The organism is Rhodoferax sp. LB1P47, from assembly GCF_056521445.1.
Window position 1 is genome coordinate 1 of sequence record NZ_JBWMAU010000020.1, and the last position, 56842, is coordinate 56842.

Annotated in this window: 56 protein-coding genes and 1 tRNA gene (1 of these 57 cut by a window edge); 22 read left to right on the plus strand and 35 right to left on the minus strand. The window is 63.2% G+C overall.

Annotated features, from left to right (window positions below; all coding sequences use genetic code 11):
• Together AC0969_RS17310 and AC0969_RS17315 are read right to left on the minus strand one after the other, a co-directional pair.
• Positions 1-425: DUF6538 domain-containing protein (locus AC0969_RS17310; RefSeq protein WP_479625403.1), on the minus strand; the 425-nt coding region annotated here is incomplete at its 3' end.
• A gap of 111 nt (positions 426-536) precedes the next feature.
• Positions 537-612 (minus strand) — tRNA-Arg (locus AC0969_RS17315).
• Between the two features lie 129 nt (positions 613-741).
• On the opposite strand from AC0969_RS17315, the gene AC0969_RS17320 reads away from it, so the two are divergent.
• On the plus strand, positions 742-1320 hold the full coding sequence (locus tag AC0969_RS17320) for a c-type cytochrome (protein WP_479625404.1): 579 nt from the start codon (positions 742-744) through the stop codon (positions 1318-1320).
• Between the two features lie 92 nt (positions 1321-1412).
• On the opposite strand, the gene AC0969_RS17325 is transcribed toward AC0969_RS17320, so the two are convergent.
• Genes AC0969_RS17325 through AC0969_RS17335 form a run of 3 tightly spaced genes read right to left on the minus strand, consistent with a single transcriptional unit; the run spans position 1413 to position 3462 of the window.
• Positions 1413-1955 carry a DUF2946 family protein gene (locus AC0969_RS17325; protein ID WP_479625405.1) on the minus strand — a complete coding sequence of 181 codons (543 nt, stop codon included), beginning with the start codon at positions 1953-1955 and terminating at the stop codon, positions 1413-1415.
• 6 nt (positions 1956-1961) lie between these two features.
• Positions 1962-2957: a YheT family hydrolase gene (locus tag AC0969_RS17330; protein WP_479625406.1), complete on the minus strand. Its 996-nt coding sequence runs from the start codon at positions 2955-2957 to the stop codon at positions 1962-1964.
• Between the two features lie 55 nt (positions 2958-3012).
• Entirely contained in the window at positions 3013-3462 is a 450-nt protein-coding gene (locus tag AC0969_RS17335; RefSeq protein ID WP_479625407.1) for a YybH family protein, read from the minus strand.
• 120 nt (positions 3463-3582) lie between these two features.
• Here AC0969_RS17335 and AC0969_RS17340 point away from each other — a divergent pair, with 120 nt between their 5' ends.
• The 3 genes from AC0969_RS17340 to AC0969_RS17350 are packed head-to-tail and all read left to right on the plus strand — an operon-like array spanning position 3583 to position 5564.
• Positions 3583-4167 (plus strand): LemA family protein, encoded by a 585-nt coding sequence (locus AC0969_RS17340; protein WP_479625408.1) that lies wholly within the window; start codon positions 3583-3585, stop codon positions 4165-4167.
• A gap of 6 nt (positions 4168-4173) precedes the next feature.
• Positions 4174-5052 carry a TPM domain-containing protein gene (locus tag AC0969_RS17345; RefSeq protein ID WP_479625409.1) on the plus strand — a complete coding sequence of 293 codons (879 nt, stop codon included), beginning with the start codon at positions 4174-4176 and terminating at the stop codon, positions 5050-5052.
• Positions 5052-5564 (plus strand): TPM domain-containing protein, encoded by a 513-nt coding sequence (locus AC0969_RS17350; protein ID WP_479625410.1) that lies wholly within the window; start codon positions 5052-5054, stop codon positions 5562-5564. The genes AC0969_RS17345 and AC0969_RS17350 overlap by 1 nt, the downstream gene beginning before the upstream one ends.
• Positions 5565-5735: 171 nt before the next feature.
• On the opposite strand, the gene AC0969_RS17355 is transcribed toward AC0969_RS17350, so the two are convergent.
• The 9 genes from AC0969_RS17355 to AC0969_RS17395 all read right to left on the minus strand — a co-directional run bounded on the left by AC0969_RS17355 (position 5736) and on the right by AC0969_RS17395 (position 13031).
• On the minus strand, positions 5736-6152 hold the full coding sequence (locus AC0969_RS17355) for a F0F1 ATP synthase subunit epsilon (protein ID WP_479625411.1): 417 nt from the start codon (positions 6150-6152) through the stop codon (positions 5736-5738).
• A gap of 68 nt (positions 6153-6220) precedes the next feature.
• On the minus strand, positions 6221-7648 hold the full coding sequence (gene atpD, locus AC0969_RS17360; protein ID WP_479625412.1) for a F0F1 ATP synthase subunit beta: 1428 nt from the start codon (positions 7646-7648) through the stop codon (positions 6221-6223).
• A gap of 57 nt (positions 7649-7705) precedes the next feature.
• Positions 7706-8584 (minus strand): F0F1 ATP synthase subunit gamma, encoded by an 879-nt coding sequence (atpG, locus tag AC0969_RS17365; protein WP_479625413.1) that lies wholly within the window; start codon positions 8582-8584, stop codon positions 7706-7708.
• Positions 8585-8597: 13 nt separating this feature from the next.
• Positions 8598-10151: a F0F1 ATP synthase subunit alpha gene (atpA, locus tag AC0969_RS17370; RefSeq protein WP_479625414.1), complete on the minus strand. Its 1554-nt coding sequence runs from the start codon at positions 10149-10151 to the stop codon at positions 8598-8600.
• A gap of 88 nt (positions 10152-10239) precedes the next feature.
• Positions 10240-10770 (minus strand): F0F1 ATP synthase subunit delta, encoded by a 531-nt coding sequence (locus tag AC0969_RS17375; protein WP_479625415.1) that lies wholly within the window; start codon positions 10768-10770, stop codon positions 10240-10242.
• 13 nt (positions 10771-10783) lie between these two features.
• The gene (locus AC0969_RS17380) at positions 10784-11254 is read right to left on the minus strand and encodes a F0F1 ATP synthase subunit B (RefSeq protein WP_479625416.1); all 471 of its coding nucleotides are present in this window, start codon (positions 11252-11254) and stop codon (positions 10784-10786) included.
• Between the two features lie 38 nt (positions 11255-11292).
• On the minus strand, positions 11293-11538 hold the full coding sequence (atpE, locus tag AC0969_RS17385) for a F0F1 ATP synthase subunit C (RefSeq protein WP_263532376.1): 246 nt from the start codon (positions 11536-11538) through the stop codon (positions 11293-11295).
• 84 nt (positions 11539-11622) lie between these two features.
• The gene (atpB, locus tag AC0969_RS17390) at positions 11623-12534 is read right to left on the minus strand and encodes a F0F1 ATP synthase subunit A (RefSeq protein WP_479625417.1); all 912 of its coding nucleotides are present in this window, start codon (positions 12532-12534) and stop codon (positions 11623-11625) included.
• Positions 12535-12554: 20 nt separating this feature from the next.
• Positions 12555-13031, minus strand: coding sequence for an ATP synthase subunit I (locus AC0969_RS17395; RefSeq protein ID WP_479625418.1), 477 nt, complete (start codon positions 13029-13031; stop codon positions 12555-12557).
• 221 nt (positions 13032-13252) lie between these two features.
• Between AC0969_RS17395 and AC0969_RS17400 the strand changes: the two genes are divergently transcribed.
• From AC0969_RS17400 to lipB, 3 genes are read left to right on the plus strand one after another with little or no spacing between them, the layout of a single operon-like run.
• Positions 13253-14254 carry an MBL fold metallo-hydrolase gene (locus AC0969_RS17400; protein WP_479625419.1) on the plus strand — a complete coding sequence of 334 codons (1002 nt, stop codon included), beginning with the start codon at positions 13253-13255 and terminating at the stop codon, positions 14252-14254.
• 38 nt (positions 14255-14292) lie between these two features.
• Positions 14293-14586, plus strand: a complete 294-nt coding sequence (locus AC0969_RS17405; RefSeq protein WP_479625420.1) for a YbeD family protein — start codon at positions 14293-14295, stop codon at positions 14584-14586.
• Between the two features lie 5 nt (positions 14587-14591).
• Positions 14592-15281: a lipoyl(octanoyl) transferase LipB gene (gene lipB, locus AC0969_RS17410; RefSeq protein ID WP_479625421.1), complete on the plus strand. Its 690-nt coding sequence runs from the start codon at positions 14592-14594 to the stop codon at positions 15279-15281.
• Here lipB and AC0969_RS17415 read toward each other — a convergent pair.
• Together AC0969_RS17415 and AC0969_RS17420 are read right to left on the minus strand one after the other, a co-directional pair.
• Complete coding sequence (locus AC0969_RS17415; protein WP_479625422.1) at positions 15266-15841, minus strand: restriction endonuclease; 576 nt, start codon at positions 15839-15841, stop codon at positions 15266-15268. The genes lipB and AC0969_RS17415 overlap by 16 nt on opposite strands.
• A gap of 20 nt (positions 15842-15861) precedes the next feature.
• The gene (locus tag AC0969_RS17420; RefSeq protein WP_479625423.1) at positions 15862-16443 is read right to left on the minus strand and encodes a 3'-5' exonuclease; all 582 of its coding nucleotides are present in this window, start codon (positions 16441-16443) and stop codon (positions 15862-15864) included.
• Between the two features lie 267 nt (positions 16444-16710).
• Between AC0969_RS17420 and chvE the strand changes: the two genes are divergently transcribed.
• Positions 16711-17787, plus strand: coding sequence for a multiple monosaccharide ABC transporter substrate-binding protein (gene chvE / locus AC0969_RS17425; protein WP_479625424.1), 1077 nt, complete (start codon positions 16711-16713; stop codon positions 17785-17787).
• Positions 17788-17856: 69 nt separating this feature from the next.
• Here chvE and AC0969_RS17430 read toward each other — a convergent pair whose 3' ends face one another.
• The 4 genes from AC0969_RS17430 to phaP form a co-directional block, all read right to left on the minus strand.
• On the minus strand, positions 17857-20571 hold the full coding sequence (locus AC0969_RS17430; protein WP_479625425.1) for an Hsp70 family protein: 2715 nt from the start codon (positions 20569-20571) through the stop codon (positions 17857-17859).
• Between the two features lie 171 nt (positions 20572-20742).
• The gene (locus tag AC0969_RS17435) at positions 20743-22575 is read right to left on the minus strand and encodes an Hsp70 family protein (RefSeq protein ID WP_479625426.1); all 1833 of its coding nucleotides are present in this window, start codon (positions 22573-22575) and stop codon (positions 20743-20745) included.
• Positions 22572-23102: a DUF2760 domain-containing protein gene (locus AC0969_RS17440; protein WP_479625427.1), complete on the minus strand. Its 531-nt coding sequence runs from the start codon at positions 23100-23102 to the stop codon at positions 22572-22574. Before AC0969_RS17440 ends, AC0969_RS17435 begins: the two co-directional genes overlap by 4 nt.
• Positions 23103-23201: 99 nt before the next feature.
• Positions 23202-23714 (minus strand): TIGR01841 family phasin, encoded by a 513-nt coding sequence (gene phaP / locus AC0969_RS17445; protein WP_479625428.1) that lies wholly within the window; start codon positions 23712-23714, stop codon positions 23202-23204.
• A 306-nt stretch (positions 23715-24020) separates the two neighbouring features.
• On the opposite strand from phaP, the gene lipA reads away from it, so the two are divergent.
• The 3 genes from lipA (at position 24021) to pssA (ending at position 29178) form a co-directional block, all read left to right on the plus strand.
• Positions 24021-25016 carry a lipoyl synthase gene (lipA, locus tag AC0969_RS17450; protein WP_479625429.1) on the plus strand — a complete coding sequence of 332 codons (996 nt, stop codon included), beginning with the start codon at positions 24021-24023 and terminating at the stop codon, positions 25014-25016.
• Positions 25017-28448, plus strand: a complete 3432-nt coding sequence (locus AC0969_RS17455; RefSeq protein ID WP_479625430.1) for a DEAD/DEAH box helicase — start codon at positions 25017-25019, stop codon at positions 28446-28448.
• Positions 28449-28560: 112 nt separating this feature from the next.
• Entirely contained in the window at positions 28561-29178 is a 618-nt protein-coding gene (gene pssA / locus AC0969_RS17460) for a CDP-diacylglycerol--serine O-phosphatidyltransferase (protein WP_479625431.1), read from the plus strand.
• Positions 29179-29368: 190 nt separating this feature from the next.
• Here the strand turns inward: pssA and ptsP are convergent, their stop codons facing one another.
• The 5 genes from ptsP to AC0969_RS17485 are packed head-to-tail and all read right to left on the minus strand — an operon-like array spanning position 29369 to position 33118.
• Entirely contained in the window at positions 29369-31192 is a 1824-nt protein-coding gene (ptsP, locus tag AC0969_RS17465) for a phosphoenolpyruvate--protein phosphotransferase (protein WP_479625432.1), read from the minus strand.
• Positions 31189-31458 (minus strand): HPr family phosphocarrier protein, encoded by a 270-nt coding sequence (locus tag AC0969_RS17470; protein ID WP_479625433.1) that lies wholly within the window; start codon positions 31456-31458, stop codon positions 31189-31191. Before AC0969_RS17470 ends, ptsP begins: the two co-directional genes overlap by 4 nt.
• Positions 31427-31870 carry a PTS sugar transporter subunit IIA gene (locus AC0969_RS17475; protein ID WP_479625434.1) on the minus strand — a complete coding sequence of 148 codons (444 nt, stop codon included), beginning with the start codon at positions 31868-31870 and terminating at the stop codon, positions 31427-31429. Before AC0969_RS17475 ends, AC0969_RS17470 begins: the two co-directional genes overlap by 32 nt.
• Before the next feature lie 10 nt (positions 31871-31880).
• Complete coding sequence (locus AC0969_RS17480; protein ID WP_479625435.1) at positions 31881-32417, minus strand: hypothetical protein; 537 nt, start codon at positions 32415-32417, stop codon at positions 31881-31883.
• Positions 32414-33118, minus strand: coding sequence for a DUF4197 domain-containing protein (locus AC0969_RS17485; RefSeq protein WP_479625436.1), 705 nt, complete (start codon positions 33116-33118; stop codon positions 32414-32416). Before AC0969_RS17485 ends, AC0969_RS17480 begins: the two co-directional genes overlap by 4 nt.
• A 14-nt stretch (positions 33119-33132) precedes the next feature.
• Here AC0969_RS17485 and AC0969_RS17490 point away from each other — a divergent pair, with 14 nt between their 5' ends.
• From AC0969_RS17490 to AC0969_RS17520, 7 genes are all read left to right on the plus strand, one after another.
• A complete protein-coding gene (locus AC0969_RS17490) occupies positions 33133-33636 on the plus strand; it encodes a TlpA disulfide reductase family protein (protein WP_479625437.1) in 504 nt (167 codons plus the stop codon).
• Positions 33637-33777: 141 nt separating this feature from the next.
• Positions 33778-34275, plus strand: coding sequence for a GNAT family N-acetyltransferase (locus tag AC0969_RS17495; protein WP_479625438.1), 498 nt, complete (start codon positions 33778-33780; stop codon positions 34273-34275).
• A gap of 89 nt (positions 34276-34364) precedes the next feature.
• Positions 34365-34964: a methylamine utilization protein gene (locus tag AC0969_RS17500; RefSeq protein ID WP_479625439.1), complete on the plus strand. Its 600-nt coding sequence runs from the start codon at positions 34365-34367 to the stop codon at positions 34962-34964.
• The gene (locus AC0969_RS17505) at positions 34961-37393 is read left to right on the plus strand and encodes a putative bifunctional diguanylate cyclase/phosphodiesterase (protein ID WP_479625440.1); all 2433 of its coding nucleotides are present in this window, start codon (positions 34961-34963) and stop codon (positions 37391-37393) included. Before AC0969_RS17500 ends, AC0969_RS17505 begins: the two co-directional genes overlap by 4 nt.
• An 82-nt stretch (positions 37394-37475) precedes the next feature.
• Positions 37476-37697: a hypothetical protein gene (locus tag AC0969_RS17510; protein ID WP_479625441.1), complete on the plus strand. Its 222-nt coding sequence runs from the start codon at positions 37476-37478 to the stop codon at positions 37695-37697.
• A gap of 93 nt (positions 37698-37790) precedes the next feature.
• Positions 37791-38417 (plus strand): LysE family translocator, encoded by a 627-nt coding sequence (locus AC0969_RS17515; RefSeq protein ID WP_479625442.1) that lies wholly within the window; start codon positions 37791-37793, stop codon positions 38415-38417.
• 380 nt (positions 38418-38797) lie between these two features.
• Positions 38798-41368 (plus strand): PhoX family protein, encoded by a 2571-nt coding sequence (locus tag AC0969_RS17520; RefSeq protein ID WP_479625443.1) that lies wholly within the window; start codon positions 38798-38800, stop codon positions 41366-41368.
• Positions 41369-41376: 8 nt separating this feature from the next.
• Here AC0969_RS17520 and AC0969_RS17525 read toward each other — a convergent pair whose 3' ends face one another.
• The 4 genes from AC0969_RS17525 to araD all read right to left on the minus strand — a co-directional run bounded on the left by AC0969_RS17525 (position 41377) and on the right by araD (position 45972).
• Positions 41377-42390 (minus strand): hypothetical protein, encoded by a 1014-nt coding sequence (locus tag AC0969_RS17525; protein WP_479625444.1) that lies wholly within the window; start codon positions 42388-42390, stop codon positions 41377-41379.
• A 107-nt stretch (positions 42391-42497) separates the two neighbouring features.
• Positions 42498-43475, minus strand: a complete 978-nt coding sequence (locus AC0969_RS17530; protein WP_479625445.1) for a Bug family tripartite tricarboxylate transporter substrate binding protein — start codon at positions 43473-43475, stop codon at positions 42498-42500.
• A 28-nt stretch (positions 43476-43503) separates the two neighbouring features.
• Complete coding sequence (locus tag AC0969_RS17535) at positions 43504-44214, minus strand: ribonuclease activity regulator RraA (protein ID WP_479625446.1); 711 nt, start codon at positions 44212-44214, stop codon at positions 43504-43506.
• Between the two features lie 18 nt (positions 44215-44232).
• A complete protein-coding gene (araD, locus tag AC0969_RS17540) occupies positions 44233-45972 on the minus strand; it encodes an L-arabinonate dehydratase (protein WP_479625447.1) in 1740 nt (579 codons plus the stop codon).
• 54 nt (positions 45973-46026) lie between these two features.
• Between araD and AC0969_RS17545 the strand changes: the two genes are divergently transcribed.
• The 4 genes from AC0969_RS17545 (at position 46027) to AC0969_RS17560 (ending at position 51373) form a co-directional block, all read left to right on the plus strand.
• A complete protein-coding gene (locus tag AC0969_RS17545) occupies positions 46027-46716 on the plus strand; it encodes a GntR family transcriptional regulator (RefSeq protein WP_479625448.1) in 690 nt (229 codons plus the stop codon).
• Between the two features lie 88 nt (positions 46717-46804).
• Positions 46805-48040, plus strand: coding sequence for an efflux RND transporter periplasmic adaptor subunit (locus tag AC0969_RS17550; protein WP_479625449.1), 1236 nt, complete (start codon positions 46805-46807; stop codon positions 48038-48040).
• 2 nt (positions 48041-48042) lie between these two features.
• Entirely contained in the window at positions 48043-50001 is a 1959-nt protein-coding gene (locus AC0969_RS17555) for a MacB family efflux pump subunit (RefSeq protein ID WP_479625450.1), read from the plus strand.
• Between the two features lie 4 nt (positions 50002-50005).
• The gene (locus tag AC0969_RS17560) at positions 50006-51373 is read left to right on the plus strand and encodes an efflux transporter outer membrane subunit (protein WP_479625451.1); all 1368 of its coding nucleotides are present in this window, start codon (positions 50006-50008) and stop codon (positions 51371-51373) included.
• A gap of 92 nt (positions 51374-51465) precedes the next feature.
• Here AC0969_RS17560 and AC0969_RS17565 read toward each other — a convergent pair whose 3' ends face one another.
• The 6 genes from AC0969_RS17565 to lplT all read right to left on the minus strand — a co-directional run.
• A complete protein-coding gene (locus tag AC0969_RS17565; protein ID WP_479625452.1) occupies positions 51466-51906 on the minus strand; it encodes a hypothetical protein in 441 nt (146 codons plus the stop codon).
• A gap of 116 nt (positions 51907-52022) precedes the next feature.
• Entirely contained in the window at positions 52023-52985 is a 963-nt protein-coding gene (locus AC0969_RS17570) for a hypothetical protein (protein WP_479625453.1), read from the minus strand.
• A 300-nt stretch (positions 52986-53285) separates the two neighbouring features.
• Positions 53286-54095 carry a LuxR C-terminal-related transcriptional regulator gene (locus tag AC0969_RS17575; protein WP_479625454.1) on the minus strand — a complete coding sequence of 270 codons (810 nt, stop codon included), beginning with the start codon at positions 54093-54095 and terminating at the stop codon, positions 53286-53288.
• A 247-nt stretch (positions 54096-54342) separates the two neighbouring features.
• Complete coding sequence (locus tag AC0969_RS17580; protein ID WP_479625455.1) at positions 54343-54831, minus strand: glutathione peroxidase; 489 nt, start codon at positions 54829-54831, stop codon at positions 54343-54345.
• A 26-nt stretch (positions 54832-54857) separates the two neighbouring features.
• Positions 54858-55730: a DMT family transporter gene (locus AC0969_RS17585; protein ID WP_479625456.1), complete on the minus strand. Its 873-nt coding sequence runs from the start codon at positions 55728-55730 to the stop codon at positions 54858-54860.
• Between the two features lies 1 nt (position 55731).
• A protein-coding gene (gene lplT, locus AC0969_RS17590; protein ID WP_479625457.1) for a lysophospholipid transporter LplT crosses the window boundary here: on the minus strand, positions 55732-56842 show its 3' portion. The gene runs 170 nt beyond the window's last position; the window shows 1111 of its 1281 coding nt (coding positions 171-1281); its start codon lies beyond the right edge, outside the window; its stop codon occupies positions 55732-55734.

Genomic DNA, 56842 nt, shown 5'->3' on the forward strand with positions numbered 1-56842 from the left:
TGGAACTCAGGAGGGGCCTGGGGGTCCAGTAAGAGGGCCCTGCTGGGGTTTGTGAATGCGGCCAGCTCCACCAGTGCAGCGCGTACCGCGTCACTATCCCTTCCTGCCTCATCCTGCACAAGGTCTGCGGCATAGACCCCCTGGGCGATTGCCTGGGCCAGTTCGGGAGTGACTGCGGATATGGGGGCTGTTGGTGCTGGCTTCGCCGCTTCGCGCTGCCGTTCTTGCTGTGCGTGCGCTGCTTGGAACCGTATGGACACTTCCGCATTGCGAACAGCTACCCGGACCTTTGCGGTTTCGTAGTCGGCGGTCTTTAGAGATTCGTCAAACTCAGCGCACCCAATGAGGGGAACAAGTTTTTCAGGGACACGGCGGCGGAACCAATACTGTCCACCGCGTAGGCGTAGATAGGGCGTTTTCTTCACGGTTTGCACACTCCGATATTAGCTGTTTGTGTGACAGCTTTGTGGGACAGTGCAGCCTTGAAAAGGCCCTATAGGCTTGCAACCCGCATGAATACTGAGGTTGCACCAATATGGTGCGGCTGGCGGGGATCGAACCCACGACCCTTGGCTTCGGAGGCCAATACTCTATCCACTGAGCTACAGCCGCAACGTGGGCGATTGTAGCCGCTGCCCGTAATGGGCCTGAAACCGGTATTTCCAGGGCCCGTAAAGGGGCGACAGGTATACTCGCAGGCCAATAAGAGCCCCCGATTTGTACCGATTTTTTGAGGACACCATGAGCGCCAACCCCCATGACCACGCGGCAGAAGAAGACCACACCGGTCCTATCAAGAATCCCAAGCAACTGCTGGTGGCGGTGTTTTTCTCATTTGTGATTCCGATTTTTGCCATCATTGGCCTGGTGTATTACGTGGTCTCCGATGCCAAGCCTGCGGGCAGCAATTCGGTGGAGACGATGGTGCTGGGTGGCATGACGGAGCAGTCGCAGAGCCAGGCACTGGCGGCCCGCATCCAGAAGATTGGCGCGGTCGAGATCCGCGATGCCAACCGCGAACTCAAATCCGGCGAAGAGGTGTTCAAGGCGCAGTGCAGTTCTTGCCACGCCACGGGCTTGGCGGGTTCACCCAAGTTTGGCGATGCTAGCGCCTGGGGTGCGCGCATCAAAACCGGCTATGCAGCCCTGCTGCAATCTGCCATTGGCGGCAAGGGTGCGATGGGCGCACAAAGTGGCGGCGATTTTGACGACACCGAAATCGCCCGCGCGGTGGTCTACATGGCCAATGCCGGCGGTGCCAGCTTTCCGGTGCCCACCAAACCCGCAGCGACCGAAGATGCCGCAATGGCAGCCAAGTAAGCGCCCAACACCTTCGACAAAGGCCGGTTCAACCGGCCTTTTTTAATGGTCAAATCAGTGCTTAGCGCATATTCCACCTGCGCCACAAGCTACTATTTTGATAGTAAATAAGGGCTCAAAAGGTAGCCAAACTGGGTGGGCAAGCGGGCGGACTCTACGGGCTGCGGCACCCACAGGCCTTGCTCTACCGCGTCGGCAGCAAAGCCCATGTCCAGGGTGTGGACCAGGCCAAAGCCCAGGTCGGTGTCCAGGTACAAATGGCCTAGTTCGTCCAACACGCAACGCTGCACCCGCGCGGCCTGGCCGGTGTGGGCCTGCACCGAAAAGTCGGGCTGTACGCGCCACACATAGGGCGTGATTTCCAGCTCCACATACACGCGCTGCGGCCCGTTCTGGAAGTACCAGCGGCCCTGGCGGTCAGCCTCGTAGTTGCGCTGGATAAAGTCGATCAGCTTCTCGTGCCGCAGCAGCGATCCTTTGCTCTGCGCCGTGGCCCCGGTGCCCGCAAACGGCCCGGCCGCCTGCGCCGGGTCGTCGCGCAGGTACCAGTTGCCGCGCGCGTCCAGGCCCAACCAGCCATAGCAGTCGGGTACGTTGGGCCATTTGGCGATGGCTTGTTTGACGATGTCGTCCATAGTTGCTTATTTAATTGCCTGTAAAAGCCAGCCGCCGACGGCATCGGGCATGCTGCGCACGTGGCCGGGGATGGGGCCGTGGGGAAAGCCGACATGGCCACCGTGGCTGGGCTGCCACAGGGTGACGTGTGCGCCCACCGCGTCCTGGTGCGGCAGGCTCCAGACGGGCACAAAAGGGTCGTTGCGGGCATTGACCACCAACGCCGGGATGCGGATCTGCGCCAGATGCGGCTTGGCCGAGGCGCGGGCCCAGTAGTCTTCGGTGCTGCGGTAGCCGTGCAGCGGGGCGGTGAAGATGTTGTCGAACTCGTACAGGTCGCGTGCATTCAGCAGGGCCTCGCGGTTGAACAGGCCAGGGTGCTGCTCCAGCTTGCGCAGGGCTTTGGGCTTCATGCTGCGCAAAAACATGCGGGTGTAGATGTGGCGGTTCAGGCCCCGTCCGATGGCCCAGCCGCTGGCCGCCAGGTCGGTGGGCGCACACACGGCGGCCACGGCCCGCACCACCTGGCGCGCCTGGTTGCCCATTTCTTCGGCCCAGCGCAGCAAGGCGTTGCCGCCCAGCGAAATGCCCACGGCGATGACCTTGCCCCGGTGCTTGGTCTTGAGGCGCTTGAGGACCCAGCCAATTTCCTCAAAATCACCCGAGTGGTAGGCGCGTGGCCCCAGATTGAGTTCGCCGCTACAGCCCCGAAAATGCGGCACAGCGAAGCCCATGCCGTGGGCCCGTGCGTAGTCGGCAAAAGCTTCGGCGTAGTGGCTGCCCGACGAACCTTCCAGCCCGTGGAACAACACCAGCAGGGGACGGTCGGCGGCGCTGGCGGCTGGATCGGCAACGTGGCCTGCGGCATCGCAGAAATCCACGTCGATAAAGTCCATGTCGGGCGTGATCCAGCGCTCGCGCCGGAACCGGGGCCGGGGGCCGAAGACGCGGCGCGAGTACAGGGCCGGCCAGATGGTTTGGGCATGCCCACCGGGCAGCCACCAAGGTGCCACATAATTCATAGCTAGTTACGCAAGCGAAATATGCGCTAGAGGCTTATTTTGTTTAAATTTCATGTCAATGGAGTAATGGCGATGCCGTGCCCGATTCCTGCATATCGCGGCCACTGCCGGGGCTGGCGTGGTGGGCCACCATACGCCAGCCCTGGGCGGTCTTGTGGTAAACGTTGGTGGCGATGGCAAAAGCCTCGCGCGGGCCCTCGGCGGTCATCACCTCGATGCGCTCCACCAGGGTGTGCACCGCGCTGGCCAGCGCATCGACCCGGCGCACATGCTCTGGCCAGGCACGGATGCGGGCCTGGCTGAACATCGCATCAAAAGCCGCGCGGATGGCCGCCACGCCCACCACGCGTGGCCCACCGGGGTGGACGCAGACGATATCGTCCTCGTCAGCCCAGCAGGCCATGAGCTTGTCGATATCGCCCTTTTGTAAGGCATCGTAAAAGGCGGCTTCGGTGTCATCGGCGGTGCCGCCCACGGTGGCGGCCTGGAGTTTGGCTTTGGGCATGGGTTGAACCGCTTTGAAAGTGCTGCAATTTTGCCTTGCTTTGGCCAGCCTGCTGGTGGGGGTGTGCTAAGGTCAAACGCTATAGGCGCCCGCACGCGGCCCACCCTTGGAGGAATTCACATGCAACGCTGGTTACCCGCCCTACTGCTCGCATCCGCCCTGACCGGCTGCGGCTACAACGACTTTCAACGCCTGGACGAGCAAAGCAAGGCCGCCTGGAGCGAGGTGCTGAACCAGTACCAGCGCCGTGCCGACCTGGTGCCCAACATCGTGGCCACCGTCAAGGGCGAAGCCGCGTTTGAGCAAGACACGCTGACCAAGGTGGTGGAAGCCCGCGCCAAGGCCACGTCCATGCAGGTCACGCCCGAGACGCTGAACAACCCCGAGGCCTTCGCCAAGTTCCAGGCCGCCCAGGGCGAACTCGGCAGCGCCCTGAGCCGCCTGATGGTAACGGTGGAGAAATACCCCGACCTGAAGGCCAACAAAGGCTTCAGCGACCTGCGGGTGCAGTTGGAAGGCACCGAAAACCGCATCACCGTGGCCCGCAACCGTTTTATCGGTACGGTGCAGGAGTACAACGTGCTGGCCCGCAGCTTCCCCAGCAATCTGACGGCCAAGGTGATGGGCTACGCGGCCAAGCCCAGTTTCACGGTGCCAAACGAGGCCGCCATCTCTGCCCCGCCGGTGGTGGACTTCAAGAAGTAAGCCGCCATGCTGCTGCGCCTGTTCGCCAGTTGCTGGCTGTCGCTGCTAGCGGTGACCTGCCACGCCCAGAGCGTGCTGCCGGTGCCTGCGCTGACCGGCCACGTGGTCGACACCACGGCCACCCTCAGCGCGGCGCAGTTGCAGGCGCTGGAGGCCAAGCTGAGCGCATTCGAGGCCAGCAGCGGCGCGCAGGTGGTGGTGCTGATGGTGCCGACCACCCAGCCCGAAGACATCGCCAGCTACGCCAACCGCGTCGGCAACGCTTGGAAGATTGGCCGCAAAGAGGTGGGTGACGGGCTGATCCTGCTGGTGGCCAAGAACGACCGCAAGCTGCGCATCGAGGTGGCCAAGACGCTGGAGGGCGCAATTCCCGACCTAGCGGCCAGCAACATCATCCAGGAGGCCATCACTCCGCGCTTCAAGCAGGGCGACTTTGCCGGGGGTGTGGATGCCGGTGTAGAGCACATCATGGCGCTGGTGAAGGGCGAGGCCTTACCTGCGCCCCGAGCCAAAGCCGCCAACGCCAACAGCGGCTTTGACTGGCAGGAACTGCTGGTTTTTGCGGTATTTGCCGTGCCGATTGCGGGTGCGCTGGCACGCAGCATCTTTGGCCCCAAGCTGGGTTCGCTGCTCACCGGCGGGGCGGTGGGTGCGTTGGTCTGGTTCATCTCGGCCAGCCTGTTGGTTGCGTGGGTGGCGGCGGTGGCAGCACTGCTGTTTACGCTGGTATCGCGCATGGGCAGCGCCTCGCTGGGCGGCCGGGGCGGCTTTGGTGGAGGTTTGGGCGGCGGTGGATTCGGCTCCGGTGGACGCAGCGGTGGCGGCGGATTCCGTTCTGGGGGTGGCGGCAATTTTGGTGGCGGTGGTGCCTCCGGGGGGTGGTAATGGGCCTGTGGAACACCTTGCAACGGTTGGTAAAGCACTGCTGGCAGGACGCATCCGGTGCGGCGGTTCCCGCCGCCATGCGCACACGTCTGGCCAGCCGGGTCAGCGCCAGCGAACAGCGGCACACCGGCGAAATCCGCATCTGCGTGGAAGCCGGCTTGCCGCTGAGCTACCTGCGGCGCAACGCCCCGGCGCGCGAGCGGGCGGTGATGCTGTTTGGCAAGCTGCGGGTCTGGGACACCGCGCACAACAATGGCGTACTGATTTACCTGCTGCTGGCCGACCACGCCATCGAACTGGTGGCCGACCGGGGCCTGAACACCCGCGTCTCGCCCGCCGAGTGGCAGGCGATGGTGGTGCACCTGGGTACGGCCTTGCAGGCGGGCCGGTACGAAGACGGTTTGACGGCCGCGCTGGAAGAGGTGTCGGCGGTGCTGGTGCAGCATTTCCCGCTGCTGCCGGGTAACGTGCGGGGCAATGAATTGCCGAATGCACCGGTGTTGGTGGACTGAGTCAGCATTTGAAATTCAGGCTATTTTTCAACAGTCAAAATTGGGCTTAGCGCATACAGAACCTGCGCAATACGCTCCTATTTTTAATATCAAAAATAGGAGCAAGCACTCCGCCATTGCAGCCACAAAAAAGCCGCTCAAGAGCGGCTTTTTTGGGAGTGTCAGTGAAGACTAGCGGTTCTGGCGGAACTTGCGCAGTGCCGAAATCTGGGCCGCCATGATGGCCAGCTCGGATTGGGCCTTGGCGATGTCCAACTGGCCTTTAGCGTTGCGCAGGGCTTCTTCGGCAGCGGCTTTGGCGGCGTTGGCTTTTTCTTCGTCCAGGTCCTTGCCGCGAATCGCCGTGTCAGACAACACGGTAACGCAGTTAGGCTGCACTTCCAAAATGCCACCGGCCACGAAGATGAATTCTTCGGTGCCGTCGGCCTTTTCAATGCGCACCGATCCCGGCTTGATACGGGTGATCAGCGGGGTGTGGCGCGGATAAATGCCCAGCTCGCCCGACTCGCCCGGCAAAGCCACAAACTTGGCTTCGCCCGAGAAGATGGATTCTTCGGCACTGACAACATTCACGAGCATGGTGGTCATAGGTTTCCTTTGGGTCCAGCGTAATGACGATGGGATGCCACTGTGGCGCAGCACCCCGCCGAAGGGGATTAGACCTTCTTGGCCTTTTCGATGGCTTCGTCGATAGAGCCGACCATGTAGAACGCTTGTTCTGGCATGTGGTCGCATTCGCCGGCCACGATCATCTTGAAACCACGGATGGTTTCCGACAAAGGCACGTACTTGCCAGGCGAACCGGTAAACACTTCGGCCACGTGGAACGGCTGGCTCAGGAAACGCTGGATCTTGCGGGCACGGGCCACAGCCAGCTTGTCGTCAGGCGCCAAGTCGTCCATACCCATGATGGCGATGATGTCACGCAGTTCACGGTAGCGCTGCAAAGTACCCTGCACGGCACGGGCCGTGTTGTAGTGGTCTTCACCCACAACCAACGGGTCCAGCTGGCGGCTGGTCGAGTCGAGTGGATCGACCGCAGGGTAGATACCCAGCGAAGCGATGTCACGGCTCAACACCACGGTGGAGTCCAAGTGGGCGAAAGTGGTGGCAGGCGATGGGTCGGTCAAGTCATCCGCTGGCACGTAAACGGCCTGGATGGAGGTGATCGAGCCAACCTTGGTGGAGGTAATACGCTCTTGCAGACGGCCCATTTCTTCGGCCAGGGTAGGCTGGTAGCCCACGGCGGAAGGCATACGGCCCAGCAGTGCGGACACTTCGGTGCCGGCCAGGGTGTAGCGGTAGATGTTGTCCACGAAGAACAGTACGTCGCGGCCTTCGTCACGGAAAGATTCCGCAATGGTCAGACCGGTCAAGGCCACGCGCAGACGGTTGCCTGGAGGCTCGTTCATCTGGCCGTAAACCATCGCCACTTTGGACTCTTCGAGGTTCTCGAGGTTCACCACGCCGGAGTCGGCCATCTCGTGGTAAAAATCGTTCCCTTCACGGGTACGCTCACCCACACCAGCAAACACGGACAAGCCGCTGTGTGCCTTGGCGATGTTGTTGATCAGCTCCATCATGTTCACGGTCTTGCCGACACCGGCACCACCGAACAAGCCAACCTTGCCGCCCTTGGCAAACGGGCAAATCAGGTCAATCACCTTGATGCCGGTTTCCAGCAGTTCTTGCGAAGGGCTGAGTTCGTCGTATGCGGGGGCTTTACGGTGGATGGTGGCGGTCAGTTCCTGGCTGACAGGACCCCGTTCGTCGATGGGCGCACCCAGCACGTCCATGATGCGGCCCAGGGTGGCCTTGCCCACGGGAACGGTAATGCCCGCGCCGGTGTTGTAGACCATCAGTCCACGGCGCAGGCCGTCGGAAGAACCCAGCGCAATGGTACGGACAATGCCGTCACCCAGCTGCTGCTGCACTTCCAGGGTCAGCGCAGAGCCTTCCATTTTCAGCGCATCGTAAATGCGGGGCATGCTGCTGCGGGGGAACTCAACGTCCACCACGGCACCAATACACTGGACAATTTTTCCCTGAACGCGGGCGTTCACTTCTGCATTTTCTTGAGCCATTTTTGCTCCAATAAATTGAATCTTGAAATCGGTGACGGACTGGGACAGTAGCGCAGCTTAAACAGCCGCCGCACCTGCCACAATTTCCGACAATTCTTTGGTGATCGCTGCTTGGCGGGTCTTGTTGTAGATCAGCTTCAGCTCGGCAATCACGCTACCCGCGTTATCGGTAGCCGCCTTCATAGCGACCATGCGCGCGGCATGCTCAGATGCCATGTTTTCCGCGACCGCCTGGTAGGCCAGGGCCTCCACGTAGCGGACCAACAAATTGTCGATCACCGACTGCGCATCGGGCTCATAGATGTAGTCCCAGGTGTTGGCCTTGCCAGAAGCCTTGGTTTCCGCTTGCATCTTGGCAGACGACAAGGGCAACAACTGCTCCACCACCGCCTCTTGCTTCATGGTGCTGACAAACTTGTTGTACACCAGATAGACAGCGCTGATTTCGCCCTTTTCATAGGCATCCAGCAGCACCTTGAGCGGGCCGATCAGCTTGTCCAGGTGTGGCTTGTCACCCAGATGGGTCACATGCGCTACCACCTGGGCACCGGTACGGTTCAAAAAGCCGAGACCTTTACCGCCAATGGCCACTGTTTTCGCGGTCAAACCCGCAGCCTGCGCGGCGCGCAGCTTGTGGGTCAACGCACGGAACAGGTTGGTGTTCAAACCACCACACAAACCCTTGTCGGTGGTCACCACCACGTAGCCTTCGGCCTTTGCGCCGTTGGCTTGCATGAAGCTGTGCACGTACTCGGGGTTCGCCTGGCCCAGATTGGCGGCGATATCGCGGATCTTGTCGCTGTACGGGCGGGCCGCTTTCATCCGCTCCTGTGCTTTACGCATCTTGGAGACGGAAATCATTTCCATCGCCTTGGTGATCTTCTTGGTGTTTTCCACCGATTTGATCTTGGTGCGTAGTTCCTTGCCTGATGCCATGACTGGCTCCTAGTTAAGCGAAGGTCTTCTTGAACGCCGTCACAGCAGCGTGCAACTCAGCTTCCGCTTCCTTGTCCAGTGCTTTCGAGGCTTCAATCTTGGCCAACAAAGCCGCATTCTTGTCCTTGAGGTAGCCGTGCAAGCCATGCTCAAAAGCCAAGATCTTCTTGACTTCGATATCGTCCATGAAGCCCTTGTTCACTGCGAACAAAGTGGCACCCATCAACGACACGGACAAGGGGCTGTACTGGGCCTGCTTCAGCAACTCGGTCACGCGGGCACCGCGGTCCAACTGCTTGCGGGTCGACTCATCCAAGTCAGAGGCGAACTGGGCGAAAGCCGCCAATTCACGGTACTGTGCCAAGTCGGTACGGATGCCGCCAGACTGGCTCTTGATGATCTTGGTCTGGGCAGCGCTACCGACGCGAGACACCGAGATACCGGCGTTGATCGCAGGACGGATGCCGGCGTTGAACAGCGAGGTTTCCAGGAAAATCTGGCCATCGGTGATCGAGATCACGTTGGTTGGCACAAAAGCAGACACGTCGCCGGCTTGCGTTTCAATGATCGGCAGAGCCGTCAAAGAACCGGTTTTACCCTTGACTTCACCCTTGGTGAAAGCTTCGACGTAGTCGACATTCACACGGGCGGCGCGCTCCAGCAGGCGGCTGTGTAGATAAAACACGTCGCCAGGGTAGGCTTCGCGGCCTGGTGGGCGGCGCAACAGCAAGGAAACCTGGCGGTAGGCCACGGCTTGCTTGGACAAGTCGTCGTACACGATCAGGGCGTCTTGACCACGGTCGCGGAAGTACTCACCCATGGTGCAGCCGGAGTAGGCCGAAACGTACTGCATGGCAGCCGATTCAGAAGCCGAAGCCGCCACCACAATGGTGTATTCCATCGCGCCAGCTTGTTCCAGGGAACGCACCACGTTTTTGATCGACGAGGCCTTTTGGCCAATCGCGACGTACACGCAGCTCACGCCCTGGCCCTTTTGGGCGATGATGGCGTCGATGGCCACAGCCGTCTTGCCGGTCTGGCGGTCACCAATGATCAGCTCGCGCTGGCCACGGCCGATAGGCACCATGGCGTCGATCGACTTGATACCGGTTTGCAGGGGCTGGTCGACCGATTTACGGGCAATCACGCCGGGTGCGACTTTTTCGATCACGTCGGTCAACTTGGCGTTGATGGGACCTTTGCCGTCAATCGGTTGACCCAGTGCGTTCACCACGCGACCGAGCAGCTCGGGACCGACTGGCACTTCCAGAATGCGGCCCGTGCACTTCACGATGTCGCCTTCAGAGATGTGTTCGTATTCGCCCAAAATCACGGAGCCGACCGAGTCGCGCTCCAGATTCAGTGCCAAGCCGTAGGTGGGTTGGCCATCGCTACCGGCGGGGAACTCCAACATTTCGCCCTGCATCACGTCGGACAAGCCGTGCAAACGGCAGATGCCGTCGGTCACGGACACCACGGTGCCCTGGTTGCGGATATCGGTTTGGGCCGTCAGGCCTTCGATGCGGCTCTTGATCAGCTCAGAAATTTCTGCGGGATTGAGTTGCATGACTCTTTCCTTCTCTTTCTTTAGTTAGCAAACAACCGGAGCCACAGGCTCTGGCCGAAAACGCTGGCACAGACCTTAACGCGAAAGGTTAAGCAGTCAGTGCCGATTTCATATGTTCCAGGCGGGCTTTGATCGAGGTATCTAACACCTCGTCACCCACCACGACGCGAATTCCGCCAATCAACTCCGGCTGCAAAGCCACCGTGAGATTGAGCTTGCGTCCAAAACGCTTTTCCAGCGCCGACGAGACGTTGACCAGGGCTTCTGCGTCGATCGCAAAAGCACTGAACACGGTCGCATCCGAGGAGCCGCTCCGGGCATTTTTCAATGCGCGGAACTGGGTAGCGATCTCGGGAAGAGCGGCCAAGCGCCCATTCTCGATGACCATGCGCAAAAAGTTTTTTGCAGCATCTGGCAAGACCGACTTGGCCACACCGGCTACCACCTCAAACACCTGGTTCACCTCAACCTGGGGGTTGTTGGCGAATTGGAGCAACTGGGGGTTGGCTGCAATCGCGGCCAATTCATCGACCCATCCGGCAGTGCCGTCCAGGTCAGACGCAGTGGCCTTGAACAGCGCTTCGGCGTAAGGACGGGCAATGGTTGCTATTTCAGCCATGGTCGTTTACCGCTCAAAGTTCGGTTTGGAGTCGGCTCAGCAAGTCCGCATGGACACCGGCATTGACTTCCTTGCGGAGAATCTGCTCAGCGCCCTTGACTGCCAGTGCGGCCACTTGCTCACGCAAGACCTCACGGGCTTTCACGGTTTGCTGTTCGGCTTCGGCACGGGCTGCTGCCACGATCTTGTTGCCTTCTTCCGTGGCGCGGGCCTTGGCCTCTTCCACGATAGTTTGGGCACGGCGATCGGCATCGGCCAGACGCGACGCGGTCTCGATGCGCGACTTGGCCAGCTCGGCTTCCACGCGCTGGTTGGCGCTGGTCAGTTCGGACTTGGCTTTGTCGGCGGCAGCAAGGCCGTCAGAGATCTTCTGCACCCGCTCATCCAAGGCTTTGGTGATCGGGGGCCACACGAATTTCATCGTGAACCACACCAAAATCGCAAAGACGATGGCCTGCAGAAACAGGGTTGAATTAATGTTCACGGCTTAATTCCTTTCGGTCGTGAAAGGTCGGCCAAAAATTAAATCGCGAATGGCTTGGCGAAAGCGAACAGCAGGGCAATTGCCACGCCGATCAGGAAAGCCGCGTCGATCAGACCGGCCAAGATGAACATCTTGGTTTGCAGTTCGTTCATCAGTTCAGGCTGGCGTGCCGACGCTTCGAGGAACTTGCCGCCCATCAAGGCGATACCGATGGAGGCACCCAAAGCGCCCAGGCCAACGATCAAACCACAAGCCAGAGCGACGAGACCGAGAATGTTTTCCATGATGAATCCTAAAAAGTACAGGTAAAAGAAAGAGAAAAGCGAAAACGAACTTTAACGCCGGCGTTAATTCAACTTAACGCGGTATTAATGCGCTTCGTGAGACTGCCCCACGTAAATCAGCGTCAACATCATGAAGATGAAGGCCTGCAAGGTAATCACCAGGATGTGGAAAATGCTCCACGCCGTACCGGCAATCACATGCCCAACACCTAGCCAGAACATACCCTCTAAGGGGTTGAACTGCCAGGCCCACGTGCCGCCCATCAAGGCGATCAACATGAAAACCAATTCACCTGCAAACATATTGCCGAACAACCGCATGCCGTGCGACACCGTCTTGGCAAGGTACTCGATCATTTGCATCAAGAAGTTGATGGGGTACAGAAACCAGTGGTCGCCAAACGGTGCCGCCACCAGCTCATGCGACCAACCACCAAAGCCTTTGATTTTGATGTTGTAGACCAGACACACTAACAAGACGCTGACCGACAGGCCGAGTGTGGTGGACAGATCGGCGGTGGGCACAACACGCATGTAAGCCTGGTGCGGATCGCCGCCGGTAGCAACATGGAAATACTCCCAAATCTTGGGCAGGATATCCACGGGCAGCATGTCCATGCCGTTCATCAAGAAGATCCAGACAAACACCGTCAAAGCGAGTGGCGCCACCAATTTGCGGCTCTTGGCGTTATGGATCACGCCCTTGGCTTGGTTGTCCACCATTTCAGTCAAAATTTCGACCGCTGCCTGGAAGCGACCGGGCACACCCGCCGTAGCTTTGCGCGAAGCACGCCACAAAAAGAAGCAACCCACAATGCCCAGAATCACTGAGTACAGCACGGAGTCCAGGTTAAAGAGGCTGAAGTCCACAATGCTGGTTTGCTTGACGCTCTCAAACGAGAAGTCTTTTTGCAAATGCTGCAAATGGTGAACGATGTAATCGCCCGCCTTGGGGCCTTCCGTAGCAGCATGCTCAGCAGCGTTTTCAGTCGACATATTTAAGTCCATCAATCCTGTTAAGCCGTACGTTGGCGTTTGGAGCGAAACATGAGCGCAATCCAAACCACCTTCATGGTCACTACAAAGCCGACCAACAAGGCCAGCCAATTCAAATCTGGAACCAGTCTGGGTGCCGCAAACAGCATGGCTACTGTGGCGACAATCTTGACCAGCTCCCACACAAAAAATCCTGCTATTGCCGCGCCCGGAATCGAGCGTACTAGCTTGCCAGTGACGCCGCGCGCAAACAGCGCCGCAGGTACCACCACCGAAACCGCTCCGTATGCAGCCGACCAGCCCATCGCAGGCTGACCGGTCACTAGCCAAGCGGCCAAGGCAACCAAACAACCCGTCACCAACTGCCCACACACAATCCACCAAATGGAGAGCATGGGCACTTGCTGGCGCCACTGCTGCGCTTGCGCAGCCGTCAGGGGCTTGAAATCGTCTTCAACTACTCCATCTTCCAAATCTGTAAGCATTCTTGGGGACATGATTGAATTACTTTATGACACCCAATTGACACCCGACTTACACACTGAAAAATTTAGTAAAGCCCACTATTATACGAATATTACCTTGACACCCGCAAGCTCTATGGTCTGCATACAACCGTGACGGCTTGACGGACGTGTTTGCGGCGGGTGTTTTGTCAAAATAGGTGCCATAGGGCGCTGCATTGTGGCATTTCTCCTTGACAGATTTTTCCCCGACCATGCACCACCACACCCCGAACGGCTTCAAAAACAACTACACCGATGCCGTCCCCGGCTCTGCCCGCGACCTGCTGCGCTGGCAGTGGAATGCCCGGCGCAAGCATCTGCCGCCGCCACCGCTTACCCCCACCCCTGTGGTTGCGCCCGACCTGCCGGCCATCCATGCCAATACCGGGACCGCCATGCAACCCGCCATCACCTGGATCGGCCACGCCACCATGTTGGTGCAGGCCAGCGGGCTGCATGTGCTGACCGACCCGGTGTTCAGCGAACGGGCCTCGCCGGTGCAGTGGTCCGGCCCGCAACGCGCTCAGCCACCGGGCGTGGCGCTGGCCGATTTGCCACCCATCGACGTGGTGGTCATCTCGCACAACCACTACGACCATTTGGATACAAATGCTGTGATGGCGCTTAATAGGCGGGCACAAGGTGCTACGCTTTTTATAGTCCCACTGCGCCTCAAAGCCTGGTTCACCCGGCACGGCATCCACAACGTGGTGGAGCTGGACTGGTGGCAGCAGCACACGGTGCGCGGGGTGGAGTTCCACCTCACCCCCGTGCAGCACTGGACAGCCCGCGCCCTGGGCGACCGCTTTCAGACGCTGTGGGGCGGCTGGGCCGTGTTCGGGGCCGACTGCCACTGGTACTTCAGCGGCGACACCGGCTACAGCCAGGATTTCAAGGACACCCGGGCGCATTTCCAGGAACGCAGTCCCGACGGTTTCGACATCGCCCTGCTTGCCGTGGGTGCCTACGAACCGCGTTGGTTTATGCAAAATCAGCATATCAATCCGGCCGAGGCGGTACAAATCCACCGTGACCTGCATGCCAAACGCAGCGTGGGCGTGCATTGGGGCACCTTTACCCTGACCGACGAACCGCTGGACCAGCCGCCGCTAGACCTGGCCGCCGCCCGCACCGCCCAGGGCGTGTCGGAAGAGGACTTCTTCCTGCTGAAAATTGGTGAAACCCGCCGCCTGCCCGCGCGCAGTCCAAAATAGCGCCCCTCCTACCTGCCAAGCCAAGCCTTCAGAACACCATGACCACACCGACCACCGACCCCACCGATCCCCGCAAAGACTCACTGATCGAGTACCCCTCGCAGTTCCCCATCAAGGTGATGGGGAACAAGGTAGACGGCTTTGTGCACGCCATGACGGCCATCGCCGCCCAGTTCGACCCCACGTTCGATGCCAGCGCCATAGAGCTGCGCGAAAGCAAGGGCGGCAAATACCTGGGGATCACCCTGCCCATCACCGCCACCAGCCGCGAGCAGCTAGACGAGCTCTACCGCACCCTGAGCACCCACCCGATGGTCAAGATGGCCTTGTGAACGCCATGTCTGAGACGATCGTGCCGTACATCCTCGGCCGCGTGGACTACCTGCCCACGGTCGAAAAAATGCATGATTTCACCCTCCAGCGCACAGAGGATGTGCGCGACCAGCTATGGATTTGTGAGCACCCACCCGTTTTCACACAAGGGCTGGCGGGCAAGCCTGAGCATCTATTGCTTCCCGGCGACATCCCGGTGGTGCAGACCAACCGGGGTGGCCAGGTCACCTACCACGGGCCGGGGCAGGTGGTGGCGTATCCGCTGCTGGACCTGAAACGGGCGGGCTACTTCGTCAAGGAATACGTGTTCCGGCTGGAAGAGGCTGTGGTGCAGACGCTGGCCCACTTCGGCATCACCGGTCTGCGGGTGCCGGGTGCGCCGGGCATCTACGTGCGCCTGCAAGACCCGTTTGGCCACGCCCGGCTGGAGGCGGACTTCACCTCAAAACAGCTGGAGTCGAATCCCACTTACCTGGGCAAGGTCGCCGCTTTAGGCATCAAGGTCAGCCGCCACTGCACCTACCACGGGGTGGCGCTGAACGTAGCGATGGACCTGGCGCCCTACCACCGCATCAACCCCTGCGGCTATGCCGGGTTGCAAACGGTGGACATGGCCAGCCTGGGTGTGAATGTTGCCTGGGCCGAGGCGACGCAGGTGTTTGCCCAGAAGCTGGAGCGTTATTTGGCGGCTTGAAGCAGTAGCTGCGCCAGGGCCACATCGGCCACCAGGGTGATGCCTTGCGCATTGGCAAAAAGCTGCGCCGTATCGGTCACACCGGCGATGCTGATGTAGATGCAAGCGCTGGCGTTCTGGGCTTCCTTGGCGGCGGCTAAATCACGCAAAGCTTCGACCCCGTGGATGGCGGCCTTCCAGCGCTTGGCGGCCACCAGGGTGGTCTGGCTGTCTTTCGACAACTGCAAATCCGCCGCCTTGCCGTTCAAACGCGCCACCGTATAGCCCTTGGCCCGGTAAGCCGCGTCCAGCGCATCGGCGAAATCGCGCCAGGGCATGGCGCCGGCCAAAGCCAGCGTCTCGGCCACGCGCTGCGGATTCGGCAAGTTCCACTGCCGCTGGGCGGCCACCACGCCAATCACCAGAAACGGCAGCACGCCAATCATGCCGAACACCACGTATTCCTTGGGCAGCAAGGCCGTCGCGGCGAGCCCATAGGCCAGCACCAGCAGCATGCTGATCCACCACGGCGAGCGCAGCAAAATTGCGAAAAGAGAGTTTTTAGCCAGTTTGAATTTCATGGCGGCGAGTGTACGAGGCGTTACAGCGCCTCAAACACCTTCAGCGCCGCATAGGCATCGTTGGCGGCGTACAGCATTTGCGTGGGCGACAGCTGCACCACGGCCCAGTTGGAGGTAGTGGTTTTTTTGGACTTGTGGAAACGCTGGCGCAGCACCACACCCACGGCGGCGCGCACGCCCATCGAGGTGCCATAGCCGTCTTTGCGGAAAATCGCATTCAGGTCGAGCACGGCGCGCATGGTGACCCCGAACTTGGCGTGGATCTGCCCCCGGTCTTGCTCCAGCCCAAAGCCCACCTTGCGCACCGCGTCGGACTGCAATATCTCCAGCAGGCAGGGGCGGCAATCAGTCCGGTGCAGTTGGAACAAATAGGCCTTGGTGCGCAGCGCAAACTGCACCACATGCGGGCCGTCGCTGACCTCACCGGGGGCAAAGGTGGGCCGGGCTTCGGTATCGAACCCCACCGCACCCGCCGCCAGGATGTCGGCCGTGGCAGCAGAAAATTCAGCCTGTGTGGCGGGCACGAAGATGCGGTCTAACAGCAGGCCCTGCATGGGCGGCAGCAGGGCGGTTTCGGCTTTGGTGGGAGCGGTGTTCTTCATGGCTGCATTACACCAGCACACCAAAACCCAGCCGCCGCACTCCTTTGCGAAACTTGTCCACCTGCGCGATGCGCACCACCAGCGCAGCCACGGGTTGGCACGCGTCCACCAAGCCAAGGCTGTGCGGCCGCGTACTCCAGGGGGAGAACCAGCAAAAGGAAAACCGTGGATTTTGGGACCGGTTCAGCGTGTAACTGCGATGTACCCGACCCGCAAACGGACTGCTACGATTCCGTGACAAAAAACACCATTGGAGACAAAAACAATATGCAATCCAACCGCAGACGGCTGGTGGGGGGAATGGTTGCCAGCGTATGCGCGCTGACCGCCTGGTCGCAAACCGCCACCAGAACCGACAAAGGCACCATCGGCATCTCGCTGCCCACCATCACCTCGCTACGCTGGGTGATCGAGGGCCTGGCCATGACCCGGTCGCTGGACAAACTGGGCTACCGCGCGATTTTGCAATACGCCAACGACGACATCCCCACCCAAACCGCCCAGATCACTGACATGCTGGCCCAGGGTGCCACGGTGCTGGTGATCAGCGCGATTGACGGAACCCAACTCGCCCCGGTGCTCAAAACCGCCGCCGCCAAAGGGGTCAAGGTCATCGCCTACGACCGGCTGATCCGGGGCAGCAGCCACGTGGACTATTACGCCACCTTTGACAACTTCCAGGTCGGCGTACTGCAAGGCAGCGACATCGTCCAGCGTCTGGGGCTGGCGGCGGGCAAAGGGCCATTCCGCATCGAACTGTTTGCCGGTTCGCCCGACGACAACAATGCACATTTCTTCTACAACGGCGCCATGTCGGTGCTCAAACCCTACCTCGACAAAGGCCAGTTGCTGGTCGGCTCGGGCCAAATCGGCATGGACAAGGTATCGACCCTGCGCTGGAGCGGTTCGGTCGCCCGTGCCCGCCTGGTAGGCATCTTGGACAAGCACTACACCAAGCAGCGGCTGGACGCGGTGCTATCGCCCTACGACGGCATCAGCATGGACCTGATCGAGGCGTTGAAAAAAGCCGGATACGGCCCCAACGGCACGCCCTTCCCCACCATCACCGGGCAAGATGCCGAACTGCCCTCGGTGCGCTCCATCGCGCGCGGCGAGCAAAGCTCCAGCATCTTCAAGGACAACCGCGACCTGGCGCAAGTCACCGCCACCATGGTCGATGCCCTGCTGACCGGCAAAAAACCCACGGTGAACGACGAAAAAACCTACCACAACGGCGAGAAAGTCGTGCCCGCGTTTTTGCTCAAACCAATGCTGGTGGATGCGAAGAACTGGCGCGCGACGCTGGTGGACAGCGGGTATTACAAGGCGGAGCAGTTTCGGTAGGGATTTAAGCCATTAAGGTCTCCAGCGCATATTGCACATGCGCTAGCAGCTATATAAACAATAGCACCCTCAATCCACCAACTGCAAGCCCACTGGCAGCGACTCGCCAAACACCCGCTTGGTGTCGGCCGCGTCCAGCGCCGTCACCTCGCGCACCATCGCGATCCAGCCGGGCGCGGCGCGGGCGGCGCTGAGGCGGTCTACCACCTGCTGGCGCAGGGCATCCGAAATGTCGCGGGCGCGGTCGCCGGTGGCGCGGGCAATTTGCGTGGCGGCGAATGCTGCCGGTTCGGCCTGCGACCAGTCGGCAGCTAGCAGCTGCTTGAGCCACACAGCGGCAACCTCGGGCGGCACCACGTGGTGCAGGCTGGCGTACAGCGGTTGGCGGGCGCCGATGCGGCCCAGCGCCCACCAGGTTTGGACGTTCTCGCCGGGTTTTTGCAGACGTTGCAGCAGCCAGTTGCCGAGCTGCACTTTATTGGCCACCGACAGGCGCTCGAACGACGCGGCCATGCGCAGCATGTCGTCCAGGCCCTGCATACGCGGGCCATCGGGTGTGGGAATGTCTTGCCCGCCGACAGGTTGTAGGTAAAAAGCGATGGCCTCGAACACCATGTCCTGCTGCTCGGCCGTCAGCCCCCCCGCGATACGCCGCCACAGCGTCCACCATTCGGACCACTGCTGCGGCTCATGGCTGTGGGCGATGCCGGGTGCGAACAGTTCCCACATCTGCTGCACCCGCCAGTCGTCCAGCGGGTGGCCAAAGCCGGGGCGCAGGGCGTAGCCGCTCAGATTGAACCACTGGCGCTCGTGCTGGGCGGTGCGGCGGCGGCGGCGGGCAGCGTCGAGCAGCTGGGCGAACAGGGTGCGTAAGAGGGGGGTGTCCCAGCCCTCGCGGCTGCCCAGCAGGCGCTCCAGGGTGGGGCGGAGTTGTTTGACTTCCTTGGCCTCCACGCCTTGGCTGCGGTCGCCAAACACGCGGGAAATCGCCACACTGGCATCGGCTAGGCGGGGATGCGGCGCGGCTTCCACCACCACCGGGGCATCTCCGCGCAACTGGAATTCGAGTTGCCAGCGCTGGCTAGGATCGTCCACGGCGATGCAGTGCATCTCCAGCGTGCCGACCTCGGTGAGCGCGGTGCTGAGCTGCACCAGCACTTCGCGGGCGCTGTTGTCCGTCTGCACCACGGTGGCAATGGGCGGCAGGCGCACGAAGCCGCCGGTAGACAAATCCACCAACTCACCCGGCTGGGAGCGGGTGTCGGCCACGCTGCTGGCCAGGTAGAAGCGCACCGGGCGGGCCAGGCGCAGGGCGAAGGTGCGGTCGGCAAGGGTGCAGGCTTTGCCCTCTTCGGCCCCGAAGGGCAGCACGCAGATGCCACGCTGGCTGGTGATGCCGTCGTCCAAAACCAAAAAATAGCTGCGTGCCGAGCCGCCACCGATGCGCGGGGCCTTGCCCGCCCGGGCCAGCGCGTAAGCCACCGCACCACGGGCCACGGCGGCATCCAGGTGCGGGTTTTGCAGCAGCTGCAGGGGTGCGGCCGCCCAGCCGTTCAGGGTGTGGTGCAAGCGCTGGACGAGAGATGCCGCATGGAACACGCCGCCGTTGAGCAGCAAGGCATCGGGCAATTGGCCGAGGTGGCGCTGCAAGAAAGCGGCGATGTGGCGGGTGATGGCCGCGTCGCTAGCGTAAGGCAGGCCAAAAGCCACCAGGCCGCTGCGGGCACGCTGGGGCACGGCATCGGCGGCCACGGTGGGAAAGAAGCCTTCGACCAGCACGCTATCCAAATCAGAGCGCGACAAGCTGGCCGAACGTGCGCTACCGACCAATTTACTTCCACTGCCTAGCATCGTGACGGTGGTGGATTCCGGCGCGCCGGGGCTCCACAGCAGCTCTTTGGCGGCACGGCAGCGCTGGGTGAGTTGGGCCAGTTGGGCGGCAGACAGGCGCTCGCTGCCGCCCAGGCGGGATTCAACCAAATAAGCCAGCGCCAGGTCCATGTTGTCGCCGCCCAGCACCAGGTGGTCGCCCACGCCGCTGCGGGTCAGCTTCGGCTCACCGTCCACCATAGCGACGTCGATCAGCGTCAGGTCGGTGGTGCCACCGCCCACATCCACCACCAGCACGCGGCGGGTGGCGTGCAGATCGGCGGCCAGGGTGGCCCGGTGGCTGTAGACCCAGTCGTAAAACGCGGCCTGGGGTTCTTCGATCAAACGCACCTTGGGCAAACCCGCCAGTTGGGCGGCTTGCAGCGTCAGGGCGCGTGCGCCTTCGTCAAACGACGCGGGCACAGTGAGCACGATGTCCTGCTGCTCCAGCAGGGCTTGCGGGTGCTGGGCGTTCCAGGCGGCGCGCACGTGGGCCAGGGTGCTGGCGCTGGCGGCCAGGGGCGAGACTTTGGGTATCTCGTCGGGCGCGCCCCAGGGGAGGATGGGCGCGGTGCGGTCCACCGCCGTGTGCGACAACCAGCTTTTGGCGCTGGCCACCAGGCGGCCCGGCACCTGCGCGCCCAGCTCCAGGGCGAAGCGGCCCAGCACGGCGGATTCGGTGGACGGCCAGGGCAATTGCACATCGGCGGTCAACAAGGTGCCGGGCGCGGGGTGGAAGCGCACCGAGGGCAGCAGCGGCAGCGCGGCCACCTCGCCCGCTGCGACCAGCTGGGGGATGGCGAAGATCTGGATCTTGGCCGCCCCGCGCGCGGCCGTGCTGGCGTAGGCCACCACGGTGTGCGTCGTGCCCAGGTCGATGCCGACGGTGAAGGCGGGTTTTGCTATTTTATTCATAGCTACTTACGCATTTTCTATATGCGTTTGATGGTTTTTTTATGCATAAAACCGGCCCCCACCCCAACCCTCCCCCGGAGGGGGAGGGAGCAAGGCCGGGCTCCTTATTTCTCCCTCCCCCTTCGGGGGAGGGCCGGGGTGGGGGCGGGCCGCCACCAACGGTGCGTGCCATCAGCCTGCACGCACCTCGAACTCCACCTTCCAGCCCTCGCCACCTCCACGCGGCACGGCCAGCAGCTCCAGCGTGCCGATTTCCGACACGCGGGCGTGCAGCTTCACGGGGACAACTTCGCCCACCGCCCGGCCCTCGGCGGGCAGGGTGGCTTCGATCTCGGCCAGCTCTTGCAGTTCGTCAGAAGTCCAAAAGTCCAGCATCTGGCCGACGGTGTCATCGCGGCGCACGCTGGAGCCGAAGAAGCGAAAGCGCACGGCTTCGCCCACCACCAGGCCGAACTCTTGCGGCGGCAGGGCAGCTTCGGTGCCCTCTTCCATGCCGAACGGGGCCACGCACAGTGCTTGCACCGGCGGCTCCAGCCCCGGCACGGCGGGCATGGCGGATTCCACGCCCACGTAATAGGCCATGGCCGTACCGCCCCGGATGCGGATGCCCTGGCCACCGCGCACGGTGCCGTAGTAGGCGGCACCCCGGGCCACAGCGAAGTCCAGGTCGGCCCCGTCGAGCAGGCGGGCTGCGGGTGCGCCCTCGGCCTGCAGCCAGCCGTTCAGCGTGGCCAGGGTGCGCTGCACCAGCAGCTCGGACTTGAACACGCCGCCGTTGAACAGCACGGCGGTGGGGTGCAGGAAGCTCGCGTCCTGCTGCGCCGCAAAGCCGTCCAGCGCGGCGGTAGCGCCCACCTGGCGGCCCAGCAGCGCGGCCAGATGCCGGGTAACGGCTGCGTCCTGCGCATAGGGCAGGCCGAGCTGCGTCAAGCCCGCACGGGCACGGGAGACGGGGCGGGCGTGGCTGTCCACCTGGGGGAAGAAGCCTTCCAGGATGGTGGCGGTGAGCGCGTCGCGGGTCAGTTCGGCGTTAATCGAGCCACCGATCAGGCGCGCGCCCCGGCTGGGGATGAGCAGCGGCACGGTGTGCACGTCCGCATCGGTGAGCAGTTTTTCCTTGGCCAGACGGCAGGCGTAGGTGAGGGCCCGCATCTGCCACGGGTCCAGCGCCTTGCCGTCCGCCGCCAGTTGGCGGGCCACACCGTGGGCCAGGGCCAGGTCCATGTTGTCGCCGCCGAGCAGGATGTGTTCGCCCACGGCCACACGGTGCAGTTGCAGGTTGCCGTCTTGTTCGACCACGGCGATCAGCGAGAAGTCGCTGGTGCCGCCGCCTACATCGACCACCAGAATCACGTCGCCCACTTTGACCTGCTTGCGCCAGCCGCCCGCACTTTGGGCGATCCAGCTGTACAAGGCGGCCTGGGGTTCTTCCAGCAGGGTCACGCCGGTATAGCCTGCGGCCTGCGCGGCTTCGGCCGTCAGCTCGCGGGCGGCGGGGTCGAAGGACGCGGGGATGGTGACCGTCAGCGCCTGCTGGTCAAACGGCGCGTCGGGATGCGTGTGGTTCCAGGCATCGCGCAGGTGCGCCAGGTAGCGGGTGCTGGCTTCCAGCGGGGAGATGCGGGCGACTTCCTCGGGCGCGTCAAACGGCAGGATGGCTGCGCGGCGATCGACCCCGCCGTGGCCGAGCCAGCTTTTGGCGCTGGAGACCAGGCGGATGGGGGTTTGCGCGCCGTGGCTGCGGGCCCATTCGCCGACCACGGCGTGCGTGTCGCTATGCCAGGGCAGGGCCAGGTCGCCGTCGGCGAATTCGCTCGCGTGCGGCAAGTAAATGAAGGACGGCAGCAGCGCGTAGTCCTGCACCGCACCGGGGGCGCTTTGCTGGGCGATGGGCAGGATCTGCGGCGGGGCTTCGGGGTTCGCCAGATCGACCCAGGACAAGGCGCAATGGGTGGTGCCCAGGTCGATACCGATGGCGTATCGAGAGTTATGGGGGCCGTTCACAGCTCCACCTCGGCGGCGGCGATGACGCGCGGGTCGTGGCCTTCGGTGGTGCGGGGCAGGCGCACGTCGGTGGCCTTCCAGCCGGGGTGGCGCAGCGTGCCGCGAAACGGGGCATTGCCCACCACGTTGCCGGTCAGGCGGTTGGCACTGGCATCAAACCCGGCCTCCAACACGATGCGGCTGCCTTCGGCCTCGGGGCGTGCCGGGGCCAGGGTGAAGTGTTCTTGCAGCACTTTGCGGCAGCCGGTGTGCACCAGGCGGGCGGCGCCGCCGATGTCGGCATCCGAATAGCTGGCCACGTCTTCCTGGATGAAGTCCACAAACCGGGCTTCGCGCTGTAGCAGGCCCAGCAACTGCAAGGCGGCATCGGGGGTGGCGACCTTGAGGACGGGCGCAGGTGGTGGTGTAGGCGGCGCGGCGGGCACGACTCCGTTGCGTACATCCTGCAACTGGGCGGCCAGCTTGCTGTCGCCCAACACGGCAAGGGCCAGGGACAAGCGGGCAAAAAATGAGGGGGCGTTGTTCATATTGGTTCTCCACAAAGACAAACGGCCCGGTGATTAACCAGGCCGTAAGGCGATATTGTCCGCGATGTGCGACCCCAAGGCCGCACACAGGAAGCTGGCTTAAGCCTTGGCTTCCATTTGAGCGACTACGGCTTCAACAGCCTTGTCGGTGGCTTCCTTGGCGGAAGCTTGGGCGGTTTCAAACGCGGTGGTGGCAGCGGCTACAGCCGACTTCACCAGGGCCACAGCGTTTTCGCTGCCAGCAGGTGCGTTCTTCACTGCGGCTTCGACCAGCGTGGCCAGCTCGGCCTTGGCACTGGAGGTGGCGGTTTCCACATAGGTGCGCACTTCGGTGCTGCTGGCGGTGGCAATGGCTTGCACATGGCGCAGGTAGGAAGCAGCCTTTTCAGGCGCAGCCTTCAGCATTTTGGTGGTCAGCTCGCCCAGTTCTTTCGGGTCTTTGATCGAAGCAGCGGTCAGGGCGGCTTCTTCGGCTTCTTGCAGCGTAGTCTTGGCGGCTTGCAGGTTCAGCTTGACCAGGCTTTGCGCACTGTCAAACAACGAATTGGACAGGTTAAACATGCTGGCAACAGCGGCTTTTTGGTTGGCGGTGATTTGTTCAAAGTTCAGCATGGTGTTTCCAATCAATAAAAGTGAGGTCGGGCAGTACAAGGTTTTATGTTGCACTGCAACATGGACTGAACTATATCGCTCACTTTGCGACAGTTCAAAGACAGGAAGCTCTAATTTCGACGGAGTTACATCCAGAAACACAAGCTGTAGCCCGAACGCATACCGCCAAGGGATGGCTGGCCCCGGCTTTGCCGGGCCACTGGTATGGCCCCCTGCAAGGAAAGTGCACAGCACTGTAGCCTGGGGGTGTTGGCAATACACCAGCGATAATCGCCACCCTGGCCATCCTGACAAAGAAACCCGCCCATGAGCACCACCGAAGTCGTCCGCGACGCGCAATCTGTAGAGACTTACAACCCGCTTGCCAAGCAAAAGGCCGGTGCCAAGCTGTCGCGCATCCCGGTCAAGGTGATCCAGGGCGAAGTGCTGAAAAAACCCGACTGGATCCGCGTCAAGGCCGGTTCGCCCAGCACCCGGTTCAACGAAATCAAGCAAATCCTGCGCGAGAACAACCTGCACACGGTGTGCGAAGAAGCCAGCTGCCCCAACATCGGCGAATGCTTTGGCAAGGGCACGGCCACTTTCATGATCATGGGCGACAAGTGCACCCGCCGCTGCCCGTTTTGCGACGTGGGCCACGGCCGCCCCGACCCGCTGGACGCAGACGAGCCGCTGAACCTGGCCAAGACCATCGCCAAGCTCAAACTCAAATACGTGGTGATCACCAGCGTGGACCGCGACGACCTGCGCGACGGCGGTGCCGGGCATTTTGTGGAGTGCATCAAGAACATCCGTGAGTTGTCTCCCCAGACCCAGATCGAGGTGCTGGTGCCCGACTTCCGGGGCCGCGACGACCGCGCTTTGGAGATTTTGAAGCTGGCCCCGCCGGACGTAATGAACCACAATTTAGAGACCGCGCCCCGCCTATACAAAGAGGCCCGCCCCGGCTCGGATTACCTGTTCAGCCTGAACCTGCTGAAAAAGTTCAAAGCCCTGCACCCGAACGTGCCGACCAAGAGCGGCATCATGGTCGGCTTGGGCGAGACGGACGAAGAGATTTTGCAAATCATGCAAGACATGCGCGACCACCACATCGACATGCTGACCATCGGCCAGTACCTGTCGCCCAGCAACAGCCACCTGCCGGTGAAGCGCTACGTACACCCCGACACCTTCAAGATGTTCGAGACCAAGGCCTATGAAATGGGCTTCAGCCACGCCGCCGTGGGCGCGATGGTGCGCAGCAGCTACCACGCCGACAAGCAGGCCGAACACGCTTTCTCTAACGCCCCCGCGCTGTAAATGGCGACGGTTGGCGGCCTCTGGTTCAACCCCCGCAATCTCGGCAACTACGTCTCGGATGCGGTGCTGGAACGGGGTCTGACCCTATACCGGGGCCAGAAGGTGCTAGACATAGAAGTCCGCGCCATCGACAACGGCCGTTGGCAACTCACCGGCAGCGTACAGGGCAGCGAACGCCAGCCCTACACCCAAAGCATCCGCCTGCACATCAACGTGCACGGCATGCTGACCCACTGGGATGCCGACTGCAGCTGCCCGGTGGGCGTGGATTGCAAGCACGCCGTAGCCCTATCGTTGAAGGCTGCCTACCGCACCCAGGCCAAAACTACGGCCACAGCCACACCGGCCAAGCCCCCCACCGATGCCGAGCTGGCCGCCGCCCGCCTGGCCGCCGAACAACGCGCCCGCGATGCTGCCGCCCTGAAGGTGCGCCAGTGGCTGGCCCAATTTGACGCACTGGACCGGCGCAGCAGCCCCCCACCCGACAGTGCGCAGGCCGAGAGCTTTGTCTACGTGCTGGCCCCCACCACGACCACGACCACGACCACGCAAACCCACCAGATCCTGCAACTCCAGTTGCTGAAAACCTACCGGAAAAAAAGCGGCGACTGGGCCAAGCCCAAAACCGTCAACACCGCGCCTTACCCCGGCCAAGAGCTGTTTGATGCCGCCAGCCCCGCCGAGCAAGAGCTGCTGCGCCTGCTCAAAACGATGTCCACGGGCGGCAGCACGTATGGCTATGCCGCCAGCCAAAAAGCCGTGCTGCAAGACGCTGCGGGGCAGCTGGCGTTGCAAATTGCCTCGGATACCGGGCGCTTGTTTGCCCACGCCGATGGCGGCTATCTGGGTGCACCACTGCGCCTGGGTACGCCGATGGAACTGGGCTGGACCTGGCAAGAAGCCCCGGAGCGCGTCGGCGGAGAACCCGTGTGGACCCTGGAAACCCAGACCAGAAGCCCCACTGCCCAGATCTACGCTAACCACCCGCCGCTGTACCTCGATGTTGCCCAAGGCACCTGCGGCCTGGCCCAGACCCAGGGCATCACCTCCGAGCAACTGCCACTGCTGCTGAACGCGCCGCCCATGCCGCAATCGGCCATCGAGCCGCTGCAATTGCCACTGACCCGCCGCCTGGCTGCCGTGGCCATGCCGCCCACCCTCAAACCGCTGCCCACGGTGCAAGGCGTAGTACCTACCGGCCACCTGCACTTGTCGCCCGTCGCCAAAAAAGAAGAGTCCGAGCTCGGCTTGCTGTGCGCCAAGCTGGCGTTCGACTACGCCGGGCTGCGCGGCAGCTGGGACCACATGGATGCCAGCGTGATCGTCTCGCAGGGCAACACCCGCACCCTGCTGATCCGCGACAAGGTCGCCGAGAAGGCCCTGGATGCCAAGCTCTGCGCCCTCGGCCTTCTGGGCACGCCCGAAGCCGGCTACTTCATTCCCGGCTCCCAAAGCCAGCAAACCTGGCTGGACTGGGCAGACACCGACTTTGCCGCCTTCCGTGCCCACGGCTTTAGCGTCACCCGCGACGATGCGCTCACCGACTGGCTGCAGCGCGCCGATGCCCTCGACGTGCAAATGGAAGCGCAAAACGCCAACGACCCCGACGCATCGCCGTGGTTCGACCTGTCCCTGGGCATGGAGATCAACGGCGAGCGGCACAACATCCTGCCCTGGCTGCCCAGCCTGCTGAACCAATTGGCCAACGCCCCGGCGGATGAGGCCACGGGCGAACGCAGCCTGCCGCCGTTTGTCTACCTGCGCAAACCCGACGACAGCTTCATCCGCGTGCCCACCGCACCGCTGCGCCCCTGGCTGGCCGCCCTGCTGGAGCTGGTGGGCGACCGCCAGCACGACATGGAGGGTGACAGCCTGCGTCTGAGCCGCCTGGAAGCTCTGCGCGCCGGAGCCGCCTTGGGCGAAGGCGCAGTGTGGACCGGAGCGGCCGCCCTGCAAGAACTGGTGGCGCAACTGGCCGGCCGCAGCGCCCTGCCCGAAGTGCCCCTGCCCGAGGGCGTGCACGCCAGCCTGCGCCCCTACCAGCAGCAGGGGCTGAACTGGCTGCAATTCCTGCGCCGTGCCGGGCTGAACGGCATCCTGGCCGACGACATGGGCCTGGGCAAAACCCTGCAAACCCTGGCCCACCTCCAGGTCGAAAAAGACGCAGGCCGCCTGACCCACCCGGCCCTCATCATTGCCCCGGTCAGCCTGATGGGCAACTGGCAGCGCGAGGCCCAGCGCTTCTGCCCCGGCCTGCGCACCCTGGTGCTGCACGGCCAAGACCGCCACGAAGTTTCTGACACCACCCACGAACATGACGTGGTCATCGCCCCCTATTCGCTGCTGCAACGCGACCGCGAAGGCTGGTTGCAAGCGCCCTGGCATATCGTGGTGCTGGACGAAGCCCAAAACATCAAAAACGCCAGCACCCAGGCCGCGCAGGTGGTGGCCGAGCTGCAAACCAACCACCGCCTGGCCTTGAGTGGCACGCCGATGGAAAACCACCTGGGCGAAATCTGGAGCCTGTTCCACTTTTTGATGCCCGGCTTTCTGGGTAGCCAGGCCAAGTTCGGCACGCTATTCCGCACCCCGATCGAGAAGCGCGGCGACACCGAACGGCTAACGCAACTGCGCAACCGCATCACCCCCTTCATGCTGCGCCGCACCAAGGCAGTGGTGGCCCACGAACTGCCGCCCAAGGTGGAGACCGTGATGCGCGTCGAGCTGGAGGGACCGCAGGCCGACCTGTACGAAGCCATCCGCCTGACCACCGAAAAAGCCGTGCGCGAGGCGCTAGACAGCAAGGGCTTGGCCAAGTCGCACATCACCATCCTGGACGCGCTGCTCAAGCTGCGCCAGGTCTGCTGCGACCCGGGGCTGCTGAAGCTGGAGTCGGCCAAAAAGGTCACGCAGTCGGCCAAGCTCGACCAGCTGATGGAAATCCTGCCCGAGATGCTGGCCGAGGGCCGCAAGGTGCTGCTGTTCTCGCAGTTCACCACCATGCTGGCGCGCATCGAGGTGGAACTCAAAGCCCGCAACATCCCCTGGGTCAAGCTCACCGGCCAGTCGCAAAAGCGCGACCAGATCATCGACCAGTTCACCAGCGGCGCGGTGCCCTTGTTCTTGATCAGCCTGAAAGCCGGGGGCGTGGGCCTGAACCTGCCCCAGGCCGACACCGTGATCCATTTCGACCCCTGGTGGAACCCCGCCGTGGAAACCCAGGCCACCGACCGCGCCCACCGTATCGGCCAGACGCACAGCGTGTGGGTGGTGAAGCTGGTGGCGCAGGGCACGATTGAGGAGCGCATCCTGGCCCTGCAAGAGCGCAAAGCCGCCCTGGCCGAGAGCATGTACAGCGGTGCCCAAGGCCGCAAGGAGCCGCTGTTCTCGGAGACAGATTTGCAGGAGCTGCTGCGGCCGCTATCGAAATAGTAGCTTCTTGCGCAGGTAGCATATGCGCTGGAGTCGTATTTTTCACAAATAAATGCAGGGCGGGTATCCTCATAGCCTTGACCCGCCCCCTCACCCACAGGAGCCGCATCCCATGCCAGCCCAAAAACCCTTCTCCATGATCCGCGAGTTCCACCTGGCGGACTGGTTCACGCTGGCCAACGCGGTGTGCGGCGTGGGGGCGCTGTTTTCGGTGATGACCTACCTGGAGCTGAACGATGTGCGGCACGTGTACTTTGCCTGCTGGCTGGTACTGGCAGCGTTTGTGTTCGATGTGTTCGACGGCAAGATTGCCCGCTGGCGGCAAAAAACCTCCATCCTGGGGCGCGAGTTGGATTCGCTGGCCGACGTGATCTCGTTTGGCGTGGCCCCGGCCATCATCGCCTACGGCTGCGGCATGCAGGGGCTGTATGACCGCATCGTGCTGGCCTTCTTTGTGGCCTGCGGGGTGTCGCGGCTGGCGCGCTACAACGTGACGGCAGAGACGCTGTCGCAGGGCTCGGACAAGGTGAAATACTTTGAAGGCACGCCCATTCCCACCTCCATCGTGCTGGTCTTTATGCTGGGCATGGCCGCCTGGACCGGGAATGTGCGGCAAGACCTGTGGGGCGGCTCCATGGTGCTGGCAGGCTTTACGCTGCACCCACTGGTGTTGCTGTTTGCGCTGTCTGGATCTTTAATGATCAGCCGCATCCGCATTCCCAAGCCATAAACCATAGGCTCACCCCCAAGCTACAGCGCAAGCGCTTTTCGCCAACCCCCTTGCAGGGGGCAACACCTGTGGCCTGGCAAAGCCAGTTCCACGGTGTTTCTGGAAGGCGTGCGTTTTGATTCGCCCCTGATTTGCTATTAATTATATAGCTCCAGGCGCAGGTATATTCTGCGCCAGAGGCCGATTTGGCTTAGAACTTGGACAAAGCACCCAACCCTGAATCCACCCGGCAGGGCTCGCCGTCGGGGCGGGCGGTGAGGGGTTCGGTCATGGCCTGGGCCGGGTCTTCGGCCTCTAGCACGCGCTGCGCCCAGACCCTCAAGCGGGCGGTGTCGGCACGCAGCACCTCCTGCTTGACGGCCAGAATCTGCGCCGGGTGCATCGAGAAGCTGCGCAGCCCCAGGCCCAGCAGCAGCCGGGTGTAGGCCACGTCACCGGCCATTTCGCCACACACACTGACCCCTTTGCCCTGCGCCTGGCAGGTGCGGATGGTGTCGGCCAGCAGGCGCAGCACGGCGGGGTGCAGCGGGTCGTACAGGTGGGCGACGGATTCATCGGCGCGGTCGATGGCCAGGGTGTACTGGATCAGATCGTTGGTGCCGACCGACAAAAAGTCGAAATATTTGAGAAACAGCGGCAGCGTAAGCGCGGCGGCGGGGATTTCGATCATCGCGCCCAGCTTGAGCGGGCCGCAGACCACGCCGCGCTGTTCCAGCTGGGTCCGGGCGGTGTCCAGCAGCGCCAGGGTTTGCCGGATCTCGCTGCCGTGGGCCAGCATGGGAATCAGCAGATGCACCTGGCCGTGCGCGGCGGCCCGCAGTATGGCGCGCAGTTGGGTCAAAAACATGGCCGGGTCGGCCAGGCTCCAGCGGATGGCGCGCAGGCCCAGGGCCGGATTCAGGTGGGTGTCTTCTTTCTGGCCTTTGTCTAGCGGTTTGTCGGCCCCGATGTCTACCGTGCGGATGGTCACCGGCATGCCCTGCATGCCCTCCACGGCGCGGCGGTAGGCTTGGTACTGCTCCTCCTCACCCGGCAGGTTGCCCTGGCGGCCCATGAACAAAAATTCGCTGCGGAACAGGCCCACGCCCACTGCCCCGGCGTTGACTGCGCCGGGCGCATCTTCGGGCATTTCGATATTGGCCAGCAGCTCGACCTTGTGGCCGTCCATGGTCAGCGCGGGGGTGTGGCGCAGGCGGGCCAGGCGCTCACGTTCCAGCGCAACCTGGCGCTGCTTGAAGCCGTATTCGGCCAGGATGATGGGCGAGGGATCGACGATCAGCAGGCCCGCATCGCCGTCGATGATGACCCAGTCGTCCTGCCGCACCAGCTGGCTGGCGCTGCGGGCCCCCACCACGGCGGGAATGTCCAGGCTGCGGGCAACGATGGCGGTGTGCGAGGTTTTGCCGCCCACGTCGGTCACAAATCCGGCAAACACGCTTTGTTTGAACTGCAACATGTCGGCAGGCGACAGGTCGTGGGCGATCAGCACCAGCGGTACGGTCAGGCTCTCGTCGGGCGACATCAGCTGTGCGCCCTTGCGCCTTGCCGGGGGCGGCACGGCGATGGGCGAGACCACACCTTTCATGTAGCGCAGGATGCGCTCGACCACCTGCTCCAGGTCGGCCTTGCGCTCGCGCAGGTACTCGTCCTCCATCTCGTCGAACTGGCGGGCGATGATCTCCAGCTGGGTGGTCAGCGCCCATTCGGCGTTGTAGAGGCGGTCGGTGATCCAGTGCTTGACACCGGTGGTCAGGGTCTCGTCCTCCAGCAGCATCAGGTGCACGTCGAGCAGGGCGGCCAGCTCGGGCGGTGCATCTTTGGGCATGGCGTGTTGCAGGCGCTGCAACTCGTCCACCACGGCATTGCGGCCCACGCGCACGCGGTCGATCTCGGCATCGATCTGCGCGGGCTGGATGAAGTAATGCGCCACATCCACGCGGCTGGAGCCGACCAGCACGGCACGCCCGATGGCGATGCCTCTGGCGACCGGCAAGCCGTGGATGGAGAAGGTCACTGGCCTTCTCCAAATTTGTCGGCGATCAATGCGAGCAATGCGTCCATCGCTTCTTGCTCTTGCGGGCCGTCGGTGTCCAGCACCACGGTGCTGCCGATGCCAGCGGCCAGCATCATCACGCCCATGATGCTTTTGGCGTTGACGCGGCGCTCGCCCCGGGCGATCCAGACCTCGCAGGGGAAGCTGCCCGCCAGTTTGGTGAGCTTGGCGGAGGCGCGGGCGTGCAGGCCCAATTTATTGCTGATGGTCGTGGAGATTTGGATCATGCTGTCTGCGGGCTTGGTTCTGGGGTGCGGTGATGGCAACTTGCATGATGCCCTGCGTGCCGCCAATCAGCGCACGGGCCACCAGGGCCTCCAGCGATTCATGGCGGTAGCTGACGGTGCGCAGCAGCATGGGCAAATTAACACCGGTGATGAGCTTGGACTTGACCCCATCGACCAGCTTTTGCGCCACATTGCAGGGCGTGGCACCAAACACATCGCTCAGCACCAGAAAGTGGCTGCTGCCCATCTGGTCCATAGCGATACGGGCCATCGCAAAGGTTTCTTCGGGCGGTGTGTGGGGCTGCACATCCAGTGCCACCACGCCACTCTCGCAGTCGGGAAACACGTGCAAAGCGCATTCACGCAGGGCGTGCGCAAGCGGGGCGTGGGCAATGATGAGGATGCTGTTCATGCGAGCCCAATTATGGGCGAGTGGCGATGGCCTCAAATTGCAGGCCGGTAAAGAAAGTGTCGGCCACGGCGGTATCGGCAGTATCGGCAAGTACCAGCGCATGGAACAGGTCTACCCCATCGGCGCGGATGCGCGCAAACCACACCGCCTGGGCGCTCACCGGGCGGCCATCGGCCCGCTGGCCCTGCACCGCCCAGCGCACGCCCATTTGGCCGCCGGGCAGCTCAAACGGCTGTGCTTGCGGATAGGCGGCGCGCAGATTGGCCACGGTAGCCGCCTGCCAGCCCGCCAGCGCCACAACGGCCTGGGTGGCGTCGGCCAGGCGCACGTGGGACACGGCGAAGGTGGCCCCGGCGGCATCGCAGCCCTGCATGTCCAGCACCACGGTGGTCCCGGCCATCGGCACGTCGCGCGTGGCTTTGTCGGGCTTACAGGGCAGCAGCATCTTCAGCGGATGCGCCTCGGAACGTACGGTGCGCCAGTTCAGTGCCGGGCTACAGGCCAGCAGCCCGGCCAGGGCCAGACACAAGAGCGGGCGGAGGCTCAAAACGTCGCGCCAAAGACTTTTTTCAGCACCGCGCTGCCGGTGCCCACCGGGTCTTGGCGGATGGACTTTTCTTGTTCGCCAATCATGGTGTACAGGCCGTCCAGCGCCTTGTGGGTGATGTAGTCCTGGATGGACGCGTCTTCTTTCTTCACCAGCCCGAACCCGGCGGCCTTGCTGGCGAACTGGTTGTACTTTTCGGCCGCTCCCACCTTCGCCGTGGCCTGGGTGACCACCGGCAAAAACTTGGCGAACAGCGGGGTACGGGTTTTGTCGGCAAAAAACGTGGTCATGGCGTTGTCGCCGCCGCTGAGGATGTTTTTGGCATCGCTGAAGTTCATGCTTTTGACCGCACCCACCAGCGCGTCTTTGGCCAGCGGCACGGCGGCTTCGGCGGCGCGGTTCATGCTAGTGATGAGCTCGTCCACGCGCTTGCCCTGGCCCAGGTTTTTCAGCATCTTGGCGGCGGAATCGAGGTAGCCGGGCAAAGGAATGCGAACTTTTTCGTTGCCCAGGAATCCATCTGTCTGGCCCAACAGGCCGACCGCTGCCACGGCGGCTTTTTCCAGTGCGGCTTTCAGGCCCTGGTTGGCCTCTTTGTCGGTCAGGTCGGCCAGCGACAGGGCATGCACCTGTTCGGCCGTGACCAGCACCAGCAGGCCCAGGGCCGACAGCGAGGCAGAATTAAAATGGCGACGATGCATAGGACCCCTTTGGTATGAAAAAAACATTTGTAGCCGCCAGCGTAGCAGCCCTGCTGGCCTTGGGCGCGGGGGCCTATTATCTGACCGCCCACAGCAGCACGGCAGCCCCCATGGCCACCTATGTGCTGCTGGACGGCAGCCAAAAAACCACCGCCAACCTGCACGGCCGGGTCACGCTGGTGAACTTCTGGGCCACCAGTTGCACCACCTGTGTGGCCGAGATGCCCAAGATCATCGCCACCTACAACAAGTACCACGCCCAGGGCTTCGACACGCTGGCCATCGCCATGGCCTACGACCCGCCCAGCTACGTGGTGAACTATGCGCAAACCCGCCAGCTGCCGTTTGATGTGGCCATCGACAACACCGGGGCCGCTGCCACCGCCTGGGGGCCGGTGCAGCTCACGCCCACCACCTTTTTGGTCAACAAGCGCGGCGAGATCGTCAAGCGCTTTATCGGCGAGCCCGACTTTGTCGAGCTGCACAAGCTGATCGAAAAGCTCCTTCAAGAAGCCTGAACCTATTTTTATATGAAATAGACCTCTAGCGCATATTAAACCTGCGCCAGTAGCTACTAAAATAATAGCGCCCTCAAATTCTGTCCCGGCCCTGCGCGACTGCCCTAAACTGGCCCCGTCTTAGCCCGCCACCGCACCGCCTTGAACTCCCCCTCAACTGCCTCCGTCACCTTGGTCACGCCGGTCCAGCCCCACGAGCTGGAGGCCACCCGCGCGATTTTTCAGGAATACGCCGACCAACTGGGCGTGGACCTGTGCTTCCAGGCGTTTGATGCCGAGCTGGCCACCCTGCCCGGCGACTACGCCGCCCCGCGCGGCACGCTGCTGCTGGCCCTGGTAGACGGCGCGCTGGCCGGTTGCTGCGCCCTGCGCCCGCTAGACGACGTGGACTACGCCAACGCCAGCGAGATGAAGCGCCTGTACGTGCGGCGTGCCTTTCGCGGCTTTGGCCTGGGCCGCCAGCTGGTCGAAGCCGCCCTGGACGCCGCCCGCACCGGTGGCTACGACTGCGTACTGCTCGACACCCTGGTAGACATGGAGGCCGCCCGCGCGCTCTACGAAGATCTGGGCTTTGCCGAGGTGCCGCCCTACTACCACAACCCCATCGCCGGGGCGCGTTATCTGAAGGCCGATATTTAAGCGCTTCAGCACGGAGCCGCTCCCTGGAGCCGCCGCAGGGCGTATTAATATTCGGCTACACCATCCAAGTAGCCCACCAGCCTTACGCCATGCACCCACTCTTTTGCCCCCTTGCCCTGCTCTGGGTAGCAGCCCCCGCGCTGGCAGCCACGCTGCAAGTGCAGGTGCAAGACACCACGGGCAAACCGCTGGCCAATGCCGTGGTTTTTCTCGACTCCCGAGAGGCCGCAGCGGCAACCAAGCCGCTGAAGGGGGTGGAGGTGTCCCAAATCAACCGCCAGTTTGACCCAAAGGTGCGCGTGGTTACGGTGGGTACGGCGGTGCAGTTTCCCAACCGTGACTCGGTACGCCACCATGTGTACTCGGTATCGGAGACCAAGCGCTTCGAGCGCAAGCTCTACGTGGGCACGGATGCCGCCCCCGAGGTGTTTGACAAACCCGGCATCGCCGTGCTGGGCTGCAACATCCACGACAACATGGTGGCCTGGGTGGTGGTGGTGCAAACCCCCTACTTTGGCAGCAGCGATAAAGATGGCAAGCTGGTGCTGGACAACGTGCCCCCAGGCAACTACCGCCTGCGCACCTGGCACACACACCAGCCGGTGGGTGTGCCCGCACTCGACCAGGCCCTGAACCTGCCCGCCGCTGGCACCACGGTGGGCGTGCAGATGGGCGGACTGGCACCATGATGCCGCGCTTGCTCCAGCGCCTCAACATGGACGGCTGGAGGTTATCCACCAGCATCGTGGCGTGGTCACTAGCGCTGCTGATGGTGGTGCAAGTGGCGGTTTTGGCGCGGGTGGATTTCGTTATCGATGCCAATGCCCGCAGCCAGGTAACCCAAGACCTGCGGAAGGCTGAACGTGACTGGATACGACTGGTCGCACAACAAATCTCCGGCCTGGCGCAGCATGCCAATGCGGCAGCACAAGACACCGGCTTCAAAGATGCCTTGATCTTGCAAGACCAAGAGACGATCCGCTCCGCCTTGCAAACCTACAGCGACCGCAGCGGTGCGGTAGTGGTGGCGCAGATTGACAACAGCCTGGGCCCGGATAAGTCGGTCATTTACACAAAAGAGACTCCAAACATCCGCATACAGGCCGGTCTTCTGGAGAAAATTGCCGCCCAGCTCCAGCGCGCCATGCAGGCAGAGCAGGCCCAAACGTCCCCCAATCAACCCGCCAAGCCGGTAAGCCAACTGGCCGTAGTGCAAGAGCAGCCTTACGTGTTCGTCATGGCCCCCCTGAAGGCTCCGCTGCAAATCGGCTGGCTTGTAATGGGCTTTGCTATGGACGATACGCTGGCAAAAGAGCTGCTCGAACAGTCTGATGTCAGCCTGGCCACAACGGTGCTGCCCGACGGAGCCACCGCCGCCGCAGTCCCCATCAAAACCCTGCACGACCAGGCCCTGGCCAATCTGCAACGGGCCGGGCTGGACAGCAGCGAGTTCCAAAGCCAGGGCGACACGCTGATGGTTCGCCACATCACGCCTTCGGCCATCGGCGGCAAGGTCGATGTACTGCTGGTGCGTTCGCTCGATAAAGCGACTGAACCCTTTAAAGAGCTGCAACAAAATCTGTTGACCATCACCGCCGCAGGCCTGCTGTTGTTTGCCGTGGGCAGTGCCTGGACGGCCCGCCGCATCACGACCCCGCTGCGTTCGCTGGTTTACAACGCCGAACGCCTGGGCCAGGGCAAGTACGACCAGCCCATCCAGCACACCGAGCGGCAAGACGAAATTGGCGACCTGGCGAATGCGTTTGACCGCATGCGCAAAAACATCGCCCTCAAGCAAACCGAGATCGAGCAGCTGGCCTACTGGGACCGGCTGACCCGGCTGCCCAACCGGCTGCGCTTTCGCGATGCGGTGCAAGAGGCCATTGCCGACAGCCTGGCCCAGGGGAGCCACCCACCGCCGCTGGCCATCATCACCCTCAACCTGGACCGCTTCAAACACGTCAACGACATCCTCGGCTACGCCCTGGGCGACCGCCTGCTGGTGGCCGTGGCCGACCGTCTACTGGCCCACATGGACGACCCCGGGGCGCTGGTCGCCCGGCTGGGCGGCGACGAATTCTCGGTACTGCTGCCCGGTGCCGATGCCGATACCGCCATGGCGGTGGCGCAGCGCATCGTCACCGCTTTCGAGGCCACGATGGGCATTGACGACCAAACCGTGGACCTGAGCGCCAGCGTGGGACTGGCCTGCTGGCCGCAGCACGCCACGGATGTAGACACCCTGCTGGGCCGCGCCGAGGTAGCCATGTACGCAGCCAAGCGCAAGACCACCGTGCTCCAGCTCTACGACCCAGCCCTCGACTCCACCAGCAAGATCAACCTGTCCCTGCTGTCCGAGCTGCGCAACGCGGTGGAGCACAACGAGCTGCGGCTGTTTTTGCAACCCAAGATCGAACTCAGCACCGGCAAAGTCATCGCCGCCGAAGCCCTGGTGCGCTGGCAGCACCCGGTGCGCGGGCTGGTGCCGCCCGACAGCTTCATCCCGTTTGCCGAGCAAACCGGCTTTGTGCGCCAGCTCACGCTGTGGATGTTCGACGAGGCCGCGCGCCAGTGGGCCGGCCTGCAACAGCCCGACCAGCCGATGCGCATCTCGGTCAATTTGTCTACCCGCGACCTGCTGGACCTGGACTTCCCGGCCCGGCTGGACGTGCTGCTGGCCAAGCACCACGTGGCCCCCGAGGACTTTTGCCTGGAGATCACCGAAAGCGCCATCATGGACGACCCGCTGCGCGCCGAGGGCACGCTCAAGCGCCTGTCCGAGCGCGGCTTCAAGCTCAGCATCGACGACTTCGGCACCGGTTACTCGTCGCTGGCCTACCTGAAACGCCTGCCGGTAGACGAAATGAAGATCGACAAGTCCTTTGTGATGGGCATGGAGCGGGACCCGGACGACGCCAAGATCGTCCGCTCCACCATCGACCTGGCGCACAACATGGGCCTGAGCGTGGTGGCCGAAGGCGTGGAAAACGCGGCCATTCTGGCCCTGCTGCGCGAACAAGGCTGCGACGAAGCCCAGGGCTACCACATGAGCAAACCGCTGCCGGTGGATGCATTCAAACTGTGGCGAACACAATGGCAGGAACGCGCAAAAGCTTGACCCACCCCCCTCTGCGCGGCGTAGCGCAGAATGCCCTCCTGCGCAGCACCCCGCCGCGCGCAACCCAGGAATGCCCTACCCGATGAACGCCCTCAAACTTGTCGCCGTAACCCTTATTGCCGCCGGCGTGCTCGCCCTGGTCTACGGCAGCTTCAGCTACACCAAGGACACCACCGCCGTCAAAATCGGCCCGCTGGAGCTATCGGTGAAAGAAAAAGAAACGGTCAACGTGCCCGTCTGGGCCGGGGTCGGCGCAATTGTGGTCGGCGGCTTGTTGCTGGTATTGGGCGGAAAAAAGGGCTGAATGCTATTTTTTAGATAGCAACAAGCGCATGCAGAATATGCGCTAGATGCCTAAAATGCCCTACATTTCGCCTCCCGCTTCGAAAGATTTTTGATGCCCACCATCGACACCTGCCTGGCCTTCTTCGCGCTGGTTTTCATGCTGGGTTTTGCGCCGGGGCCCGACAATATTTTTGTGATGATGCAATCGGTCACCCTGGGCCGCAAAGCCGGGCTAATGGCCATGCTGGGCATGTGCGCGGGGCTGGCGGTACACACGCTGGCGGTGGCACTGGGTTTGGCGGCGATTTTTGCGGCCTCGGCCACGGCGTTTACCGTGCTGAAGGTGGTCGGCGCGGGCTACCTGGCCTATCTGGCGTGGCAGGCTTTCCGCGCACCGGCGGGCACGCTGTCGGCCCCGTTGGAACAGCAGCCCGACCTGCGGCGCATCTTTTTACGCGGCTGGGTGATGAACCTGACCAACCCGAAAATCGTGTTCTTTTTTCTGGCCCTGCTGCCCCAGTTTGTGCATGCAGAGCGCGGCCCCATCGCCAGCCAGATCGGCGTGCTGGGAGCCATCTTCATCGGCTCCACGCTGATCACCTTTGGCGCTATCGCCTACTTCAGCGCCACTGTCAGCACCCGGCTGCGCCGCTCGCCCCAAGCGCAGCTGTGGCTGAACCGGATGGCCGGTACGGTGTTTTTAGGCATGGCGGTGAAGCTGGCGGTGGCCGAGCGTTGACCCCCTCGCACCGGCCAGAGGCATGCCGCAGATGACATCTGTAACAAAGCCCCGCCGGTTTCGACACACAGCCACGACGGCGGCCAGGGAAGATCGTGGCCTACGCACCCACGCGTAAATCGCCAAGGATTTACGCAGCGCCTAGCAGGCAGGTTTGCGGCCCTTCTGCCGGACGCTGCGTAATTCCATCTCCTGTGTCCCGAACGCCCATTTCAACCCCGCGCTGAAACTGGCGACCGGGTTAAGGCCTCTGCCGCATACCCGTTATGCGCAGAGGTTTTTTTTCGCCTTGGGCAGCAAGCCCGCCCGTGTTTTACACAGGTGTCATGGACCGCCAATACGCTTTGGCGGTTCATCCCCCCACACCCCCCAGAAACACAATGAACACACGTCTACCCGCCGCCAGCACTTTGTCCGATCCTGACGATTTCGACAACAACTCCAGCCACAACCGCCACTTGCAAGATGTCGTGGCCACCCCCATGGGCCGCCGCCAGGTGCTGCGCTCCGGCGTGGGCGCACTGGCCACAGCCAGCCTGGGTGGCATGGGCCTCTCGGCCTGCGGTGGAGACGACGACGTGGCCGCGCCACTGCTGCCTCCGGTGCTGGGCTTTACCGCCGTGGCCAAGAGCCTGGCGGATGCCGTCACCGTGCCTACGGGCTACACCGCCACGGTGGTCTACGCCACCGGAGACTCCATCGACAGCGCCGTCACCGACTACAAAAACGACGGCACCGACAGCAACTTTGCCCGCCGCAGCGGTGACCACCACGACGGCATGCACTACTTCGGCCTGAGCGCTGCCGGTCTGCCCACCGTGACCAACAACGACCGCGCCCTGATGGCCATCAACCACGAAGCCATCAACGGCACAGTGCAATTCATGCACCCCGCAGGCCAAACCAACATCGCCGCCACCGCAGGCGCACGCCCCGAGGCCGAAGCGCTGAAAGAGGTGGAAGCCCACGGCGCGTCCATCATCGAAATCAGCAAGACCGCAGGCATTTTTGGCGTGGTCAAGGCCTCCACCTTCAACCGCCGCATCACGCCGCGTACCCCCATGGTGTTTGGCGGCCCGGCCAAAGGCTCTGCCCTGCTGAAAACCAAATACTCGACCGACGGCACAAAAACGCGCGGCATGATCGGTAACTGCGCCAGCGGCTATACGCCCTGGGGCACCTACCTGACCTGCGAAGAAAACTTTGCCGGTTTCTTCCGCCGGGGCGCGGCCGACGACGCACAGCGCAGCGCCAAAGAGCTCACCGCCTTCAAACGCGTCGGCCTGGCCCAGGGCGCAGCCGGTGGCCAGCGCTGGGCCACCGTGGTCCCCGCAGACACCACCAGCACCGAATACGCCCGCTGGGATGCCAGCAAGCTGGGCACGTCCACCGACGGCACAGACGACTTCCGTAACACCCACAACACCTTCGGCTGGGTGGTGGAAATCGACCCCTACGACCCCACCTCCACCCCGGTGAAACACACCGCCCTGGGCCGCTTCGCCCACGAAGGCGCGTGGCCCAGCAACCCGGTAGTCGGCCAGCCGCTGGCCTTCTACATGGGCGACGACTCGCGCAGCGAATACGTTTACAAGTACGTGTCCAACGCGCTGTGGAGCGCCGCCGATGCCAGCCCCACCGACCGCCTGGCCACCGGCGCCAAGTACCTGGACGACGGCGTGCTGTATGCCGCCAAGTTCAACGCCGACGGTTCGGGCACCTGGCTCAAGCTGGACCTGAGCAACACCGCCATCAGCGGCAACACCGCCTACGCTTTTAGCGACCTGGCCGACCTGCTCATCAACGCCCGCCTGGCCGCCGATGCCGCCGGAGCCACCAAGTGCGACCGCCCCGAGTGGACGGCGGTAAACCCACGCAATGGCGAGATCTACATCACCATGACCGAAAACCCCGACCGGGGCAGCGTGGGCACCACCAGCGGCAACAACAACCCCAACCCGTATGTGGACCCGGCCTTCCCCCGCTACTGGCTGGACAATAAGGGCGTGTCCACCCAGAACGCCACCGCCACCACGCTCAAGGGCAACGTCAACGGCCAAGTGATGCGCGTGCGCGAAACCGGCAACCTGGCATCGGCCACCGCCTTCAACTGGGACATCTACCTGTTCGCCAGCCAGGCCACGGCCGACATCGGGCTGGACAACGTGAACTACCTGGCGAATGTGAACCTGTCGGGCCTGAGCAGCATCAACGACCTGTCCAAGCCCGACGGCTGCTGGTTCTCCAAGGCCAGCGGCATCCTGTGGATCGAAACCGATGACAACGCCTACACCGACGTGACCAACTGCATGCTGCTGGCCGCCGTACCTGGCAGCTACGGCGACGGCGGCAAGATCACCGTGACCAACCAGGCCAACGGCAAACCCGGCACCGCAGGCACTGCCCCGGTGGTGGTGGACACCTACGCGGGCAAGAAGATGAACGACACCATCTTCCGCCGCTTCCTGACCGCCCCGCTGGGTTCCGAGGTGACGGGCGTGGCCGAGTCGCCTGACGGCAAGGCGCTGTTCATCAACATCCAGCACCCCGGTGAAAACACCGCTACAGCCAACATTGCCGACCCAAGCAAGTTTGAAAGCCACTGGCCCGGCAACGGGGCTGGTGTGGCCGCCTACGGCCCCGGTGGCAGCACCGCCCGCCCCCCGTTCGGCCACGGTGATGATCACCAAAAACGACGGCGGTGTGATCGGTTTGTAGCCCCCATGTGCAAAGCCACGAAATTTCGTGGCTTTGCACAAGCAACGCACGAGCGCACCCACCGCCGCCCAGGTGCGAGCACTCTTCTCCCCAGGAAAGCGCAGCGAATCCCCCTTAGCCTGGGGGGTGTGCCATCTCAGCAAAATGAGCAGGTGGCTAGAGGACGCATCCGTATTGCCGGGTTTATGCCCCTGCCGCAACCCATGCTACAGGGGCTTTTTTGTGGGCGCTAGGAACGTATTTACGGTTGACGCACCACCACGGGCTGCACGGTAAACACGTTGGCCGACTCCACGTCCACAGCCACTTGCACCCAGTGCAGCGACGGACTCCCGAAGGTTTGCAGGCGGGTCAGATTGGGCAGCATTTTGGTGGGGCTGTACAAGGGTTTGTCGAGCTTGAAGAAGTGCGTGTCGCCGTGCACAAACAGCACCTGGCCCGCATACTGCTCAGTTTCTTTGACGACGGCTGCCATGAAGTTGCGGTAGCCTGCGTGGCCCAGGTCGGTGCTCTCGTCCACCTCTTCGGTTTCGGGCAGGTCAAAGCCGGGGTCGGCTTGCAGCACCAGCACGATGCCTCGGGATTTTTGCGCTTTGGCTTGGGCGAAGGACGCGGCCAGCCAGGCGATGTTGGCGGTGTCGCGCTCTAGATATTCGGCATTGGCGGCATCGCACTCAGGGGTTTTCCGCACGCTTTTGGCGCTGCATTCCTTGGCGTTGAGCACCAGGTTGTTGTTGCTGCCGGGCACATTCAGGCCGACGAACACCACACCGCCGTGGTTGAAGCGGGTGTTTTCCACGTACTTTTCACCCAGCTTGCCCTGGTGCTCCAGCGGCATCTGGGTTTGGCCCAGGCTGTTCAGGGTGGGGAACATCACGCGGCGCAGGGTGGCCAGGCGCTCCAGGGAGTCATAACCGCCGTTGTTCACGCGGTGGCAGTCTGTCCACTCGTTGTCGCCGGGCACGTAGACCACGGGTTTGGCCATGCTGCCAAACATGGCCAAGGCATCAGTGAAGATGCCGTCGGTGCACTGCGAGCTGCCGTCTTTGATGTCGCCGTCGTAAAGCGAAAAGGCGATGTCCGACTGGTTGATGCTGCGCAGCACGGCGGGCAGCTTGCTGTCGTCACCCGCCTTTTTGTAGGGCATGTCGCCCCACAGGCCAAAAGAATAGCCCCGTGGCGCAGACGGCCCGGTGGAGGCACACGACACCAAACTGAGCGCCACCACAACGGCTGCAAGACTTTTAACAAACATGAAATGCCTTGGATAAAAGATTGGCACTCTAGGGTTGGTGTGTGACAACCGGGTGACAAAACACCCAGCTGGGGACGTTACTTGGGCAGCACTTCCAGGACCACAACTCAGCCCGGCTCAGCCCCCGACTTCTTCACCAATGCGGCCCAGCGCGGGATCTCGCGGGCCATGTGGGCGGCTAGCTCTTCGGGGCTGCTGGCCACGATATTCATGCCCAGTTGGCCTTCCAGCTTGGCTTGTACATCGGGCAGCTTCAGGGCTTTGACGATCTCGGCGTTCAGGCGCTGGACGATGGCTTTTGGCGTGCCCTTGGGCGCGTACACGGCCTGCCAGGAGGTCATCTCGAACCCGGCAATGCCAGACTCGACCATCGTGGGCAACTCGGGGGCCAGCGCAATGCGCTTGCCGGTGGTCACGGCGATCAACTTCAGCCGCCCCGCCTTGGCCAGCGGCAGCGCGGCGGTCATCTGGTCGAACATGAACGGCACCTGACCTGAGGCCACGTCGGTCAGCGCAGGCGGCGTGCCTTTGTAGGGCACGTGGGTCAGTGGCACGCCGACCATGTCGGCAAACATTTCGCCCGCCAGGTGGGTGGAGGTGCCCGCGCCAGAGGAGGCGAACAGGCGCTTGCTGGGGTCTTTTTTCAGCAGCGCGACCAGCTCGGCCACGGTGTTCACGCCCAGGCTGGGGCTGATGATCAGCACGTTGGGCAGAGTGGCCACCAGGCACACCGGCTCGAAGTCTTTCACCGGGTCGTAAGACAGGTTTTTGTACAGGCTGGCATTGATGGCGTGGGTGCTGATGGTGCCGCCCAACAGGGTGTAGCCATCGGGCGACGCCTTGGCCACATACGACGCGCCGATGCCGCCGCCCTGGCCGGGCTTGTTCTCCACCACCACCGACTGGTGCAGCGCATCGCCGATCTTTTGCGCCAAGGTGCGGCCAATGATGTCTGTGGAACCGCCCGGGGTGAACGGCACCACGTAGCCGATGGGCTTGGCGCTGGGCCAATCGTTGGCCCAGGACAGGCCGGGCAGTGCGGCCAGCGCCATCAGCGCATGGCGGCGGGTGGTGAGGATGTGCATGTGTGTCTCCTATTGTTTTGGGGGGAAATCAGCGGCCGTTGGCCGCGCGCCAGGTGGCGAAGTCAGTGCGCGCCTGTGCGTCGGTGGGCGGGTACAGCCCGAGGATGGAGCGGCCGCCCAGCACCTGTCGGGTCACAAAGTCTTCAAACGCGGTCATCTCGGTGGCCTCCAGCGCGATCGCATCGGCCAGGTGGGCGGGGATGACGATCACACCTTCGCCATCACCCACCACCACGTCGCCGGGGAACACCGGGGCATCACCGCAGGCTATGGGCACGTTGATGTCCAGCGCCTGGTGCAGCGTGAGGTTGGTGGGGGCCGAGGAGCGCTGGTGGTAGGCGGGCATGCCGAGCTTGGCGATGTCCGGCGCATCGCGGAAGCCGCCGTCGGTCACCACCCCGGCCACGCCGCGCACCATCAGGCGCGACACCAGAATGCCGCCCGCCGAGGCCGCCCGGGCGTCCTTCCGGCTGTCGATCACCAACACCGCACCGGGCGGGCATTCCTCCACCGCCTTGCGTTGCGGATGGCTGCGGTTTTGGAACACGTCGATGGTGTTCAGGTCTTCCCGAGCCGGGATATAGCGCAGGGTGTAGGCCTCGCCCACCATGTTCGGCAAGTTCGGGTTCAGCGGACGCACGTCCTGGATGAACTGGCTGCGCAGGCCGCGCTTGAACAGGGCGGTGCACAGGGTGGCGGTGCTGACTTTGGCAAGCAGCTCTCGGGTGGTGGGGTTCAAGATGGTCTCCAATGGGATTTAAAAAATATCGGGTTCGCCAACCGGCGCGCCGAATTCGGTTTCCAGAAAGTCGAAATCAGCGCCCTTGTCGGCCTGCATGATGTGGCGCGAGAACATCCAGCCGTAGCCGCGCTCGTAGCGCTTGGGCGGGGGCTGCCAGGCAGCGCGGCGGGTGGCGAGTTCTGCGTCACTCACCTCCAGATGGATGCTGCGCGCGGCCACGTCCACGGTGATCAGGTCGCCGGTTTTCACCAAGGCCAGCGGGCCGCCGATATAGGCCTCGGGGGCGGCGTGCAGGATGCAGGCGCCGTAGCTGGTGCCGCTCATGCGGGCGTCCGACAGGCGCAGCATGTCGCGCACGCCCTGCTTCACCAGCTTGGTGGGGATGGGCAGCATGCCCCACTCCGGCATGCCAGGGCCACCCTGCGGCCCGGCGTTGCGCAGCACCATGATGTGCTCGGCGGTCACATCCAGGTGCTCGTCTTCCACCGCCGCCTTCATGCTCGGGTAGTCGTCGAACACCAGCGCCGGGCCGGTGTGTTTGAGGAACTGCGGGGCGCAGGCGCTGGGCTTGATGACCGCGCCGTCGGGCGCGATGTTGCCGCGCAGTACGGCCAGCGCGCCTTCTTGGTACAGCGGGTTGTCTAGCGTGCGGATCACGTCGTCGTTGAACACCAGTGCTCCGGCGATGTTGTCGCCGATAGGGCGGCCGGTGACGGTGGCCGCGTCCAATTGCAGGTACTGCGCCATGCGGTGCATCAGGCCCGGCAAGCCCCCGGCGTAGTAGAAATCTTCCATCAGGTAGGTGTCGCCGCTGGGCCGGATGTTGGCCAGTACCGGCACGCGGCGGCTGAAGGCATCGAAATCGTCCAGACCCACGGCGCAATCGGCTCCGGCGCGGCGCGACATGGCCACCAGGTGGACGATGGCGTTGGTCGAGCAGCCCATCGCCATCGCCACGGCAATGCCGTTCTCGAACGAGGCACGGCTCAGCATGCGCTGCGGGGTCAGGTCTTCCCACACCATCTCGACGATGCGGCGGCCGCTTTCGGCCGACATGCGCGGGTGGTTGGCATCGGGTGCCGGGATACTGGAGGCCCCGGGCAGGGTCATGCCAATGGCTTCGGCAATCCCCATCATGGTGGCGGCGGTGCCCATCGTCATGCAGGTGCCGTGGCTGCGGGCGATGCCGCCTTCCACGCCAATCCACTCGGTCTTGCTGATCTTACCGGCGCGGCGCTCGTCCCACAGCTTCCAGGCATCCGAGCCAGAACCGAGGATCTGGCCGTTGTAGTTGCCGCGCAGCATTGGGCCTGCGGGCAGGTAAATGCAAGGCAGGCCCGCACTGATGGCACCCATCACCAGGCCGGGCGTGGTTTTATCGCAGCCGCCCATCAGCACTGCACCGTCCACCGGGTGGCTGCGCAACAGCTCTTCGGTTTCCATGGCCAGCATATTGCGGTAGAGCATGGTGGTGGGCTTGACGAAGGCCTCGGCCACCGAGATGGCGGGCAGTTCCACCGGAAAGCCGCCCGCTTGCAGGATGCCGCGCTTCACGTCTTCCACGCGCTGCTTGAAATGGCTGTGGCAGGGGTTCAGGTCAGACCAGGTGTTGACGATGGCAATCACCGGCTTGCCCGCCCAGTCGATGGGCGCGTAGCCCATTTGCATGATGCGGGAGCGGTGGCCGAAGGAGCGCAGGTCGTCGGGTTCAAACCAGCGCGCGCTGCGCAGGGAGTCGGGGGTGCGGTGTGTCATGAAAAGCATTAAAACACTAATATATTAGCTGAGTCAATGCGAGAATTCCCGGCTATGAATGTGCAAGAAAAAGTTCGCCTCGACCGCTCCCGCCAGGCAGCCCCCCAGGTGTTTGAGCAGTTGCGCGAGGCCATCGTGTCGCTGGAGATGCTGCCCGGCACAGTGCTGGCGCGGGATGCGCTGGCCCAGCAGTTCAGCCTGAGCCAGACCCCCATCCGCGACGCGCTGATGAAACTGGGCGAAGAGGGCCTAGTGGACATCTTTCCGCAGCACGCCACGGTGGTCAGCCGCATCGACATTGGTGCGGCCCAGCAGGCGCACTTTTTGCGCAAATCCATCGAGCTGGAGGTGGTGCGCACCCTGGCCAGCACCGCCGACGATCTGCTGGTGGCCCGGCTGCGCACGCAGATTGCCCTGCAAGTGGCGATGATCGGTGCCGCCGACTACCGCGAATTTGTGGCCGCCGACCAGGCCTTCCACCAGCAGATGTATGCCGCTGCGGGCGTGCCCGATTTGTGGAGCATGGTGCGCCGCATCTCCGGCCATGTAGACCGCCTGCGCCGCCTGCACCTGCCCAGCGCGGGCAAGGCGCAGGCGGTGGTAGACGACCACACCCGCATCGTCGATGCCATTGCCCAACGCGACCCGCAGACGGCACAGAGCGCGCTGCGGGCCCATTTGTCTGGCACGCTGGGGCAGCTAGACGAAATTTGCCTACGCTACCCCAACTACGTGGCGCGGTAGCTTTACACAGGCTTTGCCTGCCCTGTGCAAAGCCTGTTGGCAGGGTCTGTAAAGTGGGCCAAGGCGCTTTACATGCCTTCACCAACCCATGCCCAAGAACAAACTTCTGCGTTACTTCCTGCTCGCCCTGGCCGTATTGGCCCTGGGCATTGCCGCCAAACTGGTGTTCTTCTCCGCCGCCAAAAAGCCCGACTTTGTGACGGCTACTGCTGCCCTGGCGGATCTGGAGCAGGCGGTGTTGGCCACCGGCACGGTGCAGGCGTTCAAGCAGGTCAGCGTGGGTGCGCAGGCCTCCGGGCAGATCAAGTCGCTGAAAGTCGCCTTGGGCGACACGGTCAAAAAAGGCCAGTTGGTGGCCGAGATTGATTCGCTCACGCAACACAACAGCCTGCGCAATGCCGAAGCCGCGCTGGCCAACGTGCAGGCCCAGTTGCTGGTGAAGCAGGCCAGTCTGAAGCAAGCCGAACTCAGCTTCCAGCGTGAAAAAACCCTGCTGGCCGCCGATGCCAGCGCCCGCGCCACCTTTGAGTCGGCCGATGCCGCGCTGCAAACCGCCCGCGCCGAAGTCACGGTGGTGCAGGCCCAAATTACCCAGGCCAAACTGACCGTCAACACCGCCCAGCTGAGCCTGGGCTACACCCAGATCCTGGCCCCGATGGATGGCGTAGTGGTGGCCATCGTGGCGCAAGAAGGCCAAACGGTGAACGCCAACCAAACCACGCCCACCATCATCAAGCTGGCGCGGCTGGACACCATTACCGTCAAGGCGCAAATCTCCGAGGCCGATGTGGTGCGCGTCAAGCCGGGGCAAAAGGTGTACTTCACCATCTTGGGTGCGCCCAACAAGCGCTACACCACCACCCTGCGCACGGTGGAGCCCGCGCCAGACTCGATCCTGACCGACACCACCAGCACCACAACCACCAGTGCCAGCGCCATCTACTACAACGGGCTGCTGGAAGTGCCCAACCCCGACGGCCAGTTGCGCATCTCGATGACGGCGCAGGTCAGCATCGTGCAAAAAGAGGCCGAACAAGTGCTGACCATTCCCTCGGCGGCACTGGGCGAGCGCAGCCGCAAGAAAGGCAAAGAGGGCGGCCAGGATGGAGGTCAAGAAGCCACCGTGCGGGTGGTCAACGCCGCAGGCCAGGCCGAGCCGCGCCAGGTCAAGACCGGACTGAACAACAACATCAACGTGCAAATTCTGGAAGGCCTGGCCGTGGGCGACCGCGTGGTGGTGAGCGAAGCGCCTGCGGCAGGTTCAGCAGGGGCCTCGGGTAGCAGCAGTGCCCGCTCGGCCATGCGTCCACCTCCAGGAATGTGAACATGGACACGCCACACACCAGCCCGCTGCTGGAACTCACCGCCTTGTGGCGCAAGTTCCCGGCGGGCGAAGACACCATTGCCGTTTTGCGCGACGTGAACCTGCGCATCCACGCGGGCGAGATGATTGCCATCGTCGGCGCGTCCGGCTCGGGCAAGTCCACGCTGATGAACATCCTGGGCTGCCTGGACCGGCCCACCACCGGCTCCTACCGGGTGGCCGGGGTGGAGACCGGCCAGCTCGATGCCGATGCCCTGGCAGCCCTGCGGCGCGAGCACTTTGGCTTTATTTTTCAGCGCTACCACCTGCTGGGCGACCTGAGCGCGTTGGGCAATGTGGAAGTGCCCGCTGTTTACGCAGGCAAAGACAGCGCCGCACGGCATGAACGTGCCGCCGCGCTGCTGGGCCGCCTGGGCATGGCCGACCGCCTGCGCCACAAGCCGGGCCAGTTGTCTGGCGGGCAGCAGCAGCGGGTGAGTATTGCGCGCGCGCTGATGAACGGCGGCAGCGTAATCCTGGCCGACGAGCCCACCGGCGCACTCGACAAGCACAGCGGTGCCGAGGTGATGAAGATCCTGCAAGAGCTGCACGCCGAGGGCCACACCATCATTTTGGTGACGCACGACATGCAGGTGGCCGAGCACGCCCAACGCATCATCGAGATCAGCGACGGCGAGATCGTGGCCGACCGCCAAACGCAACCCGCCAGCGCCGCCCCGGTGCTGCCCGCGCCGCCAGCAGGCAGCAACGGCTGGGGGGCTATTTGGGGGCGCTTCAGCGAAGCCTTCCGCATGGCGCTGCTGGCCATGCGGGCGCACCCGCTGCGCAGCTTTTTGACCATGCTGGGCATCATCATCGGCATTGCCTCGGTGGTGTCGGTGGTGGCGCTGGGCGAGGGCTCGCGCTTGCAGGTGCTGAAGAACATCAGCTCCATTGGCACCAACACCATCGAGATTTTTTCGGGTAGCGGCTTTGGCGACCAGCGTGCCGGGCGGGTGCGCACCCTGGTGCCCGCCGATGCGGATGCGCTGGCCCAGCAGGTGTATGTGGACAGCGCCACCCCCATGGCCTCCAGCGCGGCCACACTGCGCTATGGCAACGTGGCAGTCACCGGCAACATCAACGGCGTGGGCGAGCAGTACTACCGCGTCAAGGGCATCACCCTGGCCCAGGGCACGTTCTTCGATGCCACCAGTGTGGCCAGCCTGGCGCAAGAGGTGGTGATCGACGACAACACCCGCAAGCAACTCTTCCCCACCATGCCCAACCCGCTGGGCCAGGTGATTTTGCTGGGCAGCGTGCCGTTTCGGGTGGTGGGCGTGGCGCAAAAAAGCGAATCCGGCTTTGGCAACCGCGAGGCGCTGAACGTCTACATCCCCTACACCGCCGCCATGCGCCGCGTGCTGGGGCAAAGCTACCTGCGGTCGATCTCGGTGCGGGTGAGTGACGATGCCTCCAGCGAAGCCGCCGAGGCCGGCATCAACCGCCTGCTCAAGCAGCGCCACGGCACGCAGGACTTCTACACCTTGAACACCGACACCATCCGCCAGACGATAGAGAGCACCACCCAGACCATGACCCTGCTGGTCTCGGCCATCGCGCTGATCTCGCTGGTGGTGGGCGGCATCGGGGTGATGAACATCATGCTGGTGTCTGTGACCGAGCGCACCCGCGAGATCGGCGTGCGCATGGCCGTGGGCGCGCGCCAGAGCGACATCCGCCAACAGTTTTTGATCGAGGCCGTGCTGGTCTGCCTGCTGGGCGGCGTGCTGGGCATCGGTTTGTCGCTGTTGATTGGCTGGGGCTTCAGCCAGAGCGGCAGCAGCTTCCAGATGGTGTATTCCACGGCCTCCATGGCGGCGGCGTTTGCCTGCTCCACCCTGATCGGCGTGGTGTTTGGCTACCTGCCCGCCAGCAATGCGGCCCAGCTCAACCCGGTGGACGCACTTTCGCGTGAGTAACCCTATGCACTCTTTCAAACCCCTGCTTCTTTCGGTTCTGGTCCTCGCGGGCTGCGCCACCTCGCAAGCGCCGTACTCCGCGCCTGCAACCCAGTTGCCTACCCAGTGGCAATACGGCACGGCCACCGCCCCCGCCAGCACCGGTGCGTGGTGGAAAAGCTTCCACGACCCGGCACTCGACCAGCTGATCGACCAGGCCCTGCTGCGCAACAACAACCTGGCCGCCGCCACCATCCAGGTGCGCCAGGCCCAATTACTGGCCGGGCTGGCCGAGCACCGCCCCAGCTTCAGCGGCAGCCTGAGCACCGGAGCCAGCCGCGCCTTGAATGGCAACGCCAGCACCAGCCGCAGCAGCGGTGCCAGCCTGGGTGTGGGCTATGAGATCGACCTGTGGAACAAGCTGGGCAGCCAGCGCGACGTCGCCCTGTGGGAAGCCCGCGCCACCGAACAAGACCGGGCGGCCACCGCCCTGGCCCTGGTGGGCACCACGGCCCAGCTGTACTGGCAACTGGGCTACCTGCACCAGCGCATGGCCGCCAACCAGCAAAACATCGCCAGCGCCGACACAACCCTGCAACTGGTGCAAGCCCAGGCCAACGCCGGGGCCGTGGGCGGGCTAGAGCTGGCCGAGGCCCGGCAAAGCCTGCTGGCCCTGCAAGCCAGCCACACCACCCTGCAACAACAGGCCGTGGCCGCCAACACGGCCCTGGCTTTGCTGTTTGACACCGCCCCCAGCGCGCTGCCCAACCTGCCGCAAACCCTGCCCAACAGCGCCCTGCCCGAGGTCGCCGCAGGCCTGCCCGCCGAGCTGCTGGCCCGCCGCCCCGACCTGCGCGCCGCCGAACTGCGCCTGCGCGAGAGCCACGCCAGCATCACCGCCACCCGCGCCAGCTACTACCCGGCACTGTCGCTCACCGGCGCACTGGGCACGTCCAGCACCTCGCTGTTGAACCTGTTGAGCAACCCGGTGGCCAGCTTGGGCTTAGGGCTCAGCCTGCCGTTTTTGAACCAGAAAGAGATGGACCTGAACATCCAGATGGCCCAGGCGCAAAGCGAAGCCGCCGTGGTCAACTTTCGCCAAACCCTGTACACCGCGCTGGGCGATGTAGACAACGCCTTGTCCGCCCGCCAACAGTACCGCGCCCAGGCCGTGCTGCTGGCGCAGGTGCTGCAAGCCGCCAGCCAAGCCGAGCGGCTGTACGAGGTGCGTTACCGCGCCGGTGCCGTGGCCCTGAAGCCCTGGCTGGACGCCCAAACCGCCCGCCGCAACGCCGAGATCGCCCTGGCCGAGAACCGCCTGAACCAGTTCACCAACCACGCCACGCTGGTGCTGGCGCTGGGTGGGGATACGGTACCAGCGACCGCCCCTTAATGCTATATTTATAATAGCTACTAACGCATATATCTATTGCGCTAAAGGCCCATTTTGCTTAAACCATCCAGTCGGCCTGAGAAGGACATACGTCACACGTACATGCGTGCCCACGTGGTGTTGTTAGCCGGCGGAACCGGGCCAATGACGGGTGCAGTCGGTCCGTACACCCCGACGTGGGCCCAGGCTTGGTTTTGGCGCGCTGCGATGGCGACCGCCGCAGCGAAACCGGCGATCCCGCTGGTGCAAGCCGATATGTAGACATTGGCTGGTGTTGCGCCTGGGGCCATATTGCTTTGGATCAGTGCCAAAAAGGTCGTGGCGTTCACATCCACACCGGTTCCAGCCTGGTCGTTACCGATCTCGGTGTCGTGTCCATGGGCAATCACGACAATGGTTTCCCCATGGGGAATGCGCAAATTCATGGCACTCACTTGGACCCACGTATAGCGGTGGGCAATCGGATTCCATGCGGGATTGAGCGGGGTGTTGATGATGTCCAAATCGGTGGACATAGTGATGGCGATGGTCATGGTGGTACCTTTGAAAAATCTATTTTTCGATCAATGGGTGGTCTTCATGCGCGGCAGACCCCGCCGTGGCGCACAGCGGCTGGCGGGGTTGCGTACGAGATGCAGCGACGGACGGTTTATGCCTGTCCGGCTTCGACATCTACGGCGCGGGTGTCGCCGGGCCATACGCCGAACAAATCGACGTGGCGCACGCCACTGATCCACTGTCCGCGCGGGCTCTTCCATTGGAGCTGGTGTTTTTCCGTCGACATCACACCGCGAAAACCCAGCTCGAGCGCAAGGTTGCTCGCGTCCAGCGGGATATCGCCAAATGTCACCGTCAGCCCACCCGAAGCCGTGCCACTGTCGGTCTTGTGTCCGCGCGGTGTGTCGTACTGGAGTGTTGCGTCAACGATGTACGTGCCGCCGTGGGCATTGCTAATGACCAGCTGGTACGCACCAATGTGCGTGATCCAACGCGGTAGCAGCAAACGCCCGTCAAAGGACGCAAAGGTGTAGGCCAACGGCGCTGATTTTTGGGCCAACACACCCGCCTCGCTGGGCCACAGGTGTTTATCGACGCTTTTGCTGGAACTGACCGAAGTGAACGAGCCTTTGCCCTTGACCTCACCCACCATCTTTTGCACAGCGGACGCAGACCCTTTCAGCGAAAAAGTGTTGTCGCTGGCCATGGAGCCCACATTCAAGCCACTGCGGGCGTACAACACGCTGGTAATAATGCCAAAGCCTTGCGCGATACCTTTGTCCGAGCCCATGCCCGATTGAACCGCACGCTGGACCAGCCAATCCAGGTGATCGGCGAGCACCGCATCCGGGTTGTTCAATACCATCTCCGAGTCCAACGCACATTTGGACACCATCGACCCCTCGCGGCCGAACTTCCATGCGATCTCCAAAGCGGCCTTGGCCGTGATGCCCGTTTCCGGGTCCGTGACTTCCGCGCCCAGGTCCACCTCGCTCTCGGTGCGCGAGACCTCGCTGGACATCGTGTCCCAGTCCGAACTCACCGGGTTGCGTATGAAGTTGCCTTGGCTCACGCCAGGTATGGCATCCGCAATTAACTTAAAAGTACCGGTCAAGGGGTCCAGGATGCCGACGGCGCCAGGCGCCACCTCACTGCTCAGCGTCCAGTTGCCCCAGCGGTCCGGGCTGGATTTTCGAATGAGCTGCGTAAATTGTCCGTTCCAATTAATCATGTCTTCTCCGTAAGGGTAGTGAATGAAAAAGGCCATTGCACGGTTGCAACCGATCGCATGGACGCAGCCGCAAAGCGCATGACGCACGACAGGGATGGGCGGTCTTGTCTTGCGTCGCCACGATGGTGCGCGTCGGTTTTCCCGGTGGAAATAACTCCGATGGCGTAGTGGCAGAACCAGGACTTACGCAAGCCCCTCTGTGCGCCCAGCGGCATGCCACATCAGCGCCGCCATGCCATGTACGCGGATGGACTTCATCGCGTTCTCGCGGTGTTTGCGCACCGTTGCGGGACTGATGTTGAGGCACCTGGCAATTTCTTTGCTGGTCAATCCTTGCGCCAGAAATGCCACCACTTGCCGCTCTCGTGCGCTGAGCCGAGAAAGTGCCCCTGGGTCTGGCACATCGCCATCCGGCGCTAGCGTGCCGATGGCAAATGCCACCAGCTGCGCCGTGCTGTGCAAGCCCAACTTGCGCAGGATGTTGCAGCGGTGCTTACGCACGGTGAAGGGCGCAATGCCCATCACCGTGGCGATTCCCTGGCACGACCGGCCGCTGCCAATCCAAGCGAGCACCTCGCCCTCCCTGGCCGTCAGCCCGACAACGCGCTCGCCCTTGCGGGGCACAGCATCGGCATCTGGCACAGGGGCGGGTTGCGGCTTCCAGGCGCGGCAATAGCGATAGACCAGGCTCTTGCCACCCGCAAAGCCCAGGGCACGCAGAGCATCCACATAGCTGCCAATGCTGCGTCGATCACGCTTGTCACACCCGCTGTCGGCTGTGAGCCAGCGCGCCAGATGGTCTACGTAGGCATCCAGCAAGCCCGGCGACGGCACACGTTGCGGGTAGCACGGCTCCACCACGTTTTCTGGCTCGGATAGCCAGCGTTTTGCCGTGTTTCTGGAGATGCACAGCCGTCTGGCGGCTTCGCGTACCGAGACACCTTCACGCTGCACCATGCGCCGGAGCGCCCCGAGGGTTTCCACGTTGATCACGCACGCCCCCCGCTGACTGGTTTAGCAGGGTAGACGGATCACGTGGCTCAGTTTTGAATGGGAAATCGCCTCAGAATAGTCCCAACATTTACGTACCAGAACGTCGTAAGGTTCAAAGTTGCTTGAACCCTTGAGTCGGCCTTAGAAGGACATACGCAACACGTGCATGCGTGCCCACGTGTGTCGTGGGCCGGAGGGACTTGACAGACACCGAGCCGCAGCTATTTGCTGCGTAAAAATTGAACGCTTAAATGCCCAGCGCCGCTTCGATCGCCTTTTCCAGGCTCTTGGGCGTGTCGGTGGGGGCGTAGCGTTTCAGCACCTGGCCGTCTTTGCCGATTAAGAATTTGGTGAAGTTCCACTTGATGAACTGGGTGCCCAGCACACCAGGGGCTTGGGCGCACAGCCACTGGTAGAGCGGGTCGGCCCCGCTGCCGTTGACCTCGATCTTGGCCATCATCGGGAAGTCCACGCCGTAGTTGCGTTGGCAGAAGCTGGCGATCTCGCCGTTGCTGCCTTTGTCTTGCGCGCCAAACTGGTTGCAGGGGAAACCCAGCACCACCAGACCCTTGGCCGCGTAGCTTTGGTGCAGCGCTTCCAGCCCGGCAAATTGCGGCGTGAAACCGCAGGCGCTGGCGGTGTTGACAACCAGCAGCACCTGGCCTTTGAATTGCGACAGGGCAACGGGCTGGCCGTCGATACCGGTGGCGGTGAAGTCGTAGAGTGAGGTAGTCATGCCGGGGATTTAAGCAGAAACGGGGCTCAGTCGCTGCGGGCCGCGAGTAGTGCTGCCAACACAATCAGCCCGGCCCCCAGCAACGTGCGCAGCGACAGGCTGGCGGCCCCCAGGGCGATGGACGATGCGCTGGCGAACACCACTTCGGTCAGCATCACGATGGAGGTGGTGCTGGTGGGCAGGCGCGAAGCACCGTATTGCAGGCCCAGGTTGCCGATAAAAAACGCCACCCCCAGGGCCACCACGACCAGCAGCGTGCCGCTGTGCTCCAGCATCGGTGGTAAGGCGGGGACCATGCCGAACTGCCCGGCTATGCCTGCGGTTAGCCCGGCCACCAGCACGCCACCGGCAAACATGGCGGCCATGCGCTCGGTGCCAGGCACGGCGTGCAGGCGTTTGAGCAACACATTGGTCAGCGCAAAACCCAGGCCACCCACAATGGCCAGCACATCGGCCATCGAAAAATCCGCTACCGCCGCGCTACTGGTCGGCCACAGCACCACCAGCACGCCCGCCACGGCCAGCGCCAGCCGCATCAGCGAGGCGCGGGTGGGGCGCTCGCCCAGCAGGCCCCAGGCCAGCAATACCGCCCAGCCGGGCATCAGGTAGAACAGCAGCACCACCCGCACCACGTCACCAATGGCCACGGCCCAGTTGAAGCAGACGTTGGTCAGGCCGGTGGCCAGCAGCAGCCACCACAGCCCAGGCTGGCGCAAGCCTTTCCAGGCGGCGGGGCGGATGGCCAACAGGCCCGCCAGGGCAACCGTAAAGAGCAGCGCGGTAGACCACAGCGGGTGCAGCCCGGCGTTCTGCAACTGGCGAAACGGCCACCACGACACGCCCCAAATTAAGGCGTTGAGCAGCAGCGCCAGAACCGGCAGCAGAGCGGGTGAACGCACTTCAGTGTGTGTTATCGGTGCGGGCCAGCATCAAGAGATGCTCGACCTCGTCCTTGTGCTTCACGCAATTGCTGGCGTGCCAGCGCTGGATCAGCCACATGAACCCGGCCACCACCAAACCAAAGGCCGTGATGGCCCCGAACGACGACAGCCCCATGCCAGTGGAGACGGTGTAGAACGCGCCCAGCGCCAGGATGCACAGCTGTTCGTTGAAGTTTTGCACGGCAATCGAGCGGCCCGCGCCCATCAGGTTGTGGCCACGGTGCTGCAGCAAGGCGTTCATCGGCACCACCATAAAGCCGCCCAGTCCGCCCAGAATGATAAGGAAGGGCACGGCGATCCAGACGTTGTCGATGAAGTTCATCAAGATCACCAGCAGGCCCATTGCCAAGCCCAGCGGGATCACCTTGGTGGCCGTGTCCAGCCGCATGCGCATGGAGGCCGCCACCGCCCCCACGGCGGTGCCAATCGCCACCACACCCAGCAGGCTGGTGGACTGGGTGATGCTGTAGCCCAGGGCGGTGGCGCTCCAGGCCAGCACGATGTATTTCAGATTGCCGCTGACACCCCAGAACAGGGTGGTGGTGGCCAGGGTGATCTGGCCCAGCTTGTCGTTCCACAGCCGCGAATTGCAGCGCCAGAAGTCGGGCAGCAGCACCAGGTAGTTGCGCGGCATCGGGCGCATTTCAACCCCGGTGTCGGGAATGCGGGTGTTGAACCAGGCTGCCAGGGCGTACACCGCTATCAGCACACTGATGGCGGCCTGCGGCGGGGTGCTGATACCGGTGTCAATGAGCGGAAAGTCCAGCCCCAGCAACTTACCCGACAGGATCGGGCCCACCAGTTGGCCGCCAAACAGCACGCCCAGAATGATGGAGGCAATCGTCAGCCCCTCAATCCAGCCATTGGCCTTGACCAGTTGCGAGGCCGGCAACATCTCGGTCAGGATGCCGTATTTGGCGGGCGAGTAAGCAGCGGCACCCAGGCCAACGATGGCCGTGGCCACCAGCGGGTGTGCGCCAAACAGCATCATCCCGCAGCCCACCATCTTGATGGCGTTGCTGGCCAGCATGACCCGGCCCTTGGGGTAGGCATCGGCCAGAGCACCCAGC

Bases quoted from the DNA above. Each gene is read 5' to 3' on its own strand.
- AC0969_RS17320 (WP_479625404.1), top strand. From the start codon at position 742: ATGAGCGCCAACCCCCATGACCACGCGGCAGAAGAAGACCACACCGGT.
- AC0969_RS17325 (WP_479625405.1), bottom strand. From the start codon at position 1,955: ATGGACGACATCGTCAAACAAGCCATCGCCAAATGGCCCAACGTACCC.
- AC0969_RS17330 (WP_479625406.1), bottom strand. From the start codon at position 2,957: ATGAATTATGTGGCACCTTGGTGGCTGCCCGGTGGGCATGCCCAAACC.
- AC0969_RS17335 (WP_479625407.1), bottom strand. From the start codon at position 3,462: ATGCCCAAAGCCAAACTCCAGGCCGCCACCGTGGGCGGCACCGCCGAT.
- AC0969_RS17340 (WP_479625408.1), top strand. From the start codon at position 3,583: ATGCAACGCTGGTTACCCGCCCTACTGCTCGCATCCGCCCTGACCGGC.
- AC0969_RS17345 (WP_479625409.1), top strand. From the start codon at position 4,174: ATGCTGCTGCGCCTGTTCGCCAGTTGCTGGCTGTCGCTGCTAGCGGTG.
- AC0969_RS17350 (WP_479625410.1), top strand. From the start codon at position 5,052: ATGGGCCTGTGGAACACCTTGCAACGGTTGGTAAAGCACTGCTGGCAG.
- AC0969_RS17355 (WP_479625411.1), bottom strand. From the start codon at position 6,152: ATGACCACCATGCTCGTGAATGTTGTCAGTGCCGAAGAATCCATCTTC.
- atpD (WP_479625412.1), bottom strand. From the start codon at position 7,648: ATGGCTCAAGAAAATGCAGAAGTGAACGCCCGCGTTCAGGGAAAAATT.
- atpG (WP_479625413.1), bottom strand. From the start codon at position 8,584: ATGGCATCAGGCAAGGAACTACGCACCAAGATCAAATCGGTGGAAAAC.
- atpA (WP_479625414.1), bottom strand. From the start codon at position 10,151: ATGCAACTCAATCCCGCAGAAATTTCTGAGCTGATCAAGAGCCGCATC.
- AC0969_RS17375 (WP_479625415.1), bottom strand. From the start codon at position 10,770: ATGGCTGAAATAGCAACCATTGCCCGTCCTTACGCCGAAGCGCTGTTC.
- atpE (WP_263532376.1), bottom strand. From the start codon at position 11,538: ATGGAAAACATTCTCGGTCTCGTCGCTCTGGCTTGTGGTTTGATCGTT.
- atpB (WP_479625417.1), bottom strand. From the start codon at position 12,534: ATGTCGACTGAAAACGCTGCTGAGCATGCTGCTACGGAAGGCCCCAAG.
- AC0969_RS17395 (WP_479625418.1), bottom strand. From the start codon at position 13,031: ATGTCCCCAAGAATGCTTACAGATTTGGAAGATGGAGTAGTTGAAGAC.
- AC0969_RS17400 (WP_479625419.1), top strand. From the start codon at position 13,253: ATGCACCACCACACCCCGAACGGCTTCAAAAACAACTACACCGATGCC.
- AC0969_RS17405 (WP_479625420.1), top strand. From the start codon at position 14,293: ATGACCACACCGACCACCGACCCCACCGATCCCCGCAAAGACTCACTG.
- lipB (WP_479625421.1), top strand. From the start codon at position 14,592: ATGTCTGAGACGATCGTGCCGTACATCCTCGGCCGCGTGGACTACCTG.
- AC0969_RS17415 (WP_479625422.1), bottom strand. From the start codon at position 15,841: ATGAAATTCAAACTGGCTAAAAACTCTCTTTTCGCAATTTTGCTGCGC.
- AC0969_RS17420 (WP_479625423.1), bottom strand. From the start codon at position 16,443: ATGAAGAACACCGCTCCCACCAAAGCCGAAACCGCCCTGCTGCCGCCC.
- chvE (WP_479625424.1), top strand. From the start codon at position 16,711: ATGCAATCCAACCGCAGACGGCTGGTGGGGGGAATGGTTGCCAGCGTA.
- AC0969_RS17430 (WP_479625425.1), bottom strand. From the start codon at position 20,571: ATGAATAAAATAGCAAAACCCGCCTTCACCGTCGGCATCGACCTGGGC.
- AC0969_RS17440 (WP_479625427.1), bottom strand. From the start codon at position 23,102: ATGAACAACGCCCCCTCATTTTTTGCCCGCTTGTCCCTGGCCCTTGCC.
- phaP (WP_479625428.1), bottom strand. From the start codon at position 23,714: ATGCTGAACTTTGAACAAATCACCGCCAACCAAAAAGCCGCTGTTGCC.
- lipA (WP_479625429.1), top strand. From the start codon at position 24,021: ATGAGCACCACCGAAGTCGTCCGCGACGCGCAATCTGTAGAGACTTAC.
- AC0969_RS17455 (WP_479625430.1), top strand. From the start codon at position 25,017: ATGGCGACGGTTGGCGGCCTCTGGTTCAACCCCCGCAATCTCGGCAAC.
- pssA (WP_479625431.1), top strand. From the start codon at position 28,561: ATGCCAGCCCAAAAACCCTTCTCCATGATCCGCGAGTTCCACCTGGCG.
- AC0969_RS17470 (WP_479625433.1), bottom strand. From the start codon at position 31,458: ATGATCCAAATCTCCACGACCATCAGCAATAAATTGGGCCTGCACGCC.
- AC0969_RS17475 (WP_479625434.1), bottom strand. From the start codon at position 31,870: ATGAACAGCATCCTCATCATTGCCCACGCCCCGCTTGCGCACGCCCTG.
- AC0969_RS17485 (WP_479625436.1), bottom strand. From the start codon at position 33,118: ATGCATCGTCGCCATTTTAATTCTGCCTCGCTGTCGGCCCTGGGCCTG.
- AC0969_RS17490 (WP_479625437.1), top strand. From the start codon at position 33,133: ATGAAAAAAACATTTGTAGCCGCCAGCGTAGCAGCCCTGCTGGCCTTG.
- AC0969_RS17500 (WP_479625439.1), top strand. From the start codon at position 34,365: ATGCACCCACTCTTTTGCCCCCTTGCCCTGCTCTGGGTAGCAGCCCCC.
- AC0969_RS17505 (WP_479625440.1), top strand. From the start codon at position 34,961: ATGATGCCGCGCTTGCTCCAGCGCCTCAACATGGACGGCTGGAGGTTA.
- AC0969_RS17510 (WP_479625441.1), top strand. From the start codon at position 37,476: ATGAACGCCCTCAAACTTGTCGCCGTAACCCTTATTGCCGCCGGCGTG.
- AC0969_RS17515 (WP_479625442.1), top strand. From the start codon at position 37,791: ATGCCCACCATCGACACCTGCCTGGCCTTCTTCGCGCTGGTTTTCATG.
- AC0969_RS17520 (WP_479625443.1), top strand. From the start codon at position 38,798: ATGAACACACGTCTACCCGCCGCCAGCACTTTGTCCGATCCTGACGAT.
- AC0969_RS17525 (WP_479625444.1), bottom strand. From the start codon at position 42,390: ATGTTTGTTAAAAGTCTTGCAGCCGTTGTGGTGGCGCTCAGTTTGGTG.
- AC0969_RS17530 (WP_479625445.1), bottom strand. From the start codon at position 43,475: ATGCACATCCTCACCACCCGCCGCCATGCGCTGATGGCGCTGGCCGCA.
- araD (WP_479625447.1), bottom strand. From the start codon at position 45,972: ATGACACACCGCACCCCCGACTCCCTGCGCAGCGCGCGCTGGTTTGAA.
- AC0969_RS17545 (WP_479625448.1), top strand. From the start codon at position 46,027: ATGAATGTGCAAGAAAAAGTTCGCCTCGACCGCTCCCGCCAGGCAGCC.
- AC0969_RS17550 (WP_479625449.1), top strand. From the start codon at position 46,805: ATGCCCAAGAACAAACTTCTGCGTTACTTCCTGCTCGCCCTGGCCGTA.
- AC0969_RS17555 (WP_479625450.1), top strand. From the start codon at position 48,043: ATGGACACGCCACACACCAGCCCGCTGCTGGAACTCACCGCCTTGTGG.
- AC0969_RS17560 (WP_479625451.1), top strand. From the start codon at position 50,006: ATGCACTCTTTCAAACCCCTGCTTCTTTCGGTTCTGGTCCTCGCGGGC.
- AC0969_RS17565 (WP_479625452.1), bottom strand. From the start codon at position 51,906: ATGACCATCGCCATCACTATGTCCACCGATTTGGACATCATCAACACC.
- AC0969_RS17580 (WP_479625455.1), bottom strand. From the start codon at position 54,831: ATGACTACCTCACTCTACGACTTCACCGCCACCGGTATCGACGGCCAG.